This is a genomic window from Bacillus cereus group sp. MYBK101-2 (assembly GCF_051918845.1).
Lineage (GTDB): Bacteria > Bacillota > Bacilli > Bacillales > Bacillaceae_G > Bacillus_A > Bacillus_A paranthracis.
In genome coordinates this window covers 57,672-113,779 of record NZ_JBQAIE010000009.1, presented here as the reverse complement: position 1 = coordinate 113,779, position 56,108 = coordinate 57,672, and the positions used below count along the sequence as shown (strand labels likewise).

The window sequence follows — 56,108 nt, the reverse complement described above, 5'->3', positions numbered from 1 at the left end:
CGTTCCGTCCAGTACAGCTTGAAACACATCAGTTACCTCAGCCCTTGTTGGAATCGAATGATCTACCATAGATTGAAGCATTTGGGTCGCTGTAATAACATATGTATTCGTTCGATTGCATTCCTGAATCATCATTTTTTGCAAGAGCGGAATAAATTGAAACGGTAACTCAACTCCTAAATCTCCCCTTGCAATCATGATTCCATCTACTTCTTTACATATATCTTGAAAATTCTCGATCGCTTCCATCGTTTCTATTTTTGCAATTAAATTAGGTGACGTTTCTTTATACTGTTGTATAAAATCTCGTATTTCTTTTATATGACTAGGTTTTCTTACGAAAGAACATGCAATAAAATCAACACCTTCTTCTAAAAGAAACTGAATATCTTTTTTATCTTTCTCTGTAATAGCTGGTAAACGAACGATTGCGCCTGGTAAGTTCACCCCTTTATGAGATGAGATATTACCACCTGTTTTCACCTTCGTTTCTATTTTATCCGTACTTACTTTCTCAACGATTAACTCAACTTCACCATCATTAACTAAAATTCTACTTCCAACTTTCACATCATTCGCGATTCCTTCATAATCAACACTTGCTTCCGTACTACTCCCTGTAACTGGTTGCGTATGCAAAATAAAAGAATCTCCCGCCTGAAGTGTAATTTGTTCTCCTTTTATTTCACCTAACCTTATTTTAGGACCTTGTACATCGCCTAAAATTTTAATAGAATCATCTAACGATTTCACTAAACGAATGATATCTTTATGACTTTCATGCGTCCCATGTGATAAATTTAGCCGAACAATTTTCATACCATTGCTTATTAACTGCGCTAACGTTTCTTTATTATTACTTGCTGGCCCAATTGTACAAATTCGATCGATTGTCATTTTTATCACCATCCTTTTTCATTATGATTCCCATAAACCTTCATTACACTCTCCACATAAAAAAAGCCTACTCCCACAAGTAGGCTTTTGAAACTACGAAAGTTTTGTTAATAATTGATTTAAATCTTTTTTCGTTTTCGTCGTTAATGACTTCATTTTAGTAATATCTATCTTTTCTTTCTCCGCCCCTACAATTAACGGATACATACTTTGTCCAATTGTTTTATATTCAGCTGGGTGTGATGTTTCTAACTCTTTCTCAATTACATCCCACTTTGCATTAATTTGTTTTCCAAGTTTATTTACTGTATCCAATTTCGGATTAGCAGCTAACTGCTTATCTAAGCTATCAACTAATGCAGCAACTTCTTTCACACTCGTTTTCACAGCTACACTTTTCTTCGGATCTTTCGTTGTTTTTCCGTCTGAGTTTGTACTTGTACTTTGATCTGTTGTTTTCCCGCTAGTTGTTTGATCATTCGTCTTTCCTGTCGTCTCTTTTTCTTTTGTTTTTACATTCTCGTTTTGAGTTGACGTTTTACCGTTACTTTCTGTTCCCGATGATTCTTTCGTGTTTTTTGTATCTTTATCTGTTTTTTCATTTGAAGAAGTATTTGTTTCTTTTTCAGTATCTTTCGTTGTTTTTGACGCTTCATCTGCACTTGTCGTTTTTGATTCTCCTTCATTTTGCGCTGTTACTTGCTCTTTCTTTTCTGTATCTTTATCTGCTGAAGGACTACAAGCTGCCATAGTAAGCATTGTACCAATTGTTATCGATGCGATAGCGACCTTTTTCATTTTCATATAAATCCCCCTATGTTTACGTTTTTATCCTCCCCTTTACGATTCGATTTCCCCTTAAAAAATCCCTTTTCATACGAATTACCATCTTTCCGACAGTAATCTTCATAATAATACGTACAAAAACTGATAAATCAATTTGAATATTCGAGTTTCTTCTACTTCATTTTTCTTCTCTGTAGTAAAAGAAAAAGAGTATATTGTCACATGAAGAATTACGATTCTCATATGACGATATACTCTTCTATCAAATTTTTATCTTTCTTGACATTTTATTTATACAAAAAAAATAAAATTTTCTTTCGTTTTTTTTGTTTCTCAATAATTGTTAACATAATATATTTATGAGTAACCGCCATTCGAATGAATAATTTGCCCTGTAATCCATTTTGCTTCTTCACTGACTAAAAAAGAAATTAAGCGTGCTGCATCCACCGGTTCTCCTACTTTACCTTGTGGGAACTTCCATACTAAATGATGCTTCAGCTCCTCTGTAATCCATCCTGTATTCGTTGGTCCTGGATCAACAGCATTCACTGTAATCCCCTTCTCCATCGCAACTGGTGCTACTGATTTTGTAAATGCTTCAATTGCCCCTTTCGTTGCTGCGTATGCCAGTTCATCAGGCATTGGCCCGAGTGACTGTCCTGAAGTAAGGTTAATAATACTTCCACTCGCCTTGCTTGCATAATGTTTTATAAATAATGAACTTAATAACATAGTAGCCCGAACATTTACCGTATAATGTTTATCTAACTGTTCTACATTTAATTCTTCGATTCTCGTATGAGAAGCATACGCTGCATTATTAATTAATATAGATGGATCACCTAACCGTTCTGATACCATATAAAACAAACGATTCGGCGAATACGACTGCGATAAGTTGATTTCTGCCATTTCACATCGAACACCGTAACTTTCAATCTCCTCTTTCAACAAAAAAGGCTCTTTGTCATGCATTCCCCACGGCATCGCTTTATCATACTGAGACCAGTACGTGAAAAAAATGTCTATCCCTTTTTGAGCAAGCACCTTGCATACAGCTGCACCAATTCCATTTAAACGAGTTGCCCCTGTTACAATTGCTATTTTCTTCACCTTTTCTCCTCCATCTATGGATAAATCCTCTGCACGAATACAGAGGATCTATCTTTTTATTCAATATTTGACAATATACGTTCTGCACCTAATTTTAAAATTTTAATAAAGATATAATTTACTATCGTAAACATTACAAATAAAACGATAAACATAACCCACAGTCCGACATGAAGGAAGAAGTATAATAGACTTACTCCCGCTACAATAACTAAAGCTATTAAAATATTAGCTAAAAAATTCCACAAAGTTGTATAGCGGCTCTTAAATAATTTCTGCTCTGTATCCCAATGTATATCTGCAGTTTGCGCGTCCCAGCGTGTACCAATTAAATTAATTAACAGTAAGCCGTTCGCACTTAGTAAAAACCACAGTAACATGAAAACAGGAGAAATCCCCGCTACAACTGCCATTGTAATACCGAACACTGCTAAAATAATTACATTAATTAACCAAGCAGTGATTGCTTTCGCAAAAAAGATATCCGAAGCTTTTACAGGTAAATATCGATTCACAAACCAAGAGCTTCCATCACGTGAGAATGAAGTTGTTGCGATGACGTTACTTCCCATTAAGAATAAAGAGGCACAAAGGCCAACGCCAATTGCAAGACCTGCTGATTTTGGATTATTAATATAACTCGTAATCCATTTTAAATTTCCATCTTGTACAAATAAAACGAAGAACAACATAATCGGCATAACGAAAGTTTGTACGATACAATTTAAGAAAAATTGTGGTGTACGGAATAACGTTTTAAATTCTTTTTTCACATACGCTTTCAAATGTGAACTTTGTACCGTTGATTTTTGTAAACCTTCTGCTGAAATGACCTCTTTTTTTGCTGTACTCGTTGAAAGTCCAATAACCCCTTTTAAATATGTACGCTCTGCAATGTAATAAAACAACACAAAAAACACAAATGAAATAAGTGCAAAGATTATTACGTATAAAGGTCCCTTCCAATTTGCGTTTTCTACTAATGCCACTGCTCCAAAATATGTAGTTGGAAAATAGTTTGTCATTTGTACTAAAAGAGAAGATTGGTTGTTCGCAAGATAATTCGTAAGTGCATCTTCAGAAAACGAACTTTTATTTTTCCACTGTAAAAACACATTAATTCCTACAATAAATAGTATACTTACAATTCCAATAAATATATTTCCTCGGTCTTTATTTTTTGCTATATTTGTATACCTCATAATAACTGTCATCAGTAATGAAGCTAGTACTAACGGCACAATCGGGAAGAGTAAGTAAATAAAAATCATGTATATGTAATATGTAATAAATGCACTACTTTTTAACCCGTACGTAATAAATATTGGTAATAAAATGAATGAACTCATTACGTATTGTGTAATTAATACCGTTAAAAATTTCGCCGAAATAATTTGCGCTGGTTTTAATGGTAATGGTAGTAACATTTCAATGTCATTACTATAGTAAAATACAGTTAAAATGTTCGTTATACTCATTAAAAATACCCATATACTCGCAATCGCAAGTCCCATTGCGATAATCATTCCTGGATCTTGCCCTAAATGTATCATTCCCTCATACATTGCGTGCGTGATAGAACCAAATAGTAAAAAGCCGACAAATAAAATGGCTGCAAATGAAAATACATACGCCCATCGCTTCTTCTTATCTGTTATAAAATCTGCATAATTTAATTTTAATAATACTTTCGTTAACGTCCAAATTTTACTCATTGCCCGTCATCTCCAAGAACATTTTTTCAAGTGATTCATTGGATTTAAAATGATCTCTCATTTCATCTAAATTCCCTTTAAACTGAAGATTGCCCTTATTAATAATTGCAACGCGGTCACATATTTTTTCTGCTACTTCTAATACGTGTGTCGAGAAAAATACAATCTTTCCTTTATCCGCATGTTCTCTCATCATTTCTTTTAAAATATATGCGGATTTCGGATCAAGCCCCGTTAACGGTTCGTCTAAAATCCATACATCTGGCTCATGCACGAGCACACCAATAATAACGATTTTTTGTCTCATACCGTGCGAATAACTTTGAATTTGATCCGATAACGCATTGTAAAGATCAAATTTCTTCGCTAAAGACTCAATTCGCTCTTGTCGTACTTCTTTCGGCACTTCATACATATCTGCCATAAAGTTTAAATATTCAATTCCCTTTAATCGTAAAAACATATCTGGGCTATCTGGCACATAACCAAACGTCTTTTTCGCTTCCATCGGATTTTTCATAATATCTATACCGTTAATCGTAATCGTCCCTTTGTCCACCCCATGAATGCCAGTAATCATCTTAATTGTCGTTGATTTACCCGCACCATTCGGCCCTAAAAATCCAAAAATTTCTCCGCTAGGCACAGATAAACTTAAATCTTTTACTGCATAGGTAGACCCATTATAACTTTTTGACACATTCGTAATCTCAATCATTCCATCCAATCCTTTCCTTAATTACCAAATAACTATATCAACATTATAGCATACTTCTATTTTTATATTTTTTTATTTTTTTATTTTTCAGTTTTTTAACCTTTGAAATAAATATACAAGCCTATTCCAACGATTAAAACGACAGCTAGTATAATATAAATCATCGTAAGTCTTCTAATATTTCCCTTTGTTGCTTTACTATAATTTGCATCACCATTTCGCCCAATTAACACCGTTGCCACTACGGTAATGACTACAAGTAATACAACGATCATGATCCAAGTTAGCATACCTTCCTCCCCCTCCTTACAACCATTTTACAATATTATCCTCTTTATTTCGCAGCATATTTCCTCTTTTTACTATTATTATGAAAAGAATTGGAAAACTATTATTACTATACATTTTCATGTTTGATATATTTATAACATAACGTGAATTATTTCTAACATTGAAAGGAGAATCTATCGTGAAAACAACTTGGATAAAATATTTAGGATTTCTCGGTTTCTTCGGTTTCCTCGGCTTTTTTTACGACAAAGGCTTGTTTACTATGTTTTGTTTCTTCTCCTTTTTCACATCGTATAGAACGGTTCAACACGATGAACTATTTGAACAAATCGTCAATAAGTCGTGCCGCAATGCCTTTATCGTTACATTACTAACTACCGCTATCATTCTGTTTATTGAAATGTTATTTCCAAACCCGGCCCTACAAGAGATTGATATCGCTCTTATTTTCGGCACACTCATCCTTACATTCGGCTTCTCTATGTTCTTTTACGATAAACCTGTTGATGAAATGGAAGATGCACCATGGCGTTCGTAACGAAAATAAAAGAATACCGCGCCAAATTGAATATGACACAAGAAGATTTAGCAAAGGGCGTTGGTGTACGTCGTGAAACAATTAGCCACCTTGAAAAAGGAAAATACAACCCTTCCTTGCAGCTTGCTTACGATATAGCGAAGGCACTTCATAGTACGATTGATGAGATTTTTATTTTTGAGGATGAATAAAGTGAAACTTTAATCAGTGGGGGGGTTCTTCCCCCCCACTGATTATTAGTTGAACCAATCGGACTTTTATGGGCAGCCCGACCCCCACCTAACTTCTTTGCTTTCGCTGCATTTTGAGGTGGGGGTCTTACTGCCCATTAAAGTGGGATAAAAAATACCGGTATTCTTTTCACAAAGAATACCGGTATTTTTTATTTATACAACTATCACCCATACAAAACCGCATGAAATACGCCTAACAGTAAATATTGATCCTCTATATAATCTTCATCGTATACATTCATCTCGATATCATACATATCTTCCTCAAGACGAATATTCCAGTCTGCGATTACATAGCCTTTTCGTAATAACTTTCCCATCCCAAATGAAGTTTTGTGAACAACATATTCTTCTCTCTTATATGTAAAGGTAAATAAGAAATTTGCATCCAATAACTTTCCGTCACATACAAGTATTTCATGCTCTGCATCATGATTATCTTTATATGTTACTAAAATCTTTCTTTGGCGTTGCCTACTTACATCCTTTGCAATGACGCGAATGTTGTTCTTGCTATCCTTTATTTCATAAATGATATTACTACCGACTTTCGGAATGAAATCTAGCACTCTCATCAACGTATTTTTATAATAGCCTCGTACTGCGCCTACTCCTTCGCTTTCATTGTAAACCTCAATAGGCACCGTATCCGCTTTACTATCACACGGTCGTTTGTAAGAAAGCTGCATCATTCGCTCTCCTCTTAAGTATTGATCAAACGTCACAGGATATTCGATCGCGCGCAGCTCCTTATTTAGGTCATATAAATAACGCCCAACGCTCTCCACTAATGTTGTAGTAGAAATACTCTCCTGAAGTTCAAATTGTTGCCAACTGGAATAAATTCTCCACTGATCTTCCTCTTCATAAAAGAATCTGAGAATGACTTCATCACGATCAGGTGTTTCATAATTCATATGTACGTTCTGCCCGTGTTGCACTTGCTCCATCCACTGTCCTAAATAAATGCCTAGCTCTGCGACCTTCATAGGTGACTTTTGAAACAGTACGCTGTCACTCACGCGAATCGTTACATCCCCTTCGATAAAGCCCTTTGAATAAGCATCATACCGCGGCTCATCCTTCTGCGGGATATTCTTGTCTAACTCAAATAAAAACGTTAACATCCTTTATTCACCTCTAGTTGTTACACAGCTCTTGCCTATATTGACTGTAACTGAAAATATATCAATACAATTAAAATGAAGCTACTTTTTCTTTAGCCACTTCTAAAATTTGTAGAAGACTCTCCACTTCATAAGTCGGCTTAACACTTGCCTTATTCTCTTTCAAACTCGGATTATACCAACACGTATCAATGCCGTAATCTTCTCCGCCTCTCATATCAGAAGTGAGCGAATCTCCAACCATTAGTACACTTGATTTATCCGTAATCCCAAACTTTTCAAACGCATAATCAAAAATCTCACGTGCTGGTTTTTGATGGCCAACCTCTTCAGAAATAATGATATGTTCAAAGAAGTTACTTAAAGGTGAATTTCCGATTCTAGATTGCTGCACCTTCGTATATCCATTCGTAATGATGCCTAGCTTGCAATCTTGTAGATTCTCACATAATTGCACTGCGCCCTCAATAAGATGCACTTCTTTCCCTAAGTTTTCAAGATATACATCACTAAATTGCTGCGCATCTACTTCTATATTATGAAGTGCAAATAATTGTCTAAATCGATCTACCGCTAATTCACTTAACGTAATCATTTTATTTTCTAAATCTCTCCATAGCCCATTACTAATCTCTTTATAACTTGCAAGATAATCACTATACCCTGTAGGCATACCAAACTGTACAAACGCATTATGTAATGCGTGTTTTTCCGTTTCAGGGAAATCTAATAATGTATCGTCTACGTCGAATAATATAACTTTATATTTCATTATGCTCTCCTCAACTAGTACGTTATTTACAACTTGTATTTTCTCATTAATTGTCTCTTAAGTCGAATTTTTTTCTTTTACGAAAAGCAGCTGTCCAGAGATTTTACAGTTGTTTCAGACACACGAGTCATGTTATTCAAAAATAATTAATTGTGAAAATACTATAAATTTGAGATAATTTGGATAATAGATTCAAATTATAAACTGGCAATCCAGGAACTGTATTACTCTAGTTCTTATAGGAAGGGAGCGAAAAAAAATAGTAAATTCATGGGAAAGACCTAAAATAAAAATCCCAAAAACAAAAAGTGAATGGGTTGGAGATATTATTGGATATTCATTGTTCTTTGGATCAATCATTTTTTTGATTATCATTTGGGGAAGATTACCTGAGGAAGTACCCGCACATTATAACGCATATGGGGCTGTAGATCGTTGGGGATCCAAATGGGAGCTTTTACTTCTACCAGGAATAGGAGCATTTATACTCCTTTTAATGCAGACTTTAGAAAAGTTTCCAGAAGTTCATAACTATCCAAAAAGATTTAATGAATCGAATGCTGATCAGTTTTATTTAAATAGCAGAAAAATGCTTAATCAATTAAAAAATGTCTGTTTACTTATTTTTTCTTTCATCCAATTTGAAACAATTTCAATAGCTTTAAATTGGAGTGGCGGTTTTGGTAAATTATTTTTACCAATATTATTAATTGGGACAGCTATTCCAATTATTATAGGCATCATAAGGCAACGAAAAATTTCATAATGCAAACAACGATATTCGGTTATCAATCACTTTATGGAACAAAATTATATGAACAATAAGAAAAGGAGGCTAATCCACATCAGCCTCCCTCCCCATTATTTTTCCTCTAACAATAACTCTTTCATTTCCTCTAACGACTCTTTCGTAAAGCCTAAAGCTTTTTCAGCATACGCTTCAACTGAACCGTATTGCTTTTTCACTTCATCAATCGCAGCTTGTAAATATTCAGCGCGCGCTTCGAACATCGCACCTAATATCGCTCTACTCTCATCATTTTGTAGTTTTCCACCTAAAAAGGCCATCATTTTCTCATTTAGCTTTTCACGGAATCCGTTACTTAATAAGTAATCTTCCATTACTGTTTTCTCTGGTACACCTAGCAAAAGTAATAATAATGCTGATCCAAATCCAGTACGGTCTTTCCCAGCTGTACAGTGGTTTACTAACGGTAAGTTTTCCGGGTCTTGCGCTAAGTTTAAGAAGCTCACGAATGCTTCGTTACCACTTACGAAGTCTTGATTCATTTTCACAAGATACTCACCTGGTTTTCCTAACATAGAAAGGTCACCAACTTGGAAAAATTCATTTATATTTAAATCTTTTGCCAAGTCCTGCATAACTGGTAAGCACACTTGACGAGCGCCTGTAATCTCAGGGTTTGGCTTATGCTTCACTTCAAAGTCTGTACGGTAATCGCAAATTAACTTTAAACCAGACTTTTGTAAATACGCAATATCCCACTCTGTTAGTCCTGCTAATTCTTCAGAACGGTACAACTTGCCCCATTTTACTTTACGGCCTTCAAGCGTTTCATATCCGCCCATATCACGGAAGTTAAACGCTCCTTGTAATGGCAATCTACGCTCAGCTACTGTCACTGCTTGTCCATTACTACCTACTAGTCTAAAATATGGACGCTCATTGTCGCTCGGGTTTTCAATTGAATATGATGATTCTCCATTTACCGTTGCAAGTAATTCTCCTGTTTCTTCAATATGCTCTGGTGAAGTACTCCAGTAAATGCGAACTTCTTCTATATTATTTTCCCACTTTATATATAACGTATTGTCTTCATTTCTCTCTACAGTTGCTTGTAACCCATTTCTTTGCTGCTCCATTCTTTCACCAACACTTTCTCATATAATCGAATCTTACTCTATTTTATTATAGGAATATCTACTTTGTCGTTCTCATTTTTCTTTTTATCTTACAAACAGGCAAGAAGTTCTTTTACTTGTTCAAAATTTGTACATGGATTCTCACTAGATGATTGCCAGAGTATATCCTAAAACTTCCTCACATACCGCTCAGTACAACTTAGCAGCTGACATCCGTTCTTTTCAAAAGCATCTTTCATCCACTCATTTTGTGCATTTGTCTCACCGATATAATAAGATGCTCCTATTTCTTTTAAGACAAACATTGCTCCTGTAAAGAATGCTGCTTCGTATCCTTTATTTCGCATATTTGGAGCGACTGCGAAATACATAAGTTTTCCTTCTTCTAACGTACCTCTCTCAATATGCGGGATTACAATTCCGATCGGCTCTTCATTAATACTCGCAGTTAAACAATGTTCTTTCCATTGCTCCCCAATTTCCTGTAGCATCATATTTACAAATTGATCATAAGTGACTTGTTCTTCCGTCATCTCACTCCAAAGAGAATAAAAAGCATCTTCACCTACTTCTTCAATCAACTTAAAATCAATGTCACTTTCTACATCTTCTACTTCATATATATCCTTACATACAATCATGTTTTCCGTAACATATTCAAATGAATACGTTTCGAAACATTTCTTATACACATCATAATTTGGGCTTTTTGAAGAAATCTCAAAATGTATGTTTTCTATTCCCTCTTTTTCAGCCTCAGCAACACAATACTGCATCATTTCCTTTAATTGCTCTTCTGTAAAAACTTCTGCATTATTTTCTTTTATCATGATTGAAGAATCATTTCTTCTTATTTTAAAATGTTTTTCTAACTGTTCTATAGTCTTCATATACTTCCCTCATCTATGTCATACTTGAATTTCTACTTGTTCTCCTTGCATGAGCAGGATTGTCCTTGAATATATAGAATACTAGAAAACATCGCATCTTTAAAGTGCGGAGGAGGTTCTCCATTGGATATTACAGCATTGCAACAACAGTTAGAGCTTATACAACAAAATGACTATACGCAACTGCAACATATAGATATTAATGAGTTAACTTTGAACATGCTTCAGTATATCGGAACGACTGATAGTTACGTTCGTTACCAACTTATATATAAATGTTTTGCACATTTTATTCATCATGAATTTCTTATGGACGATCAACTAAAATTACTGTTGCAAACTTGTTTAAGTGATGAGTATTTATATTGTGACATATACTCCCCGCATTCAGATGGGGTTTTCACACGTTCTTACACTGTTTCGTTAATTGCGTTAATACTCCAATTCGCTAATTCGCACTACTTTTGTACGGAGGAGGATATCGAAGAAATAAAAAACAAACTCATTACATACACAAACTTAGAAACGGATTTTCGGGGCTATATCGAAAATAAAGGATGGGCTCATTGTCTTGCTCACGTATCTGATGCCTTTACGGAAATTGTTCATAATACGTATACAACTTTTGAATGGTACGAAGAGTTAATTCATTGTTTATTAAATAAAATCTTCATTCCATCTGACCTTTTTCATAATAACGAAGATGAACGCATCGTTACTCCTTTACTAGCGATGTTGTATCATGACTTTCCGCAAGACGAGTTAATTTCTATTATTCATAAAAAAATAAAAAGGCTTCCCCAAATTAGAAAACGCCTTTCGTTAAATGAATATTGTATTTTATGTGCCAACATTAAAACCTTTTTACGCACTTTATTTTTCAGAACGAAAGATGATCATAACTTAGCCTTTACAGCACGGAAAACAGAAAGAATGTTAAAAGAACTTCCTAATTATTATTAGCTATAAGGAGAACAACTATGGGGTATATCGAAGACATGAGAAATTTAGTAGGAAATCATCCACTGATTTTAATAGGTTCACACGCTATTATAGTAAATGAGAAAAATGAAATATTATTGCAGCTCCGTACAGACTTCAACCGCTGGGGCATCATTGGCGGCGCCTTAGAATATAACGAAACGTTAGAAGATGCTTTAAAGCGAGAAGTATATGAAGAAACTGGACTTATTATTAAAAATCCAGAACTATTCCGTACATACTCTGGACCAGATTACTTTCAAATCTATCCAAACGGCGATCAAGTACACGGTGTACTCGTTGTTTATATTTGCCGAGAATTTCACGGTGAGCTTGTATGTGATCAAACAGAATCAAAAGAATTACGTTTCTTTCCGCTTGATGAATTACCTAGTACTCTTCATCCAGTTATTGAGGGGATTCTTCGCGATTTTCATCACTCCAATTAAAGATAAAAATAAAACAGCCTCATCTCCCGTCATGATAATGCGAAATGAGGTTGTTCATGTTAGATCGTTATCTCAATCTGATTTCCTTCAGGATCACTTACTACACTTTCATAGTAACCATCCCCTGTAGTTCGTGGGCCGTTTAACACAGGGTATCCTGCTTCTTTTAATGTATTCGTTAATTCGTTCACTTTTTCTTCACTACCTACAGAAAAAGCAATATGTGCATATCCTATTGTTTGTGTTTGTAATGCATCATCTAACCCTACCTGCTTCATAAGTTCTAGACGCGCACCACCTTCAAAAGTTATAAAATAAGATTTAAATTGCTTTTTCGGATTATCATATAAGCTATTTTCTTCACCATTAAAATACTGTTTATAAAAATCACGCATTCCTTCTAAATCATTCACCCAAATTGCTACATGTTCAATTTTCATAATCGACACCTTTTCTTTTATGTTATTCAACTGACAATTGGATGCTTCATTGCCAGGACATTTAATTTTCTTTATTCGTTCTCGTAATCATAAGATCAAGTCCTAGACTTTTTAATCCATATAAATAATCTTCTTTCCAATTACTCACTGTTATTTTCGGAATATGTTCCGCCGGGATGTACTGCGGACAACTTTTTACAATTTGATCTATTACAAATTGATTCACTTCATCATCACAGAAGATAAAGGCATGAGGGTTAATAATAGCTATACATGTAGCGATTAAACGAGTAATAGCATCTATATTATATTCCTCTGGATTATTCGAATCTTCACTTCTCAAAGCTTGCAAGAAATTTTTATTATTATACTGCGGGACGAAAGATATCTCTCCTGAGAAAAATGTGCTTCCGCGTACGACATCTCCATTTACTATAATACCTGCACCTGGACCATTTTGACCGGAATACAAATATACAAGAGAGGAATTATCATAGTTTCCAGTGTTTTTATAATAACCAAGCACTGCAGCATTCATATCGTTTTCTATTACTACTGGTATAGAAAACTGTTCCTCCAAATGACTTTTCAAATTAAAATTTTGGAACTTTTCATATCCAGGAATATAAAAAATACGACCATTATCAACCGAACCAGGCACACCAATTGATATAGAGCTTATTTTCGGGAAGGTAGCGATAAGACCTTCAATATGTTTAGATAATAGATTTACGCCCGTATCAATTAACATACTTGAAGTACTTCCTTGTTCTTTTACTTCCCCTAAACAGTTGAAAATTGTATAGTTTGTTTCATTTTTTTCTAAAAATATCGCTAAACCTAACATATATTCTGGATTATATTCATATCGTTTCGCTCTTCTTCCACCACTTGAATCATCTAAACCAGCTAAAGTGACTTCACCGTCTTGTTTCATTTTTTCTATAAATTTACTTATCGTTGGAAAACTAATTTCTAATGTATTACTAAGCTCAACTTTCGTTGCACTACCTCGCTCTAGAAGAACTTTACGAATGCCGCGAAGGATCGTCTCTTTAATCGATTTTTGAGTAACAAATTGTTCACTCAAATCGCTCACCACCTTAATCAACATACTTATTAAACCCTTTTAATAAGTTGCGTTGACAATATATCATACATCATTTTCTAAAGCAATAGAGATGATATATTTCCGCTGCACGCACTCTCTGTTTTGCTTGATGCATTCATACAATTCCAGATAAGAGAACAAATAATAAAACAGCTAACAAGGTATTACGTATTCTGAATGATTCCCCTAGTATACCTAGCCGACTAAAAAGGCTGTATAACCGATGAGAGAAACTTACAGCAAACGAAAAAATCGGCAAAACAAATAAGAAAAAGAGCGTTTCAAGAAGTAAGTAATGTCTTCGTACGATTTTCCGCACTATTTTTCTTTATATGAAACATCTTTCACCTTTTCTATACGATACGACATCTGTTTATTCATGCACTCATAAAAAACGATTTCTACAAGTCTATCGTTTTAATAACTTTAGCTGGGTTACCTCCAACTACTACATTATTAGGTACATCTTTTGTCACAACCGCCCCTGAAGCAATTACAGCGTTGTCTCCAATTGAAACACCAGGGTTAATAATAGCGCCCCCGCCAACCCAAACATTGTTACCAATCTTTACAGGCTTCCCATATTCTTTGCCAGAATTCCGCTCTACTGGGTGTAAAGGATGTGTAGCAGTGTAAATGTGGACACCAGGTGCAAACATACAATTATCACCGATTCGAACTTCACAAACATCTAAAATCACACAATTGAAATTTGCGAAAAAGCTCTTTCCAACATGGATATTGTAGCCGTAATCACAACGAAAATCAGGATTAATTTGCGCTTTCCCATCAGCTGAAGAACCTAAAAGCTGATTTAATAATGTAAAACGCCTCTCATCTCCTGTCTCCATCGCCTCGTTATAAAGGCGTGTTAAACGTTTTGCCTTCACCCTATCAGCTACTAATTCTTCGTCATCCGCAATATACATTTCTCCCGCTAACATCTTTTCTTTTTCTGTTTTCATAGAATCATCTCCTTCGTAATCAAATGAACCCTACTTATTAAACATCTTTATTAAGTGACTTTCATTATACTTATTAAACACGTTTAATAAGCAACCCTATAGTAGCATACTTTTTAATATATGCAACTAATAAGTTTCAAAAGAATATGCGAACTCCTTGCTTTACTCATCGATATGACGAATAAGTTATAGAGAAAAAAGAGGGAACGCTCAGTGCTCCCTCTCAAATCCAATCCGTTTTTTAATTTCCGCTAAATTTACCTTCGCAATAGCCCGTGCCCTATCAGCACCTCTTTCTAATGCTTCATATAGTAAATTTGGCTCATTCATATACATTACATACTTCTCCCGAGGTCCAGCTAACTCACGGTCTACAACACGAAATAACTCTTTTTTCACATCGCCCCATCCGATTCCAGTCTCATATTTTTCACGTAACGACTGCATTTCATCTTCTGTCGCAAATTCTTTATATATTGTATATAACGTTTCTAGTTCTTTCGGTTCATTTGGAAGTGAAGAATCTGTTTTGATTTTAAATATTAACTTGCGTAGTTTTTCTTTCTCTGCAAATAATGGGATCACATTCCCGTAACTTTTACTCATCTTTCTTCCATCAAGCCCTGGTAATATTGCACCCTCTTCTTGTATGACATACTCCGGAAGTGTAAATGTCGTGCCAAAAGTATGATTAAAATACGTCGCAATATCACGCGCAATTTCAATATGCTGAATTTGGTCTTTTCCGACTGGCACATGCGTAGCCTGAAATAGCAATATGTCAGCTGCCATTAAGATCGGATACGTATATAACCCCATATTCACTCCGGCATCGACCTCTAAACCCGCCTCTTTATTTTGCTCTACCTTTGCTTTATATGCATGGGCACGGTTCATAAGCCCTTTCGGAGTTAGACAAGCTAATATCCAAGCTAATTCTAGAATCTCTGGTACTTCTGTTTGCCGATAAAAAATAACATCTTCCCCAAGTCCAAGCGATAACCAAGTAGCTGCTACCTCTTTCGTATAACTACTAAACTGGCTCGGATCATGCACAGCATTTAACGCGTGATAATCTGCTATAAAATACAATGCTTTTCCTTCATTCTTCTTTGACATTTGCAACGCAGGTTTAATTGCACCAATATAATTTCCTAAATGCGGATAACCTGTCGGCTTAATTCCTGTTAACATTATTTTGTCACTCATCCTAACTCCTCCTTTCTCAAAACAAAAGAGCCCCTCATCCTAAAAAAAGGACGAGAGACTCCCGCGGTACCACCTTAATTAGCTATCTTTATAGCTCACTTCACACTTCAATAACGGGAAGTAACCGTCTTTACCTACTCATTTCAGTTAGAAGCTCCAGAGCCCATTCCATATTCATTCCTTGCTGATTCCCACCACACATCAGCTCTCTGAAAAGTTTCGAATATGTACTCTTCTCTTTCATCGCTTTTCGTTATTTTTTTACAGTTTATCACATTTCACTTCTGAACAAACCAAAATTTTCTATTTTATATAGCAGGAATTTCCACTTCAATTGTCTAATATTATATAGGTTTGCAGAAATACTCGAAACAACTTTGGAGGTTTTTTCATGGTAAAATATATATCCATTGAAAAATTAAATTTATTAGAAATCGGTAGTTTACATTTTGAAAAACTAGATTTAGAGAAGTTTCCTTGTCTACAATACGCATATGAATGTGGCAAAATTGGTGGTACTACTCCTGCTGTATTAAACGCAGCAAATGAAATTGCGAATGCACTATTCTTAAAAAATGAAATTGCCTTTTTCGATATTGAAAAAACAATTTACAAAACAGTTGAAGCCCATCATAACGTAAAAGATCCTTCACTAGATGCTATATTAGAAGCGGATCAATGGGCACGCCAATATGCACATCAATTGTTAATAAAAAAGAGCTAAAACAGATAATACTGTTTTAGCTCTTTTTCCTACGTATTCAACTTAACAAATCGATAACCGTGCGTAACTAACACTTTTAGTATCGCATATCCTGGAATTGCTAAAATAATCCCCATAATTCCAAATAAATTTCCGGCAGTTAAAATAATAAAAATGATAGTAATCGGGTGAATATCTAGCTTTTTCCCCATGACTTGCGGAGAAATAAATTTACCTTCTGCTAATTGTACAACCATCATTACAATAATTACCTTTAAAACCATCCCCGGCGAATCAATAAACGCAATAATTAACGCTGGTGTAATTGCGATAATTGGTCCTACGTACGGAACGATATTTACAATCATCGCTAAAATAGCGAGTAGTACTGCATATTTAATACCGATAATAAGGTAACCAATTAATAGCATAATACCGATAAATAAGCTAACGATAATTTGTCCTCTAATATACGAGCTAATCGCATAATGCATATCGTCTAGTATTCTCATCGCTGCTGGTCGTCTTTGTTCTGAAATAAACTTTAAAAAGTGATTTGGTAATTGCTCACCATCTTTTAAAAGATAGAACAATATAAACGGAACCATTACAAACGTTAAAACGACCTCTGTAATAGTACTTAAAAATCCAGTTACATTTCCTGTTACTGATGATAAAGATTTCGTAAAATCAACTGTATAGTCTTTTACCATACTCGCTACATCAATATTTAAATTCTCCTGAATTTTTCCTAGTAAATTACTTTCCCCAAATCTACGTGCTGCTCGTTCAATTTCATGACCGAAATACGGTAAGTTATCTATTAATGCATCAATTTGATCTTTAATAATTGGAATAACCGTTAAAACTAAAAACACAAATAATCCAATTACGATTAAGTATATCGAGGCTATTGATACGATTCTTGAAACACCTTTCTTTTCTAAAAGCGAAACGAATGGATGCAAAATGTAAAATAGTACGCCCGCTAATAATACTGGGAAGAAAATTGTTTTTAAAAAGACGATAAACGGTGTAAAAACAAATGATATTTTTGTTAGTAATAAAATATTAATGAACAATAATGCAAACCCAAGTAACACTGCTAAATAATTGTGTTCTCTAAAAAATTTTTTCAACTTATCTCGTTTTCTTAAACTTACTTTCTCCAATAAAACCACCTCTTCGAATGATGAAAAGCCCTTATATAGGGCTTTTTATCATAATATAACTCTTTATTTCCTTGCAGCTTTCACTACAAATGATACAATAAGAACGAGAACAATTGATCCTAATAAAGCTGGTACAATATGAATACCACCTAGTGATGGACCCCAATCTCCAAATAATTTACCGCCTAACCAAGCTCCTAATAAACCAGCAATTATATTTCCAAACATGCCAGCAGGAAAGTCTTTACCTGTAATAGAACCTGCAATTGCACCTATAATAGCACCAACTATTAATGTGATAATCCACCCCATCTTTAGTCCTCCATTTCTATTATAGTGTAATTCAATTTAGCTACTAACTTATTGTGTAACTATGTAATTATTATATCCAAAAAAGAAAAATCTTGTCAAATCTATGAAAATACAGCCAACAAGGAGGTTTCTATTCTATGATTCAAAAATTAATAACAACTTCTCACAAAACTGCAACTTCTATTTTAAGCATTCAAATACCCGCTTATGAAATTGAGGCGAAATATATAAATAGTACAGCTATCCCTCGCCTTTATGATACTGTAGCCGATATTCAATCTTGTGATGAAATTTTTTACGGCTATTTTTTTGAAGATACACTTGCTGGGTTTATTTCTTTTAAAATGGATGAAGAGGAAGTAGATATTCATCGTTTAGTAGTATCCCCCGATCATTTTCATAAAGGGATTGCAACAAAACTACTACTTTATGTATTTGACATGTTCTCCCCTTCCAAAACATATATTGTACAAACAGGAAAAGAAAATACCCCTGCTCTGTCTTTATATAAAAAACATGGCTTTATTGAAATAAAGGAGATCATATTACCCGATGGAGTGGTTTTAACTTCGCTTAAAAAAATCAGAAAACAACAAATAGTTTGACTCATTGGTTTATTTATGTTATCTTTTACTTTATAAAACCTTTTGCTGAGTCCAAAATTTGGAGCGGGGGAACCATTTTTGTAGCTTTGCTACTTGGGGCGAATCTTATTTAAGTAGGGAAACTCTCACTTCCCGAGTCCGACAGCTAACCTCGTAAGCGTAATGGGAGAGGAAGGTGCTTTTTGCCTATGTTACACATTTTGCCTCCTTAATAATAAATATGGGATCGATACCAAATAAGTCACCTATATTTATAGAAAAGGAGAAATGTATAATGTTACGTTTATCTGATCACGCAATAAAAATGATGGAGCAAAGACTTCGACTCGAACAACATCGCACATATCAAGCAAATAAAATTGTAGATAACTTACATCACAAATACTTCTTTCAACATATTTTTCAACCGAAGAGATAAGTACTAACCTGTAATAAAATACAGCGTACACTGAAAAAAGTGTACGCTGTATTTTTCATTTTCTTGCCTTAATAATAAAAGTAGTCGGCACCATTCTAGCTTTATGTAAAGAATAATATTTCGTAGACGGCTCAGCTAGTTCTTCATCAAACAAGCTCGATGGTTCAGGCTCTTCTATTCTCTCAATTGTAAATCCAGCTCTATGTAACTCATTTATGTATGTACTCATTTTTCTTTTATATAACGTTGCTTGTACATTTTCCCCTTTAAATGTTTCAAACGTAATAGGAGTTTCTTCATGATAAGACGAGCTGAAAGCAATCTCCTCTGTTCCATACATTAAGTTTGAATATACGGGATGCTCCCAGCTAAAAACAAAGCTTCCTCCTGGCTTTACATACGAATAAATCAATTCCAACGTTTTTCTTAAATCTGAAGTCCAACCTAATGCATAAATGGAATATACAATATCAAAATACCCTTTCGGAATATCCACTTCCTCTTCCATTGCTCCACATATTAACTTTGGATTCCACGACTGTAATGTTTTATGTGCCGTTTCGATTTGTGTGCTCGAAAGATCGAGTCCCCACAATTCTTCTGCGCCATGTTCCGCCATATATTGCAGCGAATGCCCACTTCCGCATCCAATATCAAGTACCTTTTTACCTTTAATTGAATCGAACAAATGAATCTCATCTTCAGACGCTGTATACGGGCCATATTTCGGTAAACAATCCACTTGAAAGAAATAAGGTGCAACTGTATCCCAACACTTTTTATTTAAAGCTAACATTTGTGTACCTTTCATATGCTACATTCCCCCATCCATTTTCTTCCCCTACTATTAATTACACATTATAACCCCTTCTTCCTTTTCTCTTCGCTCGGTAATTTTTCACTTTTGCAATTGTACCGCATGCTCTGCCTCCTTCTTCACCAGCATACATACCGCACCATCTTTTGCTTCCGTTTCGCGAATGATCATAAAATACCCAGCGACAATCTGGACATGCTTTTAACCTTCCCCACAAATTTTCTTGAATCGAGATAAACACAATGCTTAATATTTTTGTATACACATTCTCTTCGTATACTGGTTCATATGTAATACCTTTCATATCTTCCTTTATATGTACATGAAATGGGTATTCCTCTAACCATTTTTGCAATGATCCCTCACCTTCAATTGCCGCCCGAATATCTTCTCGAAAACTTTTTAATTCTTCTATCGTATGAAATAGAAGCTCTTCATGAAAAGTTTCTTTCATAAATTTCTTTATATCCTCTTCTGTTTGCAGCAAATCAATTGGCTCTCTCGTATCGTTTGGTATTCTCCATGTATTTAAAAATTCCCGAATATATTCTAGTTCATTTGGAGCGTTTTGATTCAATTCGATCCACCTTCTTCTTAAAATTTACTTTTTTCTGACTTTATGTATAATTATAATATAAAATAGTTAACCATCAAATAATTTTACTGGTTACATAATTAGGAGGATTTCTATGAAAAGTTTCTCAACACCGATACGTTTCATGCTTATTTCTTCATTTTTTATGTCTTTTGGTTATTTTGCAGTATACGCATTTTTAGCTATTTATCTATTAACCTTTCTTCATTTTTCAACTTTTCAAGTCGGAACAGTGTTGACAGTTATAATAATTACATCACGAGTTATCCCTTTATTCTCAGGATTAATTGCTGACAAAATAGGCTATATCATTATGATGGTAGCCGGTTTATTTTTGAGAGGAATCGGATTTATCGCTTTAGGAATATGCTCTGATTTCTATACAATTTCTATTTCTTCTGCACTTATTGGCTTCGGAACAGCATTTTACGAACCTGCCGCTCGCGCTATATTTGGCTCACAGCCAGCTCATTTGAGAAAAAATTTATTTACATATTTAAACCTTAGCTTTAATTGCGGTGCAATAATCGGACCAATTGCAGGAGGGTTTTTACTCTTACTCGATCCAATCTATGCTTTCTCTCTAACAGGATCTCTTATGCTGATATTCGCTTTAATCTTTTACTTACTTAAAAATCACTTCCAAGTCACTACTGAAAACACGTCTATTACATTAGGAATACAGGCCATCTTACAAAACAAGTCTTTTCTTCTGTTTTCCTTTATCATGATTTTCTTCTATATTATGTTTACTCAGCTTACTGTCGCACTTCCACTTCATATGAAAAACATTAGTAATAGCAATCAACTTGCTACATTAGTCATTACGATAAATGCAATAACAGGCGTCATATTTATGGTGTTATTCCGAAAACTATTCCACAAATACAACACGCTTTCATTTATTAAATACGGTATTTTATTAATGGGTATTTCCTTTTTACTCATACCTTTATTTCAACACCCATATTGGCTATTTATTTGTGTAATTTTCTTTACAATTGGTGAAACACTCGTGTTACCTAACGCTGATATCGCTATTGCAAATTACAGTAATGAATCATATACAGCTACATTCTTCGGATTTTATCAACTATCACTCGCATTTGGTTTTATCATCGGTAATTATACCGGTACATGGTTTACATCCAACTTAAACGGAATGTATACAACCTGGCTTATTTTCGGCGGAATAGGGCTTATAGGTTTTATTTCACTTCATATTTTAAATATAAAAAAGAAGGGCTCTAGAGAAAATATAGACCTACTAGAAAAATACTGATACTCAACAATAAGTAAACTTTTCAATCTCTCTTAAATTGGATAGATAACCTGTTTTAATTTACATATTATGGTACAATTAATAAGAGTACGATCTAAACATTTACACTCCACACTAGCAGTCTAACAATGCCAAAATCAAAAATCACATAGAATCGGGGGGATGTTATGAAAAAGAAATTAATTGTTCTTCTATTCACCGGAATCATATTATCCGGATGTTCAGCTATTGCAGAACATTCTTTAGAAACTGGAAACGGCAGTATAGAATTATTAACACCAACGATTACAACAAAAGATAATGAATTAGAAATTAAGACCGAGGGCATTGATGAAAATAAAGTGACTTTTATTTATGTTGCGAATAAAAAAGTGTTGGAACAAAAGATAAAGAATGATGAATCCTACAAGCTTAACATTAAAGATATCAAACACGCTCATAGGACGGACTACAAACCAAAAGTTCAACTTTTGCAAACGAAAGATGATAATGATGATGGAGAAATAGTCACCTTCAAACAAGTTAGATATACAGTTAAAAACTAATTTTAAAGTTGTTTCATTATAAATGTAACGAACGAAAATATACTTTTAACAGTGGATACATATAAGGAGTGTTAACATGAAAAAACGATGGATTTCTTGGTGGATTGGTAACCTATTTTGGATTATCGTTTTTGGAATATGGGCCGCTATTATTTGGCTACGAGATGTTGATGGTGCTGGTGTTATTCAAACACCCGAAATTAAATCCATATCACTTATCGTTATATTAATCGCGTTTATCATACCTGTATTTTTTCAAATTATTTGGCTAATCATTAATTTGAGAATGAGTAAAAAAAATAATTATACGATTTAGTTTTTCAATTAACAGTAAAAAAGAGAGGAATCTATATCAAAATAGATTCCTCTCTTTTACATTTGGACTTATACTGCGCTTTTCATGCAGCACTACTCCTCTGTTTACGATGCATGTTCATCTTTCTTCTTCATTAACGCTCTTTTCTTCATCGCCTTCGTTAAATATCCACCTTTAAATGAGCGAATTTCATAAGAAGACATAAACGCTTTCGGTGCAATTTCATTAATAATTTCTAACAGTTCTTTTTCTCTAGAGCGCTTTGCAACGATATCTAAGCGATAACGTATCGAATTAATACCTTCACCTTCAAATACAGTAACGCCAAATCCAGAGTGACGTAATTCATCTACTAATTCATTACAACGGTCTAGTAAACTAACTTGATACGTAATATAACCAATTGCTAATTTATTCTCTATATAACCGCCTAATAACAGTCCCGCACTAAAGCCAATGACATAGGCAACGATGTTCATCCAATTTGATAAATCTTGAAACACAATACCTAAACTGACAATGTAAATAGCTCCTTCTAACAATCCTACGCCAGCAGCGGATCTTGTTTGATTCTTTACAAGCAAAATCGTACGGATTGTTAAAATGGGAACGTAAATAATTTGAAGCACAAAAATAAGTAGCGCTTGTAACATTGGTATCCACCTCTTTCAAAAAGTCTTTTGTCATGATAACATACATAACCTTTAGAAATCGATGGGTTTTTAAAATTTTTTTTATTATTTTTCATACTATTGAAAAACGTAAAAAAGAAGCGTATTATATTTGTCGTTAATTTGGTTACTTGTATCATTTCAATAAAATAAAAAAGGAACCGTATTAGGTCCCTCTCATCATAGCTCTATGTTTTTCGAAGTATGTTCCCTTTTCTTCTCTTCTTCTTTCACTAACTGCATATTTGCATAAGCTAAATTCGCAATCATTAAAAAGTGACCACCTAAAATGCCTGTACCAAATGCCCACATTTCCATTTCATGCTCAATTTCATACATGATGATAGCTCCTAAAATGGCAGCTGCAAATCGGTTTAAAACTCCTAATCCAGGAGCCTTTTCTTTCATTACGATACTTTTCCCTATTTTCTCTATTCTGCGAGCTAATAGCCAAAGACAATATGCACTTACAGCTAATCCAATTCCAAACCCTGTTACTTGTTTTCCAAACGGAGTAATCGTCCACATAAGTAGTAAACCACTAAAGATCACATACAATTGTAATCGATATACGCGTAAGGCTTCTTGAATCAAAATATCCGCTCCTAAGTTCTCATTTTTTGTACTTTAGAAGAAAAGCAGCAACTTACACAGTTGCTGCTTTCTCTTCTTCTTGTTCTTGTTCCATCTTACGAATTTCAACACGTTTAATTTGGTAAGCGTCTTTTTCTAACACTTTAAATTCATAACCTTCCGCCTCAACGTGTTGCCCTTCTTCGATTTCATGATTTTGCATCATAATCCATCCACCGATTGTATCCACATCATCTTCTTCAATGTGTAATCCAAATAAATCTTTCACTTCTGAGATAAGCACTTTTCCATCAACAATGATATGCTGCTCGTTCACATGTTGAATTGGTGGTGCTTCATCTTCATCATATTCGTCACGAATTTCGCCGACGATTTCCTCCAAGATGTCCTCAAGCGTTACAATTCCAGCTGTTCCTCCGTACTCATCATATAAAACAGCCATCGGAATTCGCTTCTTCTGCATTTGAAGTAATAAATCGTGAATTGGAGTTGTTTCCATCACTTCAATAATCGGACGCATATACGAGCGAATTGATGATAAATCTTTTTGATCCTCGGTCATATATCGAATAAAGAAATCTTTTACGTTGACCATACCGATAATATCATCTTTATCTTCTCCAAAAATCGGATAACGTGTGTATCGCTCATTTTGGATTACTTTCATGTGTTCTTCTACTGAATCTTCCAGGTAGAAACCAACGATTTCTGTTCGCGGTACCATAATCTCTTTTGCAATACGATTATCAAATTCAAAAATGTTATTTACATACTTGTATTCAGCCTGATTAATTTCGCCACTTTCATAGCTATCTGAAAGGATAAGGCGTAATTCTTCCTCTGTATGAGCTACTTCATGTTCTGAAGCTGGTTTTAAACCGAATAAGCCAGTTACAACACGCGCTGAACCGTTCAATACCCAAATAAATGGATACATTACTTTGTAGAACATCATTAATGGACCTGCCAATAATAACGTTACCCTTTCAGCCTTTTGAATTGCCATCGTTTTCGGAGCTAATTCTCCTACTACAACGTGTAAATACGTCATAATCATAAAAGCAAGACCAAATGTTAATACTGATGAAATAGAAGGGTTTAAGTTCCATTTCTCAAATAATGGGTGTAATAACTTTTCAATTGTCGGTTCACCTAACCAACCTAATCCCATAGCTGTAACTGTAATACCTAATTGACAAGCAGATAAATATTCATCTAAATTTGTTGTTACCTTTTTCGCTGCTAAAGCACCGCGTTTTCCTTCTGCAACAAGCTGATCAATACGACTTGAACGTACTTTTACAATCGCAAACTCAGCTGCTACGAAAAATCCAGTAAATGCGATTAAAATCGCAACCATGACTAAATTAAATATTTCCAATGAATCCCCTTAGTTAAAAAACTAAGGTGTCCACCTCCTGTATACTATAATGTTTTCTTATTTCTTTCTTAGAAAACATAGCCCGATACAAAAATTAAAGAGGTCGGATTTCACTTTTTCTATAATAATAGAGCAAGTGTCTGTATTAAAGCTGTCGTTTGACCAGATAAAGATTTCGATATTTTTTCACGTTGTGAATCAGTCAATCCATCTAAAAGCGGCTTTAACTCTGTTAACTCTACTTCTAATCGATGAATATGGTCTGTCACTTCATTCACTTGTTTCGAAACGTGTTCATTGATACCGAGCAGCTTCTTCTTCTCCTCGATTTTCTCTTTAATCTCACAAAGCGGCATATGCATTTCTTTGCACTTCTCAATAAATTGTAATGTCTCAAATGCTGTTTCGTCGTAATAGCGATAATTAGATTGAGATCGCTCCGCTTTTAAGATACCTAGATTCGTATAATAATCAATCGTTCGTTTCGACACGTGAGCCATGAGAGCCAACTGTCCGATTCGATACACCTTCCCAACGATCTTCCCCCCTTGTTTATATTACTAACATCATACAATACATAAACTGTACAGTCAAACGTGACGGTTTATTATTCATAATTTATACACAATTCCACTTACCATTTTATCATTTTGTAAATTAACAATACATTACTTAATTCTTATAATCGAATTATTTTCCCCATACTACATTACTATGAAAATATCATCATAGAATCGCATATTCCTTTCAACCTTTTTTAATACAAAACATATGATAATAATATTTAATTAAAATTATTATTCATGCTATTGGAGGAGATTGAAATTACTAAAACTATTATCTCTCACTTTTATAATGAAGAGTATTTATTACCATGGTGGCTTATGCATCATACAAAAATATTTGATCACGGTATATTAATTAATAGAGGTTCTACAGATCGTTCCGTTGAAATTTGTAAATTATTTGCTCCCCACTGGGAAGTACGAGATTCAAGATTCCTTGAATTCGATCCCACTAATACTGATATTGAGGTAATGGAAATTGAAAGAGAAGTTTCAGGTTGGAAGATGGTATTAAATACTACAGAATTTCTTTGCTGTAACAATGTAGAAGAATTTTTCTCATCACTTCATACGTTAGGTCAAAATATGTATGCGATTAGAATGATTGTCATGATTGATAAGCATGATTACAATTATTCAAAACTAAGATATTCCATTCCTTTAGTAGAACAACGATATCATGGGCTTTTTCCTTATAACCCAGAAATCGGCTGTGCCTGGAGATTTATACACAACCATCTTGATGGCGCATATTTACCAGGCAGACATTTTACGCGGCATCAACATGTCGTTTATAACTCCCCTTCATTCATTGTTAAATTTTACTTTAGTCCTTGGAACGAACATACAAAGGCAAGAAAATTACAAATTACACCCACCCTTTCAAAAAAGGGCGTTCGAATGGGACTTCAAACACATTATGGTCAATCCCCTGAGCAACTCGAAACTCGATTTTTAGAGCTTAGTAGCATAACCCAAGATCTTCGTAACCACCCTGAATATCAACAATTATTCCCTAAATTTAAACCTTAATATTTCTCACACCATCATTTTCCACACATTTTTACGCACTTAGTCAAAAACAAAACCATTTGTATACAATATGAATACTGTATATATTATAAATTTTTATTTTAGGAGGAAAAAATGAAAGCTGTTATTCTTGCTGGTGGATACGGGACAAGGATTGGGGAAGAAACACATTTAAAACCGAAACCTATGATTGAAATTGGAACAAAACCTATTCTATGGCACATTATGAGTTTGTATAGCCATTACGGTATTACTGAATTTATTATTTGCTTAGGCTATAAAGGATATGCAATTAAAGAATTCTTTCTAAACTACAACTTACACATGTCAGATTTCACGATACATTTAAGAGATAATACAATTACTAGCCATTCTCATCGTGTAGAACCGTGGAAAGTTACATTAATCGATACTGGTGTAAATACCGAAACGGGAGGACGAGTGAAAAGAATTCAAAATTTTGTTGGAGACGAACCTTTCTGCCTCACTTATGGTGATGGATTAAGTAACGTAAATATAAAAGAACTTATTGCATTTCATAAAAAACATGGAAAAATGGCAACTGTTACCGCCGTACAACCTCCTGGTAGATTCGGTTCTCTCATATTAGATAAACAGTCTGTAACATCTTTTCAAGAGAAGCCACTCGGGGATGGCGGATGGGTTAACGGTGGATTTTTCGTTTTAAACCCTGAAGTTTTCAATTACATTAGTGGAGATAAGTCTGTTTTTGAAACAGACACTTTAGTTCAGTTAGTAAACAAAAACGAACTATCAGCATATCAACATACTGGTTTTTGGCATCCGATGGATACATTGCGCGATAAAAATAAATTAGTCGAGCTATGGGAAAGTAATAACGCTCCGTGGAAGGTTTGGTAATATGGCTTCTTCATCTTTTTGGAATAAGAAAAAAGTATTTATCACGGGACATACTGGATTTAAAGGCTCTTGGCTCACCCTTTTCTTAACTTCTTTAGGTGCAGAAGTAGTTGGCTTTTCTTCTCATCCCCCATCGATTCCTAATCTTTTTGAACAATGTAACGTAGCAAAAGAGTGCATAACAATTAAAGGCGACATTACAGATTACGATTCTTTATTACACGCCCTAAAACATCATAACCCTGACATACTATTTCATTTAGCTGCCCAGCCAATCGTCACAACTTCATACAAAGATCCTATCGAAACATTTAAAACGAATGTTTTAGGCACTGTTCACGTATTGGAAGCTGCAAAACATATAGAAAGTATACGTGGCATCATTAATGTTACAAGTGATAAATGTTATGAAAATGACGGGAGCGGTAACCGGGCATTCGTGGAAATTGACCGGCTAGGAGGTTTCGACCCTTATAGTGCTAGTAAAGCTTGCGCTGAAATAGTGGCAACATCCTATCAAAAATCATTCTTCCACACTAATACTCAGAAACTCGCCTCAGTAAGAGCAGGTAACGTCATCGGTGGTGGGGATTGGGCAGAAGACCGATTATTCCCAGATGTCATTCGTGCATATTTACAAGATGGTACGTTAAATATTAGAAACAAACACGCTATTCGCCCGTGGCAACACGTATTAGATCCTTTACACGGCTATATCCTTTTAGCTGAAAAACTTTGGACAGACGCTGCATATGCAGAAGCATGGAATTTCGGCCCGTTGAACGAACCTAACAGAACCGTTCATGATGTCATTCAATCTGTAATAAAATTATGGAATAAACAACTAACAATCACTTCCCCCCCTACAAACACTCCTTATGAATCGCCTGTTTTAACACTTGATAGTACAAAAGCAGTAACTAAACTCGGCTGGACTCCTAAGTTATCAACAGATAAGGCTATCACTTGGACTGTTGATTGGTACAAAAAATATGCATCTGGTGAAAATATCGAATCTTTCACGCGACAACAAATTGATGCATTCAAAAATTTATAAGGGGGCTATAAAATGGAACAGAAAAAATGCCGTTTTTGCCACTCATTACTCAGCAACACTTTTTTAGATTTAGGTGTTTCTCCTCTCGCTAACTCATTTGTTTCTCCAGAAAACTCATATAAAATGGAACCATTTTATCCATTGCACACATTTGTTTGTCACTCTTGTTTACTCGTACAATTAGATGAATTTGAATCTCCGCACAATATTTTTCATGACTATTTATACTTTAGCTCTTACTCATCAAGCTGGCTACTGCATGCTAAACAATATGTAGAAATGGCGATTAAGCGTTTCTATTTAAAGAAAGACTCCAAGGTGGTTGAAATCGCGAGTAACGACGGGTACTTATTACAATACTTTCAAAAAGAAAATATCGAAACATTGGGAATTGAACCAGCAAAAAATGTAGCAGAAATCGCTATCCAAAAAGGAATTCCTACCGAAGTGAATTTTTTCAGCAACGACTTAGCAAAAAAATTACCGCAAGCAGATTTAATCATTGCTAATAACGTATTAGCACACGTTCCGAACTTACATGATTTTGTGGCAGGTTTAAAAACGTTATTAAAACAAGACGGAACAATAACAATTGAATTCCCGCACTTATTAAATCTCATATCCTTTAAACAGTTTGATACGATATACCATGAGCACTTCTCCTATTTCTCACTTATAAGCCTGCAAAAAGTTTTATCTCACCATCATTTACAAATTGTCGATGTAGAAGAACTTGCAACGCACGGTGGTTCCTTACGTATTTTTGTAAAACATCATAGTGACGAATCAACTATCCATTCTAGTGTTACAAAATTAATCCAAAAAGAAGTGGATCACGGGCTAAATACATTAGATTGTTATCTCCTTTTTTCTAAACGCATCGAACAATTGAAAATAAATATTTTACAGTTTTTTATCGAAGCGAAAGCTTTAAACAAACAAATTATCGGTTACGGTGCGCCAGCTAAAGGAAACACCCTTTTAAATTATTGCGGGATAGGAAAAGAATTTCTAGCTTATACAGTAGATAAAAACCCTCATAAACAAAATCTCCTTCTACCAGGAACCCGCATTCCAATAAAATCTCCAGAAGAAATAAAACGTACAAAACCTGATTACATTCTTATACTTCCTTGGAATTTAAAAGACGAGATTATGAAAGAATGCTCTTTCATTCGTGAGTGGGGCGGCAAATTTTTAGTAACAATACCAGAAGTTGAGGTAATTGAGCCATGAAAAAAATCCTTGTAACAGGCGGTAGCGGATGGATTGGTAAATATGTTGTACATTCTCTTATTCAAAAGGGCTATGAAGTGCACGCCACTTACAATACAAATAAGCCTTCCCATCTTTCTTGCCATTGGCATAAAGTCAACTTACTTTGCGATGAAGAAGTAAAAAAACTCATTTACGACATGAAGCCTAGTCATCTCATTCATTTAGCTTGGGAAGCAGTGCCGCCAGCGTGTTATGTATCTATCAATAATTACTATTGGCTTACGTCTAGTATCTCATTGATTCAACACTTCACAACATGCGGCGGAAAGCGAGTCGTCGTTGCCGGTACTGGCGCAGAGTATGAATGGTTTAACGGTGTATTGTTTGAAGATTCACCGCTTCTTTCTTATAAAACCCCGTATTCATTATGTAAAAATGCACTACACTCCTGGCTACAAACGTACGCTGAGCAATCAGGCCTCAGCATGTGTTGGGGCCGGATTTTTCATATGTATGGCCCTCACGAACAAGGGAACCGGCTCGTTTCTAACATTATCACTTCTTTATTAAAAAATGAGGAGGCACTATGTACACATGGAAAACAATCAAGAGATTTCCTCCATGTGAGCGACGTCGCTCATGCTCTCGTAACGATATTAGAACACGACGTTACAGGCACAATCAATATCGCTTCTGGTCAATCTGTACAAATTAAAGAATTAGCATCTATCATTGCGAAAAAGATAGGAAAAGAGCACCTAATTAAACTAGGTGCAATCCCTTTCTCTAAAGATGAACCTTTATTTGTCGGGGTTCATGTAGAACGTTTAAAAACTGAAGTAAACTGGAAACCGACATACGATCTAAATACAGGAATCGAAGAAACAATTTCATGGTGGGAATCATTTATACAAAAGCATAACGGTACGCATCACTAAAACGTAAATCCTTCGTCCCTCCTGCTAATTCCTTATACCATTCTTCTAATCTTTCCGGCGTAATAATATGGTGTGTACCCATCCCCCCATGCTTACTAGCTTCAGAAAGAGTCGGACCAATTTGTAACTTTCTCTTTCTCATCGCATCGTTCCACGGACTAAATCCAAACCATAATATACAAGCAAGAGGGGGATAAATCATAGATTCATGCGCGGATAAATGTCTTCCAACTGTATAACTTCCGTGTTCATGATTATGAATAAATCTACCTCTTCTCCATAGCGGCCAATCTTCTGGTAAATAACCATGAAATCGCTGTTTCATTAAAGGGAGTCCAAAGTTAAGGTCCGGATAACTGTAGTTAGGATCATCAACCATAATAAGCCCTTCTAGCCAATACATCCTCCCTCCCAATTCATTTAGTAATTTCCAAAACTGATTTTTATCTTGCACACAAAGAAACTCAGTCGTATTTAAAATCATTTTCCATCCTTGTATTTCTTGTTCTACCCTCATCACTTCATGATCCGTCGCATATGCATCAAACTCTGGATTTACAGAATCTCGCACTTCCCAATGCGGTGCGAATTTCTTACAAATCTCCACCGAACGATCTGTTGAGCCTTTATTAATTAAAATACCATGATCAAACAGTTTCGTATGATGAGCAAGCCACCACGGTAATAAATACTCTTCGTTATAAAAATGAGAAATAACGGTTGTAGTTATAATAATCTCCTCTTTCTCTATTAATCTATTTTTCATCCTACAACCAATATACTCATAAACTAAAAATATGTTTCCTATATTAATAACCAAATAGTATTACTAATATTTTGTAAGTTTTCCTTCGGTACCCAGCCATCCTCACCACCTGTTTTTTCACACCAAACCCATCCATTCAATTCTTCTAATCCAATCAATCTTTCTCCAATACTTACATTTAATTCTTTGGCAGTATATTGTTTCGTAATGATTCCTACATCAGTTGTATTTTTCATTATAAGTTGCTCCGGAACCCATCCTTTCCGGTCATATTTCTCTTCGTGACAAAACATCCAGTTTCCCCAATTTTCAGGATCATCGTAACTCTCTATCATTTTCACTACATCCCCCTCTTCTAAGCGAATTGGATCAGGATAATTGCTAATATGTGATTTTATCACGATATATTTCATAACAGCCTCCAATAATCAGAAAATTAAGTTATAATATCATTATAACTTAAGAAGGGGGAATACACATGTACTACAACACTTCATTCGAAAACGATCAACCTGTAGGCCGTCTATAAACTAAGACGGGCATTCATATAACACGTGCACTATGCCTCGTCTTAGGGACTCATCATACCCTAAAAATAGACGGAGGTACTTTACATGAAACAAACAATTTTAGGAGCTATATGTTTATCACTAGCAGCTAGTATATGGGGCGGTATGTATGTTGTTAGCAAATATGTACTCGACTTTATCCCACCACTAACACTCGTTTGGCTACGCTTTATCATTGCTTTTGTTGTTTTGTATATGATTTTAAAAATTACTGAGAAAAAGCAAAAGAAAATAGTAACCATTCGTAAAAAAGATTGGCTATTATTCGCTTGGATTGGATTTATCGGATATTTCATTTCAATCACTTGTCAATTTATCGGAACAAAATTATCCGACGCTCATACAGGATCTTTAGTAACATCAGCTACACCTGCATTTATCGTTATATTTGCAGCGATCATTTTAAAAGAAAAACTAACCGCTCGTAGATTACTATCTACCATCATAGCGACAATCGGTGTCATTATCGTAATCGGATGGGATATTGAAATTGGCTCCTATTTTATCGGTACAATCATATTAGTCGGGGCAGCTATTACGTGGGCTTTACTATCTATTTATGTAAAAATTGCTTCAGCTCGATTTTCATCTTTAGTGATTACAACGTACGCTATATTCTTTTCACTCTTTTTTATTACACCTTTTATGGTATGGGAATTTCAATCAAACCCAATTGAACATATGACCCTATATGTAATATTAGGCGTACTTTATTTAGGAATCGTCTCAACTGCAGGTGCCTTTTTCCTTTGGAATAAAGGATTAGAATTAATGGATGCAAGCATCGGCTCGTTATTTTTCTTCTTCCAACCTATTATTGGGTCATTGCTTGGTTGGCTCTTATTAAATGAGACATTAAATAGTAACTTTTTTATTGGTGGTATTCTTATTATATGTAGCGTTTTTATTACTACTTTTGAAAAGAAATAAAAAGCAGGCAGAGATTCTTAATCTCTGCCTGTTCGTATACACTCTTTACGCACTCCAATGAGATGGAGGGGACAATAATTTCGGTAATTTCGTATGTTTGTCCCCTCTCGCCGCATTCACTTGAACTTGCGTCAGAAAAATACTATTTGTAAAATCAGCACCACGAATATCTGCATCTCGCAAATCTGCTCCGATGAGATCTGCACCGCGTAAGTTAGCACCATTTAAGTTAGCCGCAATTAAATACGCTCCTCTTAAATTCGCTCCTTGCAAATCTTTCTTCTTCAAATTTGCTCCCATAAGATCTGCTCCGCGGTGAATGATTCGTTTCTTACACGCAGTATTCATTTCCTTCCAAACTAGCTCACTCGTTTCTAAAAGTAAAATATTCACTTCTGCACGATGTAATGGGATATTTACTTTCATTAACTCGTCCGCATGTAAATTCGAAAGTCGCTCCGTCTCTTCAATTGCTTTACTTAATTCTTTATGGATTGACTGTGTCGCCTTCAATAAAATAGCCTCATTTAAATACCAAAGCATTTCATGAAGCTGATGCATAACTGGAAAAGCATCATACATTTTCCTCGCGTGCTTAGCATCTTTCCGCCAATCTACCCCGTTAAATGTAACTTGAGAAATTTTCTGCCCAGCGCCAAAACATTCAAATACTGTACAACCTTTATAACCTTTTCCACGAAGATTTTTATGTATACTACATTTAAAATCTGATTGTAAGTTGGAACATGGTTTACCACCATCTTTATTCACTGCAAAATCTACCGATGCTGCGAACGGTAATGCAACGCAACATAGACCGAAGCATTTTTCGCAGTTTGCTTTTAAATGATCGTTATGATTAGTCAAAATGTATACCCCCCGTTGTCTTTTGACTATTTCATAATATTCTAACTGCATGAAATAATCAATTTAAAAATAAACGAGCATCTTTCATTTCAAATCACAACTTTATCATTCGATTTCCTTTCAATTGAAAAGGACTAACTCTAATCAATGAATTATAATTAAATTATAAATTTTCAAACTAAAAGGAGAATTACTATGGCACTACAAATGAAAACAAACTGTCAAATTTGCGATCAATCGCTAGAACAAGATTCTGAAGCATACATTTGCGTATATGAATGTACATTTTGTGCACCATGTACAGAAGAAAGACACAACGTTTGCCCAAACTGCGGCGGCGAGTTAGTACGTAGACCGAAAAAGAAACAATAAAAGCAAAGCGATATCGCTTTGCTTTTATTTAGGCATCTGAAATTATATATTTAAAAACTTCACACAAACAGGCTCCGGCACAACAACATCAGATTGTAAAAGAGTTAGCTTCCCTGTCGTTTCATTTCTTGAAAATAGCACAAGATTATGCGACTTTTCATTTGAAGCAATAAGGAACTTTGCAGTAGGATCTAATACAAAGTCTCTTGGCCAATTTCCTTCTGTAGATGTATGTTCAATAAATGTAAGCTGGCCTGAGTTTTCATCTACGCTGAAAACAGCAATACTATTATGACCACGATTACCTGCATATACAAAGCGACCATCAGAAGAAATATGAATCGCACTTCCTTGATTATTTTCATCAAACTCTTTTGGAACAGTAGAAATATACTGTAATTCTGTAAATGATCCTTCTGCCGGATTATATGTTAACACAATAACCTCTGAACTAAGCTCCGTCATCACATACGCATACTTTCCATTTGGATGAAAAGTAATATGTCTTGGACCGCTCCCTGGATTTACAGATAAATGATTCACTTCTGTTAATGTACTATCTTTTATTTCATACGTAATTATTTTATCTATCCCTAAATCAACACCAACTACATATTTTTCATCAGGAGTATATCCCGCATAATGTGCATGTGGTTTTTCTTGTCTTTCTTTATTCGGACCTGAACCTTCATGTGCCATAATCGATGCGGCAGGATTTACAGTTCCATCTTCTTCATTAACTACAAAAGACTCGATCGTTCCTTTATGGTAATTCGCTGTAACTACCGCACGATTTCTACTATCAACACTCACATGACAAGGAGAAGCCCCTTCTACTACTTGTCTGTTTTGTTCCGTTAGCTCTCCCGTTTTACTATCAATCGAATAAGCAGCTACACCACCAGATTCGCCTTCCTTAACAACAGAGTAGAGATATTCATTATTTTTGCTAATCGTTACATATGTAGGGTTATCCAACTTGGCCGCAAGTGTTACATTACTAATTTTCTTTGCTTCCGTGTCTAACGTAAACTTATATATTCCTTCACTATTTTCTTTCGTGTATGTTCCAACATATCCAATAAACTCTTTGTTATCCTTCATTTTCATAACCCTCTCTCCCTATATTTTTCGTTCATCGTACTTCTTAACATATTTTATGTTGAAAGAGTATCCTAAAAAAATTGGAGTACCTCTTTATACGTTACCATATTTTCTTGCAAAATAGCCTTTAAACCCACTTTTTTTGATACGCTGCTATACTTTCATATTCTTCTTCCAATTGACGGGACAGACGAATATAGATTGGTGTTAAATCTTTATATTTTTCCACACTTTCCATGTTTGGTTCATGGTGGAAATTCGCACCTACCATTTCAGAAACTACATGCAACGTATCTACTTCACCTAAACTATATAAACCGAGGATTGCAGCTCCTAAGCAAGAGCTTTCAAAACTTTCCGGAACATATACGTCTTGATGGAAAATATCTGCCATCATCTGTCTCCAAAGTTCCGATCTTGCAAAACCACCTGTCGCTTGAATTTTTTTCGGTTCACCAATTAGCTCTTTTAAAGCAAGAAGAACGGTGTATAAATTATAAATTACTCCTTCTAAAACAGCACGGATAAGATGTTCTTTCTTATGATGCAATCCAAGTCCAAAGAAAGATCCTCGTGCATTTGCATTCCATAAAGGAGCTCTTTCCCCTGCTAAATACGGGTGAAATAATAGCCCATCAGATCCTGGATTCACTTTTGCTGCTATTTCAGTAAGCACTTCATATGGATCTTTTCCTAAGCGCTTCGCAAGCTCAATCTCTGAAGTACCTAATTGATCACGAGCCCACCTGAAAATCATACCACCGTTATTAACTGGTCCGCCAATTACCCAATGGTCTTCAGTTAGGGCGTAACAAAAAATTCTACCTTTCGGATCAGTTGCAGGTCGATTTGTTACAGCACGTATCGCACCGCTTGTACCAATTGTAACAGCCACAACACCAGGATCAATTGCATTTACACCTAAATTGGATAGGACTCCGTCACTCGCTCCTACTACAAATGGAGTAGAAACAAGCACATTCATCTCATTGGCAAGCTCTTCATTTAATCCTGTTAAACTGTGCGTTGTTGGAACGAGTTTAGAAAGTTTGTCATCTGTAATTCCCGCAACATGTAAAGCCTCTTCATCCCATTTTAAAGATTTCAAATTAAACATCCCTGTTGCTGATGCTATAGAATAATCAATTACATACTCCTTATATAACTTATAAAAAACATACTCTTTAATAGAAATAAATTTATAAGTTTTTGCGAACAATTCTGCCTGCTCATTTTGTAGCCAAACTAATTTCGAAAGTGGTGACATCGGATGAATTGGTGTCCCAGTCCGTAAATAAATTTCATGACCATTCATATCATTCTTTATTTTCTCTGCCCAGCTTGCACTTCTATTATCTGCCCAAGTAATACATCTCGTTAACGGCTTTCCCTTCTCATCTACAGCAATGATACTATGCATTGCCGAACTAAAAGAAACACAAAGAATATCATGCGGCTGTACACTACTTGTCTGTACAGTTTCTTTAATCGTATGTATTACTGCACGAAAAATTTCTTCTGGGTCTTGTTCTGCTGTTTCCGGCGTAGAAGAATATAAAGGATATTCAATTCCATGACTTGCAATAACAGATCCATCTGTAGAAAATAGAACTGATTTTGTACTAGTTGTCCCAATGTCTACACCAATCATATATTTTGAACTCACCATTTCTTCCTCCTAGCAAAAAATTACTACAGTATCCCACCATAAAAACATCCTTATTTTAAATAAACATATCGAGTAGTAAAACTCCTCCAAAAGCGATAAATGAAAGTAATGTTTCTAATACTGTCCATGTTTTAAATGTTTCTTTCACTGTTAAACCTAGGTATTCTTTTACCATCCAGAACCCAGCATCGTTTACGTGAGAAAACATTAATGCTCCTGCACCCGTTGCAATGACGAGTAATTCTACATTCACACCTGTCGTATTTTCAACGATTGGCGAAACGATACCCGCTGCTGTTGTTAAGGCGACTGTCGCTGAACCTGTCGCAATTCGAATTAATCCAGCTACCATAAATGCTAATACAATTGGAGATAGCGCTAAATGCTCAGACATTTGAGCAATAGCATCGCCTACACCACTATCGATAAGAATTTGCTTAAATCCGCCGCCAGCACCAATAATCGCAACGATTGAACCGATTGGTAATAAACTATCTTCTGTTACCTTCTTAATAGCCTTTTTATCGATACCTTGACGAAATCCAAGAAAATAGAAAGCTGCAAAACATGCAATCAAAAGCGCAATGATAGGACTACCGATTAAGGTGACCATCTTCATCAAAGTAGTAGAAAGCGGAACATAAGGAGCTGCTGCAGCTAACACCATTAACATAACTGGTAACAATATGACTAAAAATGAAACTCCTATTCCTGGTAATTTCGTTGATTTTGTATTTACACGAATCAATTCTGGCTCATTTTCAGGAATTACACGTTTATGAATCCATTTAGCGAATAAAGGACCTGCAATAATCGCTGCAAAAAATGTAATAATGAGTGAATACAATAATACCTTCCCAAGATTCGCTTTATAAATACCTATTGCAACGATTGCCCCTGGATGCGGAGGAACAAGGCCGTGTACGACAGATAACCCAGCAATTGCTGGTAATGCTATCAATAAAATATTTTGTTTCGTAGTTTTATGAATTGAAATTACTAACGGCAACAATATTAAAATACCTACTTCAAAAAACACCGGAATTCCAATAATAAAACCTGCAATTAACATCGCCCATGGTAAGTTTTTTATTCCGAAGGATTTAATAAAGAACTCTGCCACCTGCATTCCAGCACCTGAATCTGCCATCATTTTCCCTAAAATTGTACCTAATACTAAAATACCTACTAAATGCCCAAGAACACTTCCGACTCCCGTTTCATAAGCACTCACTATTTTATCCATTGGCATTCCAGACATAATTGCTAAAAACACACTTGCAATCGTTAAACTAATAAACGCATGCCATCTCCACCACGATACCCCTAAAATAACAATTACAATTGATAATAATGTAATCATTAAAAGGTACATATTCATACGCAGTTCCACCCCTTTATGTAAACCCTTTCAAAAATGCTGTACAATGAAAAGAACCTATATAGTTCTTTTTTGAGTAAAAATTTATATATCGATATACAACTCATCTTCACAACATAATAATTTATATAAAAAGAATCTCCCTTATCAGAGATATACTTTAACTCATCTCTCTGATAAGGGGATTTCTCTTTCATCATTATAATGTTATTGTGATAAACGTTTCGCGTAAGCAAATTTTCCTTTTTTAAAAGTGAATGACGCTTTCTTCTCTTGCTATTTTCACATAGTAAGACTCCAAACTCGGGATCCAAGTTAAACGATGAAGTTACCTAGGAATCTTTCCTCTCATGAAAAGCAATTTTCGGAAATCCTCTCACTTTTATACATTATAATTTAGGTGCTTTCGCCCAATCTGCAGCGAACTTTTCAATACCTTGATCTGTTAATGGATGCATAGCAAGTTGTTCAATTACTTTATAAGGAATTGTTGCGATGTGAGCCCCTGCCATCGCTACACGAGTTACATGATCTGGATGTCTAACAGACGCCGCAATAATTTGTGTATCTAATTGATGAACATCGAATAATTCAGCAATTTTAGCAACTAATAATACACCATCTTCAGAAATATCATCTAAACGTCCTAAAAATGGAGAAACATACGTTGCACCTGCCCTGGCAGCTAAAAGTGCTTGGTTCACCGTGAAAATAAGTGTAACGTTCGTTTTCACACCTTTTTCAGTAAGATAGCGACAAGCTTCTAATCCTGCTAACGTCATCGGAAGTTTAATTGTAACTTTTTCATCGCCGCCGTTAATCTTAATCAGTTCCTCTGCTTGGGCAATCATCTCTTCAGCTGTAACAGCATCTGGCGTTACTTCTGCCGAAACAGATTCAACTTTAGGAACTGCCTGACAAATTTCTGCGATACGGTCTTCAAATTTAATGCCCTCTTTTGCTACTAAAGAAGGATTCGTTGTAACACCAGCTAAAACTCCAAGTTTATATGCTTTTTTTATGTCCTCAAGATTTGCAGTATCAATAAAAAATTTCATGATCAATTCCCTCCATTTTTTAAACGTTAATGAGTTAAATTTTTAAGATGTTTATTTCTTTTCTACTGCATGTCCGCCAAATTCATTGCGCAGAGCTGCTACTACTTTTCCTGTAAATGTATCATTGTCTAATGAGCGGTAGCGCATTAATAACGACATTGCGATAACAGGAGTTGCTGTTTGAAGGTCTAATGCTGTTTCTACTGTCCATTTTCCTTCACCAGAAGAATGCATAACACCCTTAATTTCATCTAGTTTTGCATCTTTAGAAAATGCATTTTCTGTTAATTCCATTAACCATGAACGGATTACTGAACCGTTGTTCCATACTCTTGATACTTTTTCATAATCGTAGTCAAATTCACTTTTTTCTAGAATCTCAAATCCTTCACCAATAGCAGCCATCATACCGTATTCAATTCCGTTGTGAACCATTTTTAAGAAGTGACCACTACCAGCTTTTCCAGCATATAAGTATCCATTTTCTACAGCAGTATCACGGAAGATAGGTTCAACGATGTCCCAAGCTTCTTGATCTCCTCCGATCATATAACAAGCACCATTACGAGCGCCTTCCATTCCGCCAGAAGTTCCTGCATCCATAAAGTGAATACCATCTTTCTTTAGTTGCTCATATCGGCGAATAGACTCTTTATAATGTGAATTACCCGCTTCAATTAAAATATCTCCTTTTGATAAAAGTGGTGTAACCTCATCGATAACAGAATCTACAACAGCGTGTGGTACCATTACCCAAAGAATTCTTGGTGATTGTAATGACTGAACAAGTTCACTTAAACTAGATGTACCTGTAGCCCCGTACTCTTTCATTTCTTCCACTGCACTTGCATTCAAGTCAAATGCTGCTACTTCATGTTTATGATCCATTAAATTTTTCCCTAAGTTTAATCCCATTTTACCTAAACCAATTAATCCTACTTGCATAATATAATTCCTCCTCAAATCATCTTTTATTACAAATTCATATCACTACAATCTGGAATACCTTGCAGCACTGATATGTACGGAAAGGTATTCACAGTCATAGCTTAAGAATTCAATACATTTTTTGTAATTTGAACAACATTTTCTGTCGTAAATCCAAATAGATTCATGACTTCAGCCCCAGTTCCTGAAGCTCCAAATGTTTCAATCGATAATATGTTTCCTTCTTGTCCTACATAACGCTCCCAGCCAAGAGATACGCCCATCTCAAGAGATACTCGTTTCGTTACAGAAGACGGAAGAACGGATTCCTTATATTCTTTCGATTGGCGATCGAATAACTCCCAGCTTGGCATTGCAACGATACGAACAGAAACTTGATCTTCTTCTAATTTCGCTTTCGCACTAGCAGCTAAGGATACTTCAGAACCTGTCGCAATGAAAATTACATCTGGATTTTCATTCGTTTGTGTTAATACGTAAGCTCCTTTAGAAAGATTCTCTATGTTCGCTTTCGTTTCATGAAACACCGGTAAATTTTGACGGCTCAGTACTAAAACGACTGGACCTTCCGTTTGCTGTAAAGCATACGCCCACGCACTTGCTGTTTCATTTGCATCTGACGGGCGGATAACTGTTAAACCAGGAATTGCCCGAAGAGCTGCTAAATGTTCAATAGGTTCATGCGTTGGACCATCTTCTCCTACAGCAATCGAATCATGTGTAAATACGTACGTAACAGGTAACTTTTGCAATGCAGCCAGTCGAATAGATGGACGAAGATAGTCATTAAATACAAAGAATGTACTCACGAACGGTTTTACTCCTCCATGAAGAGCCAGTCCATTCGCTGCTGCGCCCATTGCATGTTCACGTACACCGAAGTATATATTTCGACCAGCATACGATTCTACTGCATACACTGCTTCACCTTTTATATCTGTCATCGTAGAATGAGAAAGATCCGCACTTCCACCGAAAATAGAAGGAATCGATTTCACATAATGGTTAATAGCTTCCCCACTTGCAACACGAGTAGAAATCGTTTTTTCAGTATCGAAGGACAAAATGTCTTTCGCTTCGATTAAAACCTCGCCTGTAATTGCTTTTTCTAATTCATCTGCTAGTGTAGGGTTTGACTCTCTGTATAAGTTGAACTGCTCATTCCAGCCATTTTCTTTTTCAATACCTTTTTGTTTCAGTTCATTAAAATGAGCTGTTACTTCTTCAGGCACAAAGAAGTCTTCTTCATAATGCCAACCATACACTTGTTTTGTTGCTGTCGCTTCTTCTACTCCAAGCGGATTACCATGTGCTTTGTTCGTTCCAGCAACTTTTGGACTTCCATAACCTATAACGGTTCTAATTTCTATAAGAGTAGGTTGATCCGTATTGTCTTTCGCTAATTGAATCGCTTTTGTAATCGCATCAACATCGTTTCCATCCTCAACTCTTACATATTGCCAATGTGCAGATTCTACCCTTTTCTGCATATCTTCAGAGAAAGCAATGTTTAATTCACCATCAAGTGAAATTTCATTTGAATCATACAGCACAATTAATTTGCCAAGTTTCATATGTCCTGCCATTGACATCGCTTCATAAGCGACACCTTCCATTAAATCACCGTCTCCAACTAAAGCGTACGTATTGTGATCAATAATAGAGTGACCATCCGTATTAAACTTCGCTGCTAAATGCGCTTCTGCCATTGCCATTCCGACAGCATTGGCAATCCCTTGTCCTAACGGGCCTGTCGTCGCTTCAACTCCAGAAGTATGACCAAACTCAGGATGTCCTGGTGTTTTACTATTTAACTTTCTGAAGTTTTTCAAGTCATCAATTGAAACGTCATATCCAGCTAAATGAAGTAGGCTATATAATAAGCTAGATCCATGTCCCGCCGATAAAACGAAGCGATCACGGTTAAACCATTTCGGATGATTAGGATTATGATTTAAATGATTCGCCCATAATGCATAAGCCATTGGCGCTGCTCCCATCGGAAGACCTGGATGACCTGAATTTGCCGCATTAATAGCATCAATTGATAACGTACGAATTGTATTCACTGCTAATTGATTTATGTTTTGTGTCATAGTAATCGTCCCCCTACATGCTTTCATGAAAGAAAGTACTTATTTTTTCGTTTCTTGATCTAACCACCATTTAAATCCACTTTCTTGCAATAATTCATTAGATGCCTCTGGACCATATGAACCAGACTCATATTCATGAAGTGGTAATAAGTTTTCTTCGAATGCTTCAAGAATTGGTTGTACCCATTCCCATGACAATTCAACTTCTCTCCAATGTGCAAAGAATGTAGCGTCTCCACTCACAGCATCATGAATGAGTCTTTCATACGCTTCAGGTACTCCCACATCCGCTTGCTCACAAGTAAAGTTAATACGGATCGGTTCAATTTCTCCATTTTTCAATGGATTTTTACTATTTAACTGTAATGAAACGTTCTCACCTGGGCTAATTTCAATTATTAACAAGTTAGGTGCTGCATTTGGATTACTATCTTGATATTGCTGTTTTAACGTATTTTTAAATTCGATTACAATACGAGTAGACTTTTCTTTCATTCGTTTACCTGTTCGTATATAAAAGGGAACGCCAGTCCAAAATGGATTATCGATCCACAAGCGAGCAGCAACAAATGTGTCTATATTAGAAGAAGGATTTACTCCTGGCTCCTCTTTATATGCTACAACTTGCCCGCCATTTATCTCACCTGCACCATATTGTCCGCGAATGATATGGTTTTGAACGTCTTCTTTTTTCACTTTACGAAGCGCCTCCATTACCTTTCGCTTTTCCTCTCGAATTTCACATGCATTAACCTTTTCCGGCAAATTCATAGCAGTCATCATTAATATTTGTAACATATGATTTTGAACCATATCTCGAATGGCTCCTGCCTGATCATAATATCCTGCCCTTTCTTCAACCCCAACTGTTTCACTCGCTGTGATTTGTACATTCGCTATATGTTCTTTATTCCAAATCGATTGTAAAACAGGATTTGCAAACTCTAGTGCTTCAAGGTTTTGAATCATCGGCTTACCTAAATAATGATCAATACGGTATATCTCGTCTTCTTCAAACGTGCGACTAAGCTTATCATTCAGCTCACGAGCAGATGTAAGGTCGTGCCCGAACGGTTTCTCAATCATTAGGCGTTTCCATCCATCCGTTTTATCAAGTCCACTTTCCTTAATATTTAAAGCGATTGTCTCAAAAAATTCAGGAGCAACGGAAAGATAGAACATTCTATTCCCTTTTATATGTAGTTCTTCTTCCCTTTCACGAACGACTTGTAATAATCTCTCATAATCTTCCGGCTTACTCACATCTAATGGACAATAACGAAAATTATCTAAAAAACCTTCGAGTTCTGGAGTACCTTCTTCTCTATGACGAGAAAACGTCTCTATTGATTCTTTTATTCTTTTTTGAAAATCTACATGAGATACTTCACGTCTCCCAAGCCCGATAACGGATATTTGCTTTGGAAGCTTTTGATCTCTATATAAGTTATATAGTGCGGGGTAAATTTTGCGTTTCGCTAGGTCCCCTGTCGCTCCAAATAAAACAAAGGTCATTGATTCCAATTTCAGTCCCCCTCTTGTTGTATAATCCTGGTCAATATATTAAAAATGAATTGTACAGAAGCTCATGTTTTTATAAAAAACAAAGAGTTATCAAATTCCAATTCTTTTTATACCTTTCGCTTTCTAATTGTCCCCAATATTAATAGTGGAAATTCAAAGCGTTTCTACCACGACTTACTTATTTATAATATTTTACGAAACAATATATATTTAATTACTTTTAGTAATTAAATATATATTATGTATAGTATATTAACCACATAAATTATTATCGTCAATAAAAATGTCTTACATTACATACTATTTATTTCGTAATACTTTTTTAAGTTTATCCTTAGTTACCACTCATTTTCAAAGATAATGATCGATATAAAAAATATCAGTTTCATCGAAATCTTCAATTAATTTTTCGTTAAACTCGTGAAAGGAAAACTTCGTCCATTGCTAGATTCGAAAACTTTCACGTTTGATGAAGTTGCACAAGCACACGAGTATTTGGAGTCGAATAATGCAATAGGTAAAATAGTGTTGAAAAATGTTTGGTAACTATAACTAGATAATATACATAATAATTTATGCTGTTTAGCTTATTAAGCGTAATGCGTAGATTAATTGTACCAATGTCAAACAAGGCGATCAAAAATGATCACCTTGTTCTTTTTAAAAATATAATAGTATTTTTCCGATTTCATCAATAGCATAGTCCTATCCCGAAAAAGAGCGAATAACTCTACTATAACTAAATTGTATTATTACATTTGAATATTACTTATGAAATTTCACACGTTCTTCAAGCGGTTGGAATTCTTTTTCACCTGGAGTAGCAGTTGGATTACCAAATGGCATTTGTGCAATTAGTTTCCAATTAGCAGGGACATTCCATTCTTGTTTTACCTCATCGTCAATTAATGGATTATAATGTTGTAAAGATGCCCCTAGTCCCTCTGCTTCTAAACCTGTCCACACGACTAATTGGTGCATACCTGATGCTTGGTGTGACCAAATTGGGAAGTTTTCAGCATATGCAGCAAATTTCTCTTGAAGCGATTTAACGATAGCCTCATCTTCAAAGAATAGTACTGTTCCATAACCAGCTTTAAAGGAATCCATTTTTTGTTGCGTTCCTGAGAAATCTCCATCTCCAACTACTTTTCTTAATGTTTCAGTTGTAATATCCCATAATTTATCATGAGCTTCACCAAATAATACAACTAATCGCGCAGTTTGAGAATTGAAAGCTGATGGAGTATATTTCACAGCAAACTCCACGATTTCTTTAATTTTTTCATCTGATACTTGTACCTCTTTATTAATCCCATAGTAAGTACGTCTTTCTTTCAGTGCAGTATAGAAATCTTTTGTCATAATTCATTTCCTCCCAAGTTTTAATATTCTTCAAAATGATACATCTCGAAGATAATATGCGTTTAAATGAGTCCATTTTTAAATCATTGAACTCCATAACACCAATTGCCAGTCATTCTGAATCTAAACACACTACTTCCTTCGGTTGCTCTAAAAAATCTTATAACATCATTAATAAAATCTAGTGATCATTCGGTACTATTTTACCCATTCTCTATTCATGTATCCTGCGTGTTTCATATTTACACAAATATGAAATGTAGCTACTTTCCCCAAAAATTTCCTCTTAATTTGGAACACCTTCAATTACAGAAATTTCGCAGACTTGAAAAAGATGATGTAATCCAAAGAACAGTGCATAATTCAAATACCACCTATAATAGAACCCTCTTAGCCGACTATAAGAAAAAATAATAAAAAGCCAAAAACGAACAATAATATGTTCATTCTTGGCTTTTACTTAACCATCACATTTACTTTTACTATTGCTTCAAATGATTTTTAACCGCTCTTACTACCAATTCGTGATCTTCTTCTGGTGGTAATCCTGAAACTGTTATCATTCCAATAACCCCTACGTTTTTTACTCTGATAGGAAAGCACCCACCAAACGCAGCATATTCCGAAGTATTTAAAAGATATTTTTCATTATATGAGATTCCAGTTATTTCACTTTGTATCTGCATATAATACGAGCTACGATCATGCAGGGAAACGACTCGTTTTTTACGCTCAATCCATTTCGTATTTTCCGCATTTGTCCCTGTCATCTTGAAATGAAATAATTGCACACCATTTTTCGTTATATCAACAGCAATCAATTTTCCCTCTCGCTTTGCTGTTTCAACGATACATAAACCTAGTTGCAGTGCATCTTCATTTGTAAAAGAGGAAAATTGAAGTGTTTCCTCCTCTTTTAAAATTTGTTTACTTATTTCATTCAAATTTGAAGTACTCATATCTTTATCCCCCTTACTCACTTTATGCCACATGGATATTTTTAAATTTATGTGACTCTATCCTGCGACCTTTCAATATTACTAGTACTCTCTTCCTCTTGGTGCTAATAAGAATTATATTTAACGCATTCAAAATGTATGTCCCTTAAAATGCTGCTATACACACTAAACATTTCGTATAGAGACATCAACAACATTACAAGCTAAAAAACCAATTGCTTAAGCAACTGGTTCGCTAAAATTTTCATATGGGATATTCATTCAACCAAAGGAATGCTTGTCTATAATGATCAAAAAACTTTATGGATTCTTTCGTATTGGATTGTTGTAAATAATTCATGATCTCGCCTTCTTCAAGGAGAAAAGCAATTGCCTTACTGTGATTCAAAATCGTTTCATTAAAAAACTTCTCTTTCCATACTTTTTGAACCGAAAAATGATCTGGTATGTAGCCTTTTCTATCTACCAACAATTTGTATTTCCGTCCCTCGGAAATGAATTGCTGACAAACTTGCTCGAAACCATTCATAAACATCATCTGTTTTAATCTTGCCGATAAGACGAGTAACAATTATATCTCCCGAAACCGTTGTTCTAATATTCAGTTTACTCAATCTGAAATCATCTCCCTTAGCTATAATTATGCAGAAATATCTCATAAAATCAACAAGATAAACTGTAACGCATTAAAAAGGGACAGACCCTCCAAACCGAGAAGCCTGTCCCAAAATCGTTCTATTTTTCATTCGAACTAACAATCGTAAATTAGAATAATGACTTAATACTTGCTAAAACAGTAAGTACACCTACAATAATAACAAATACGTTACTCATTTTCCCTTTGTACTTAGCTAATACCGGTACTTTTTGAATCGCATACATCGGTAATAGACATAAGATAGCAGCAACTAATGGACCGCTTAGAGAATCAATAAGTCCAAGAATACTTGGATTTGTATAAGCAACAAACCAGCATGATAATACAACAAAAGTAAGGATTATTGTCTTAATTGTTTTTTCTTCAATATCTTTTCCACGTGATTTACCAAACTTAATAATCATGTCACGCATTACTTCAAATGCTCCGATATAATGGCCAAGGAAAGACTTTGTAATAGCCACAAAAGCAATGATTGGAGCTGCAATCGTGATTACAGGTGAATTAAGCTCATTCGCAAGATATGAAAGGATTGATAAGTTTTGTTCTTTTGCCATTTTTATATCCTCTGGAGTCAAGCTCAATGCGCTACTCCAAACGAAGAACATAACAACAGCGAATGTCATAATATAACAAACCTTTTGTATTTGCGCACATTTCGCATCAGTGGCTTCGATTCCATACGTAGCTCTCTGTTTCACAACAAATGATGAAATCATAGGTGAATGATTAAATGAGAATACGATGATTGGTAGAATCATCAATATCGTCCCAAAATAGCCTGTTCCTGTTGAAGCAGTTGAAACAGCTGAAAAACTAAGCATTGACGTATTCCACTGTGGAATTAAAGATATTGCGATAAACAGTAAAGAAACTATGAAAGGATACACTAACATACTCATTACCTTTACAGTAATATCTTGACCAAAATTCAGTATAGCGATAAGACCAAGAACTAATACAAGTGATAAAATAGCTCTTGGAGGTTCTGGCATGTGCAATTGATGCACGATAAAACTACTTGCAGTGTTTGTAAGCGCAACCGAATACATTAGTACGATTGTATAAATTGAACCGAAATATACGATGTTAAAAATGATACTCGCTTTATTTCCGAAATACTCTCTAATTGTACCTGTGATCCCCTCATCAGCAGAATTAGAAGCGTATATCATTTTAGCAAGCGCCCTATGTGAGTAGTACATAACTGGATATGCAAGCAATGTAATTAGTAGTAAAGATAATAAACCACCTGAACCTGCATTAATCGGTAAAAAGAGCACCCCTGCTCCAATTGCAGTTCCAAATAGACTCAGTGCCCATGTAGTATCCTGCTTATGCCACTTTTTCGGATCTGCATATTGCTCATTTTTTCGTGCGGTATTTTCAGCTTGAACTTCTATTTTCTTTGCAGTATTCCCGTTCATATAATAACTCCCCCTTGTATCTATTCCTGCATCTCTCTTTGCACCTAACAAATATTCCCTTTCTGGAAAATGAATTCCTTACAAGTTGCCCCACATTGTATGTCCTTCATCATAATGAATCCAAATTGAAACATTCGCTAATTAGCGTCCTAATATAATTGTTAGCGTTCACAAAAAAGTTTACTCGTAATATCCGCTCTTTATATAAAGACCCCTTAAGAGAACAATATGGAATAGACTTCATAAATACGTTGCAACATTTCTAATAACAGTGTATTACTTTAATGGTTTCTCTTTTTTACTTTTAACAGTAATTTTAGCTAAACCGGCCTCTCTTCATTTGCGAGGCGTTTCTTTCTCAATTCTATACATTACTTTCATAACTTCGGTAGCACTGATGATATTGCTTACACAAGCCACTGAAGCACATTACATACATTTCGCCTCAAATCACACACCTTTCTTACTAATAATCGCATTTTTTATATTTTCTCCAGAGATAATAAAATTTCTCTCGACGCCCTCATTATAACGTGTATATTTATAAAATTAATATTTTTATATTTTCAGAAATATTAAAGGGGAATAATTTTATATAGATAATATTTTACAGTTAGCATGTAGCCATTGTTTTTATCGCTTAAAGCTGAATTAGTTAGTAAAAAAATACAATAATACATTGTTTTTCTAGGTGACTTATTATAAAGATACTTATATCCCCTTTTATCAAAAAATCTTATTTTAAACATAAAAGATATTCTAATAAATAATTAATGTAGGTAAAAAGAAAAAAATCTCAAAATACAAAAACCAAATTTTAGGATATATATTATTAATATTGAATTCATATACAATTTAAAAAGCTACACTGAGCAAAAAGCAAAAAAGCTGCCCCATATGGACAGCTCATTTACATAATTATCGTTATCAGGAATACACAAACAAATCACTTCAATATCATCTTAATTGTAGTTTGTTCGGCTCTTCTTCAGGGATATCTCTATGTTTGTAATGAATCGTTTTTACATCATTTCCTTTTATGCGAAAAGTAATTGTGTCCTCCCCATAAGGCGGATTGTGTGCCCCCTCAAAAGTTTAAATTTTAAAATCCCTCATTAACTAGCTCTTTTATCGAGTTTAATTTTGAAGAAAGCTCGATAAACCATTCTTCATCCCCCGTTAATAATGCAAGATCTATAAGATAGAGGATTTGTTCCTTATTTATTACCTTTGATTCAGGGAGTTTGTTAACGTGTTTACTAAAGAGTAAAATCGCTTCGTTTATTGTGTACTGGCCGTCACGTTTCACAATACTAACTGTAACTATATCCTCTACATCATCAAGTGATACAATATAACCAACTATTAATTCACCTTCATTTGATATTCCACGAACCCAATCTCCTACTTTTAAAACATGATTATTATTTGACATCATACCGTTTCACCTTCCTATAAATATTTTTTGTGACGATAAAAAAGATATAAAAACAAATTATACTGTAATATTTTTCATTACATTTAAGTGTTAAGAACTCACGGCTATATAATAATTAAGCCGCTTAACGCTCTTGATTGATAAGGTCAACAACTTCTTTCATTGTATAATTCTTTAAGTATTCACCTAGATGCTCTTCAGCACCTAAGAAAATAGTGAACAGCACTTTTCGCATGTTTGAACCTACAATACATTGATCATTTGATTCTGGGCACTTAGGCTGCAACGCACCTTCAGAGGTTATTTGATAAATATGCCAAAGGTTAACTTCACTTAAATCTCGAGCGAAAATAAAACCGCCACCAGTCCCCTCTTTCGATTGTATAAACTTATGTTTTTTTAACAAACTTAGCACTTTGCGAATACGCACTGGGTGAACCCCCGCACTTTCTGAAATCGCATTACTTGTTGACATCCGGTCTGGCTGTAAAGCTAAATAAGTTAAACTGTGTATGGCTAAAGTAAAGTCGCTGCTCATTGTTTTCCTCCTACGATCAAAAATATTATTTCTCCTATATTAACATACTGTAGCCATAAATATTACAGATAGGTTAGTTGAACGTTAAAATATATAAGAACCACTCTTAGCATAAAGAAATAAATTCCTTAACTTTATTTAGCTTTTTAAATTAAAAATACATTAAAGACTCCATTGTTTCTTCACTTGTTCTTCTGCCAATTGTTTAATTTTTGTCCATATCGTACCTTTGCTTACAATAACATTTGTTTGATAATTTCTATCGTTATAATTGACTGTAACACATACTTCTATCATTTCCTGCTTCCTCCTTTCATATAACTTTTCCTAAAAATATTACTTATTAATTAGCCAACTTTTGCAGTTCAATATTTAAAAATGTTCGGACGCTACGTGGTAAAAATTTGCGAATTTCTTCTTCGTTAAAACCAATCTGTAATCTTTTCTCATCCAGCATAATTGGACGACGCAACATTAGTGGATGCTCAATTATTAATGTATAAAATTCATTTAGCGAGAGCTCATCAATATTTATATTTAAGTCCTGAAAAGTTTTGGATCTAGTTGAAATAATTTCAGTAGCACCCTCTTCAGTTAAACGAAGAATGGATTTAAGTTCATCGACTGTCATAGAATTGGATACGATATTTTTTTCAGTATAATCAATTTGATTCTCCTCCAGCCATGCTTTCGCTTTTCGGCATGAACCGCAGCTTGCTGTTGTATATAAAACCACCATATTTCACTCACTCCTTTAATGTTCTTTATAAAATGTACACTTTAAATATCGTTTATTGAAATGTATTAAAAAAAATTACAGTTTAGAATCAAATTCACGTAATGTTAGTTATTCGGCAATGTTTCGTTTATTTTTACTACTCGTTTCTTTGCATGCTTCTTTTATAAAATAGTTGAAACTACATTTTACAGATGATGATAACTCACTTCTTAAATCTATACTGTAATTTTAAACCTTACAGTTCTATTAATCAAATGTTAAGTCTTGGATTAATTAATCATTTTTTGTTAGAGTATTCTTTAACAGATTACGGTTCATCTTTAGGAGCCATACTTGATTCGCTCTGCACTTTGGGAGAAGCTCATCTTGAAAAAAACAGGAATACTTCCATGCTTATTACAGCTGAATAATAATTATTCCTACCATATTAAAGACAGAAAATAGGTTGAAGCAATACGTGCCCCAACCTATTTTTTATGCCTCTTTATAACTTTTTGCGGTAATGACTGTTTCGAATTCAAAAGTTTCCGGCAGATGGTCAGCGTAAGAGTATTCAAAAGTTCGTCCATCCGTTAAGTAGGCCACTTGTTCAACTCTCATTAAGAAATCTTGATTTGTTAAGTTCATAAACTGCCTTTCTTTATCATCTGGACGAACTCCTTTGACCCTAACAACGGATGTTCCCACTTCAAGACCAAGTTTATTTTGAATGTGCGAGTAGATCGATCCCTCTAAAACTGAAACTTCAACACCCGGTATGACCGAAATAGGCATCCATGTATGCTCCATAATCGTTGGAATACTGTGAATGATGCGGAGGCGGATGATTTTATATACAAAATCTCCTACTGAAATTCCCAATTTTTCAGCAATAATTTCATCGGCACCGACAATCGTAAACTCAATAATTTTACTTTCTACCTCGCTGCCATAAACAGCTTTTGTACCTGTTAAAGTTTGAATCATTCGTGCTTTTTCCTGTTGACGCCAATCTTGAACGACAGTTCCACTTCCGCGCCGGCGAATGATGTAGCCGTCTCTCACTAACAGATCCAGCGCTTTTTTTATGGTAAGGACAGAAACATCGAATTCTTCAGCAAGGACGGGGCTACTTGGAATTTTTTCATTAATTTTATATTCGCCGTCTAAAATTTGCTGTTTCATTTTTTGATAAATACCGAGGTATTTTACTTGTGTTGATCCGCTTGCCATTTCTATACCTCCTTTATGCTGTATTCCCTCTTCTATTCATTCAAGTTTAAAGCCTCAAGTTTATAAACTGAAGGTGAAGGTGCAGCAAATCCGTTTTCTAAGATTTCAATATTCGTTACTGCTTCTTCATCTTTCACAAGCTTTGGTGCACCGTTTACGATTGTTTCATACGCTGCATCATAGAAGCGACCGTAATCACCAAGCGGCGTTTTAATTTGTTTTTCAATCCAATCACCGTTTGCATTTCGATATTTCGCAATTCCATAGTACATCGGCGAATCTTCACCAAATCCTGCACTCTCAGGCATAATACCCGCTTTCAAATCATTTTCCTGCTGATCTTCACCATATTTAATAAACGATCCATTTGTTCCATGAACGATAAAGCGTGGATAATCTTTTGCTACAACATGGTTCGTTTTCAGTTTAATTTTCAGCTTATTTCCGTAATGTAGACCAACATCAAAATAATTATCAACCGCACCTTCCACTTCATTATTACGAATATCGTATGTCACCGTATCTGGACGGCCAAATAGTGAAATCATACGGTCCATCGTATGAATACCTAAACTATAAAATGAGCCTTCTTCTTTTGGAGCTTCATGAGTGATTGAACCAGGCCGGAAATAATCAATATGTGATTCAATCTCGACAATATCACCAAGGAATCCTTGTTCCACAACTTGCTTCACTGCTAAAAAATCACCATCAAAACGACGGTTTTGGTAAGGCATAACTACTACATCTTTCTCTCGTCCTAAAGCTAACAATTCTTTCGCATGTTCTACTGTATCGCAAAATGGTTTTTCAACGATAACTGATTTTCCCGCAAGTATAACTTTTTTCGCTAATTCATAATGCGTATGTGCTGGCGTACAGACCGTCACTACTTGAATTTCTTTATCATTCAATAATTCATCCAAATCAGTAGTAAAGCTAACACCTTTTTCCTCATATGGAGCTGCTAATTCTTCATTTATTTGACGTACAAAAATCGTTTTTATTTTTATATTATTACGTGTGTTTACATAAGGTAAGTGATAGCGGTTAGCTGACTTTCCAAATCCAATAAAGCCCATTGTTAATGTCATGTTCTTCAACTTCCTTGCTCATAAATTTTCGTTTCTATATTTATTATATAGTTTAGTTATAAAAAGTATATAGTTTCGATTTATAAATTATATATTAAATAAAAAAATTCAGGTTAAAAAGGAGCATAACAAATATGGCACACACTACTACATCTATGGAAATTTTCGGTTCACCTGAACAAGTATGGCAATTAATTGGTGGATTCAACTCCCTTCCAGACTGGTTACCTTATATACCTAGCAGTAAATTAACTGAAGGCGGTCGTGTACGTCACCTAGCTAATCCAGATGGTGATACGATTATAGAACGTTTAGAAGTATTCAATGATAAGGAACGGTACTACACGTATTCAATCATGAATTCACCATTCCCAGTCACTAATTATGAGTCCACAATCCGGGTTAAAGAAGGTGCTGAAAGTAAAACATCATTAGTAGAGTGGTTTGGTACGTTCACTCCTGTTGAGGTTAGTGATGAAGAGGCAATAAATCTGTTTCATGGTATTTACAGTGATGGACTGAAAGCATTGCAACAAGCATTTTTAGATTGAACTACTAAAAAACAACGAAAAGCAAAGCGATATCGCTTTGCTTTTTTATAAAATCCCTTTTAACTTTTCACCAATCAACTTCGCTACATACTCATAGCCTTCTATCCCAAAGTGCAAACCATCTTTTTCATCATTTTCTACAAACCTTTTATAATTCCGTTCCTGAATCATTTCGGCGTACAAATTTAGAAAATAGCTTCCTGTTTCTTTCGCCACTTTCTCTACCACGTCTGCATACTGACCGAGCACTTTATTTGTTCTATTGTGCTGTCTTTCCTCATCAACTGGCGCGGGACTAATAAGCAGTACTTTATCTGACGAAATCCGCTTCACAATCTTCTCTAAGTTTTCTTTATATACTTGTAATGATCCTTGTGAAAAAGAAACTGCATCATTCGTGCCAAGAAAAACTGTTACGAAATCTGGTTTATGTGATAATACATCTTCTTCAATTCTATGTAACGCATCGAACGTATTATCACCCGGAACCCCCGCATTTACCACCTTCCAATTCGGAAATATCTCTTGCAAACGCGGTGTTAACCTCGGCGTTCCATCAAAAAACGTTTCATCAGCTGTAATACTATCACCGAAGCATACTAACGTATTCATAAAGTCTAACTCTCCTTTTACGTATGAAATAACTTTCCTTCTACCGCCTTCATATATCTTTCAGCAGAACGTTCCACTGCCTCATTTGCATTTTCTTTTACTACACGATGAAAAGCATTGTATAAACGATTAAATTGTAACGGCTTTACTCGATTCACCATTTCTTCCACTTTTCTCGCTGGTAATGGAATTAAGTTTGGATAGCTGTACATAAAGCTTACCCATCGCTCATCTGCTACAACTTGTATAATATCGCCTGTTAACAAAATTCCTTTTCCGTCATTACCTTCTTCCCAATGTAAGACAGATCCTCCTTTAAAATGACCACCTAAACGATGAATGACCAATCCATCCGCTAATTGTAAAGACTCACCAGACCAATAAATAATACGACTACTCGGGCGCATCACCCACTCTTTATCATCTTCATGTATGTAAATTGGTACATCAAATGTCTCTGCCCATTCTACTTGCGTTGAATAATAATGAGGATGAGACAATGCAATCGCATCTAATCCGCCAAGCTCTTTTATTTTCGTAATTGTCATTTCATCTAAATAAGTAATGCAGTCCCACAGTAAACGATATGACTCTGTTTTCACTACATATGCCGTTTGACCGATCGCAAACCCTGGTTTTGTCGTAATACTATAAAGCTCATTTTCCTCTTCGATTATTTCATTTTTATATGTATCACCTGTTTGTAAGCTTTCTAGCGTCGTCCAAGACTGTCCTTTCGGATTCACATATTGCCTTTCTTCATCACAAATATGACAACTCACCGGTTCTTCTACACTCGCTGCATACTGCACGCCACACGTTGTACAAACAAAATTTTTCATCATAATTTCCCCTATCCCTAAATTTTTTATTAAGCTGATTTTTGCTGATACTGATTTGCTTTTTTGTTTTCAATTAATAAACTGATAAAAGTAAGTAAATAAACAACGCTAACTGATAATGGAATAACAGTAAATCCTTTTTCCGCAAAAAGAATCCCGCAAA

The 56,108-nt window shown here is 35.1% G+C and carries 62 protein-coding genes, 7 pseudogenes, 1 riboswitch and 1 other annotated feature (2 of these 71 cut by a window edge); of the genes and pseudogenes, 21 read left to right on the top strand and 48 right to left on the bottom strand.

The genetic code is table 11. The features are described from left to right. The 6 genes from ACTFSI_RS18105 to ACTFSI_RS18080 all read right to left on the bottom strand — a co-directional run. Positions 1-909, bottom strand: partial view of a pyruvate kinase gene (locus ACTFSI_RS18105; protein ID WP_080776538.1) — the 5' portion only. The gene continues 162 nt to the left of window position 1, outside the view; the window shows 909 of its 1,071 coding nt (coding positions 1-909); it begins with the start codon at positions 907-909; its stop codon lies off the left edge, out of view. A gap of 81 nt (positions 910-990) precedes the next feature. Then, the gene (locus ACTFSI_RS18100) at positions 991-1,701 is read right to left on the bottom strand and encodes a hypothetical protein (protein ID WP_001968986.1); all 711 of its coding nucleotides are present in this window, start codon (positions 1,699-1,701) and stop codon (positions 991-993) included. A 339-nt stretch (positions 1,702-2,040) separates the two neighbouring features. Continuing rightward, a complete protein-coding gene (locus ACTFSI_RS18095) occupies positions 2,041-2,799 on the bottom strand; it encodes an SDR family oxidoreductase (RefSeq protein WP_061658606.1) in 759 nt (252 codons plus the stop codon). A 56-nt stretch (positions 2,800-2,855) separates the two neighbouring features. Further along, positions 2,856-4,514 (bottom strand): putative ABC transporter permease subunit, encoded by a 1,659-nt coding sequence (locus ACTFSI_RS18090; protein ID WP_098320620.1) that lies wholly within the window; start codon positions 4,512-4,514, stop codon positions 2,856-2,858. Further along, positions 4,507-5,232: an ABC transporter ATP-binding protein gene (locus tag ACTFSI_RS18085; protein WP_088122691.1), complete on the bottom strand. Its 726-nt coding sequence runs from the start codon at positions 5,230-5,232 to the stop codon at positions 4,507-4,509. Before ACTFSI_RS18085 ends, ACTFSI_RS18090 begins: the two co-directional genes overlap by 8 nt. Positions 5,233-5,327: 95 nt before the next feature. Then, positions 5,328-5,522 (bottom strand): hypothetical protein, encoded by a 195-nt coding sequence (locus ACTFSI_RS18080; RefSeq protein WP_440045534.1) that lies wholly within the window; start codon positions 5,520-5,522, stop codon positions 5,328-5,330. A gap of 179 nt (positions 5,523-5,701) precedes the next feature. On the opposite strand from ACTFSI_RS18080, the gene ACTFSI_RS18075 reads away from it, so the two are divergent. Both ACTFSI_RS18075 and ACTFSI_RS18070 read left to right on the top strand, forming a co-directional pair. Next, entirely contained in the window at positions 5,702-6,061 is a 360-nt protein-coding gene (locus ACTFSI_RS18075) for a DUF3796 domain-containing protein (protein WP_001968997.1), read from the top strand. Continuing rightward, complete coding sequence (locus ACTFSI_RS18070; protein ID WP_098253985.1) at positions 6,049-6,252, top strand: helix-turn-helix transcriptional regulator; 204 nt, start codon at positions 6,049-6,051, stop codon at positions 6,250-6,252. Before ACTFSI_RS18075 ends, ACTFSI_RS18070 begins: the two co-directional genes overlap by 13 nt. 206 nt (positions 6,253-6,458) lie before the next feature. On the opposite strand, the gene ACTFSI_RS18065 is transcribed toward ACTFSI_RS18070, so the two are convergent. Together ACTFSI_RS18065 and ACTFSI_RS18060 are read right to left on the bottom strand one after the other, a co-directional pair. Then, on the bottom strand, positions 6,459-7,421 hold the full coding sequence (locus tag ACTFSI_RS18065) for a tubby C-terminal domain-like protein (protein ID WP_042514815.1): 963 nt from the start codon (positions 7,419-7,421) through the stop codon (positions 6,459-6,461). Between the two features lie 70 nt (positions 7,422-7,491). Next, the gene (locus ACTFSI_RS18060; RefSeq protein WP_061658602.1) at positions 7,492-8,193 is read right to left on the bottom strand and encodes a YjjG family noncanonical pyrimidine nucleotidase; all 702 of its coding nucleotides are present in this window, start codon (positions 8,191-8,193) and stop codon (positions 7,492-7,494) included. 340 nt (positions 8,194-8,533) lie between these two features. Here ACTFSI_RS18060 and ACTFSI_RS18055 point away from each other — a divergent pair, with 340 nt between their 5' ends. Continuing rightward, the gene (locus tag ACTFSI_RS18055) at positions 8,534-8,959 is read left to right on the top strand and encodes a DUF1648 domain-containing protein (RefSeq protein ID WP_033691872.1); all 426 of its coding nucleotides are present in this window, start codon (positions 8,534-8,536) and stop codon (positions 8,957-8,959) included. A gap of 95 nt (positions 8,960-9,054) precedes the next feature. Here ACTFSI_RS18055 and ACTFSI_RS18050 read toward each other — a convergent pair whose 3' ends face one another. Beyond that, positions 9,055-10,077 carry a tyrosine-protein phosphatase gene (locus ACTFSI_RS18050; protein ID WP_440045533.1) on the bottom strand — a complete coding sequence of 341 codons (1,023 nt, stop codon included), beginning with the start codon at positions 10,075-10,077 and terminating at the stop codon, positions 9,055-9,057. A 167-nt stretch (positions 10,078-10,244) separates the two neighbouring features. Next, positions 10,245-10,967: a GNAT family N-acetyltransferase gene (locus ACTFSI_RS18045; protein ID WP_440045532.1), complete on the bottom strand. Its 723-nt coding sequence runs from the start codon at positions 10,965-10,967 to the stop codon at positions 10,245-10,247. A gap of 123 nt (positions 10,968-11,090) precedes the next feature. Here ACTFSI_RS18045 and ACTFSI_RS18040 point away from each other — a divergent pair, with 123 nt between their 5' ends. Together ACTFSI_RS18040 and ACTFSI_RS18035 are read left to right on the top strand one after the other, a co-directional pair. Beyond that, entirely contained in the window at positions 11,091-11,930 is an 840-nt protein-coding gene (locus tag ACTFSI_RS18040) for a DUF2785 domain-containing protein (RefSeq protein WP_044793198.1), read from the top strand. Positions 11,931-11,947: 17 nt separating this feature from the next. Next, the gene (locus ACTFSI_RS18035; protein ID WP_048556794.1) at positions 11,948-12,397 is read left to right on the top strand and encodes an NUDIX hydrolase; all 450 of its coding nucleotides are present in this window, start codon (positions 11,948-11,950) and stop codon (positions 12,395-12,397) included. 59 nt (positions 12,398-12,456) lie between these two features. Here the strand turns inward: ACTFSI_RS18035 and ACTFSI_RS18030 are convergent, their stop codons facing one another. From ACTFSI_RS18030 to ACTFSI_RS18010, 5 genes and pseudogenes are all read right to left on the bottom strand, one after another. Continuing rightward, complete coding sequence (locus ACTFSI_RS18030) at positions 12,457-12,837, bottom strand: VOC family protein (RefSeq protein ID WP_000687562.1); 381 nt, start codon at positions 12,835-12,837, stop codon at positions 12,457-12,459. 61 nt (positions 12,838-12,898) lie between these two features. Next, a complete protein-coding gene (locus ACTFSI_RS18025) occupies positions 12,899-13,927 on the bottom strand; it encodes an ROK family transcriptional regulator (protein WP_000003022.1) in 1,029 nt (342 codons plus the stop codon). A gap of 136 nt (positions 13,928-14,063) precedes the next feature. Further along, positions 14,064-14,182: pseudogene (locus ACTFSI_RS18020) on the bottom strand (MFS transporter); the annotation flags it as partial. 167 nt (positions 14,183-14,349) lie between these two features. Then, on the bottom strand, positions 14,350-14,913 hold the full coding sequence (locus ACTFSI_RS18015) for a maltose O-acetyltransferase (RefSeq protein WP_060631613.1): 564 nt from the start codon (positions 14,911-14,913) through the stop codon (positions 14,350-14,352). Between the two features lie 210 nt (positions 14,914-15,123). After that, the gene (locus ACTFSI_RS18010) at positions 15,124-16,122 is read right to left on the bottom strand and encodes a tryptophan--tRNA ligase (protein WP_440045531.1); all 999 of its coding nucleotides are present in this window, start codon (positions 16,120-16,122) and stop codon (positions 15,124-15,126) included. 43 nt (positions 16,123-16,165) lie between these two features. Continuing rightward, positions 16,166-16,375: a binding site (T-box leader), on the bottom strand. Positions 16,376-16,528: 153 nt separating this feature from the next. Between ACTFSI_RS18010 and ACTFSI_RS18005 the strand changes: the two are divergent. After that, a pseudogene (locus ACTFSI_RS18005) lies at positions 16,529-16,846 on the top strand (1-deoxy-D-xylulose-5-phosphate reductoisomerase); the annotation flags it as partial. A gap of 29 nt (positions 16,847-16,875) precedes the next feature. Here the strand turns inward: ACTFSI_RS18005 and ACTFSI_RS18000 are convergent. Next, positions 16,876-17,997, bottom strand: coding sequence for an AI-2E family transporter (locus tag ACTFSI_RS18000; RefSeq protein WP_000416969.1), 1,122 nt, complete (start codon positions 17,995-17,997; stop codon positions 16,876-16,878). 63 nt (positions 17,998-18,060) lie between these two features. Then, the gene (locus tag ACTFSI_RS17995; protein ID WP_000539717.1) at positions 18,061-18,309 is read right to left on the bottom strand and encodes a GlsB/YeaQ/YmgE family stress response membrane protein; all 249 of its coding nucleotides are present in this window, start codon (positions 18,307-18,309) and stop codon (positions 18,061-18,063) included. 137 nt (positions 18,310-18,446) lie between these two features. Between ACTFSI_RS17995 and ACTFSI_RS17990 the strand changes: the two genes are divergently transcribed. Continuing rightward, the gene (locus ACTFSI_RS17990; protein ID WP_242261193.1) at positions 18,447-18,914 is read left to right on the top strand and encodes a GNAT family N-acetyltransferase; all 468 of its coding nucleotides are present in this window, start codon (positions 18,447-18,449) and stop codon (positions 18,912-18,914) included. 33 nt (positions 18,915-18,947) lie between these two features. Further along, a riboswitch (cyclic di-AMP (ydaO/yuaA leader) is annotated at positions 18,948-19,090 on the top strand. Positions 19,091-19,188: 98 nt separating this feature from the next. After that, complete coding sequence (locus ACTFSI_RS17985; protein ID WP_000945244.1) at positions 19,189-19,332, top strand: hypothetical protein; 144 nt, start codon at positions 19,189-19,191, stop codon at positions 19,330-19,332. A gap of 55 nt (positions 19,333-19,387) precedes the next feature. On the opposite strand, the gene ACTFSI_RS17980 is transcribed toward ACTFSI_RS17985, so the two are convergent. Then, positions 19,388-20,143, bottom strand: a complete 756-nt coding sequence (locus ACTFSI_RS17980; protein ID WP_070806547.1) for a class I SAM-dependent methyltransferase — start codon at positions 20,141-20,143, stop codon at positions 19,388-19,390. A 40-nt stretch (positions 20,144-20,183) separates the two neighbouring features. Then, complete coding sequence (locus ACTFSI_RS17975; RefSeq protein WP_044793208.1) at positions 20,184-20,726, bottom strand: CGNR zinc finger domain-containing protein; 543 nt, start codon at positions 20,724-20,726, stop codon at positions 20,184-20,186. A gap of 112 nt (positions 20,727-20,838) precedes the next feature. On the opposite strand from ACTFSI_RS17975, the gene ACTFSI_RS17970 reads away from it, so the two are divergent. From ACTFSI_RS17970 to ACTFSI_RS17960, 3 genes are all read left to right on the top strand, one after another. After that, complete coding sequence (locus ACTFSI_RS17970) at positions 20,839-22,026, top strand: MDR family MFS transporter (RefSeq protein WP_000834876.1); 1,188 nt, start codon at positions 20,839-20,841, stop codon at positions 22,024-22,026. Positions 22,027-22,193: 167 nt separating this feature from the next. Then, positions 22,194-22,571, top strand: a complete 378-nt coding sequence (locus ACTFSI_RS17965) for a hypothetical protein (protein WP_000727887.1) — start codon at positions 22,194-22,196, stop codon at positions 22,569-22,571. 76 nt (positions 22,572-22,647) lie between these two features. Then, a complete protein-coding gene (locus ACTFSI_RS17960; protein ID WP_000747689.1) occupies positions 22,648-22,887 on the top strand; it encodes a DUF3923 family protein in 240 nt (79 codons plus the stop codon). Positions 22,888-22,991: 104 nt separating this feature from the next. On the opposite strand, the gene ACTFSI_RS17955 is transcribed toward ACTFSI_RS17960, so the two are convergent. The 4 genes from ACTFSI_RS17955 to ACTFSI_RS17940 all read right to left on the bottom strand — a co-directional run bounded on the left by ACTFSI_RS17955 (position 22,992) and on the right by ACTFSI_RS17940 (position 26,060). Then, positions 22,992-23,540, bottom strand: coding sequence for a DUF2179 domain-containing protein (locus ACTFSI_RS17955; RefSeq protein WP_000938438.1), 549 nt, complete (start codon positions 23,538-23,540; stop codon positions 22,992-22,994). 198 nt (positions 23,541-23,738) lie between these two features. Next, positions 23,739-24,152 (bottom strand): ATP synthase subunit I, encoded by a 414-nt coding sequence (locus ACTFSI_RS17950; RefSeq protein ID WP_070806549.1) that lies wholly within the window; start codon positions 24,150-24,152, stop codon positions 23,739-23,741. A 52-nt stretch (positions 24,153-24,204) separates the two neighbouring features. Continuing rightward, complete coding sequence (locus ACTFSI_RS17945; protein ID WP_000402271.1) at positions 24,205-25,533, bottom strand: hemolysin family protein; 1,329 nt, start codon at positions 25,531-25,533, stop codon at positions 24,205-24,207. Positions 25,534-25,652: 119 nt separating this feature from the next. Next, on the bottom strand, positions 25,653-26,060 hold the full coding sequence (locus tag ACTFSI_RS17940) for a MerR family transcriptional regulator (RefSeq protein ID WP_000285640.1): 408 nt from the start codon (positions 26,058-26,060) through the stop codon (positions 25,653-25,655). A gap of 276 nt (positions 26,061-26,336) precedes the next feature. Here ACTFSI_RS17940 and ACTFSI_RS17935 point away from each other — a divergent pair, with 276 nt between their 5' ends. The 5 genes from ACTFSI_RS17935 to ACTFSI_RS17915 all read left to right on the top strand — a co-directional run bounded on the left by ACTFSI_RS17935 (position 26,337) and on the right by ACTFSI_RS17915 (position 31,226). Beyond that, a complete protein-coding gene (locus tag ACTFSI_RS17935; RefSeq protein WP_001997813.1) occupies positions 26,337-27,131 on the top strand; it encodes a glycosyltransferase family 2 protein in 795 nt (264 codons plus the stop codon). Between the two features lie 114 nt (positions 27,132-27,245). After that, the gene (gene rfbF / locus ACTFSI_RS17930; RefSeq protein ID WP_000648792.1) at positions 27,246-28,013 is read left to right on the top strand and encodes a glucose-1-phosphate cytidylyltransferase; all 768 of its coding nucleotides are present in this window, start codon (positions 27,246-27,248) and stop codon (positions 28,011-28,013) included. Position 28,014: 1 nt separating this feature from the next. After that, positions 28,015-29,070, top strand: a complete 1,056-nt coding sequence (gene rfbG, locus ACTFSI_RS17925) for a CDP-glucose 4,6-dehydratase (RefSeq protein WP_070806550.1) — start codon at positions 28,015-28,017, stop codon at positions 29,068-29,070. A gap of 12 nt (positions 29,071-29,082) precedes the next feature. Next, on the top strand, positions 29,083-30,306 hold the full coding sequence (locus tag ACTFSI_RS17920) for a class I SAM-dependent methyltransferase (protein WP_000435755.1): 1,224 nt from the start codon (positions 29,083-29,085) through the stop codon (positions 30,304-30,306). After that, a complete protein-coding gene (locus ACTFSI_RS17915) occupies positions 30,303-31,226 on the top strand; it encodes an NAD-dependent epimerase/dehydratase family protein (RefSeq protein ID WP_070806551.1) in 924 nt (307 codons plus the stop codon). The genes ACTFSI_RS17920 and ACTFSI_RS17915 overlap by 4 nt, the downstream gene beginning before the upstream one ends. Here the strand turns inward: ACTFSI_RS17915 and ACTFSI_RS17910 are convergent. Further along, entirely contained in the window at positions 31,195-31,992 is a 798-nt protein-coding gene (locus ACTFSI_RS17910) for a glycosyltransferase family 2 protein (RefSeq protein WP_014481720.1), read from the bottom strand. The two genes, ACTFSI_RS17915 and ACTFSI_RS17910, sit on opposite strands and share 32 nt — an antisense overlap. A gap of 38 nt (positions 31,993-32,030) precedes the next feature. Beyond that, positions 32,031-32,405: an SH3 domain-containing protein gene (locus tag ACTFSI_RS17905; protein WP_440045530.1), complete on the bottom strand. Its 375-nt coding sequence runs from the start codon at positions 32,403-32,405 to the stop codon at positions 32,031-32,033. A gap of 201 nt (positions 32,406-32,606) precedes the next feature. On the opposite strand from ACTFSI_RS17905, the gene ACTFSI_RS17900 reads away from it, so the two are divergent. Next, positions 32,607-33,491: a DMT family transporter gene (locus tag ACTFSI_RS17900; protein WP_000814743.1), complete on the top strand. Its 885-nt coding sequence runs from the start codon at positions 32,607-32,609 to the stop codon at positions 33,489-33,491. A 45-nt stretch (positions 33,492-33,536) separates the two neighbouring features. Here ACTFSI_RS17900 and ACTFSI_RS17895 read toward each other — a convergent pair whose 3' ends face one another. Then, positions 33,537-34,358 carry a pentapeptide repeat-containing protein gene (locus ACTFSI_RS17895; RefSeq protein ID WP_000181444.1) on the bottom strand — a complete coding sequence of 274 codons (822 nt, stop codon included), beginning with the start codon at positions 34,356-34,358 and terminating at the stop codon, positions 33,537-33,539. Between the two features lie 195 nt (positions 34,359-34,553). On the opposite strand from ACTFSI_RS17895, the gene ACTFSI_RS17890 reads away from it, so the two are divergent. After that, entirely contained in the window at positions 34,554-34,730 is a 177-nt protein-coding gene (locus ACTFSI_RS17890; protein ID WP_001207874.1) for a DUF1272 domain-containing protein, read from the top strand. A 42-nt stretch (positions 34,731-34,772) separates the two neighbouring features. On the opposite strand, the gene ACTFSI_RS17885 is transcribed toward ACTFSI_RS17890, so the two are convergent. From ACTFSI_RS17885 to ACTFSI_RS17850, 8 genes and pseudogenes are all read right to left on the bottom strand, one after another. Then, positions 34,773-35,834, bottom strand: coding sequence for a lactonase family protein (locus ACTFSI_RS17885; RefSeq protein WP_440045552.1), 1,062 nt, complete (start codon positions 35,832-35,834; stop codon positions 34,773-34,775). Positions 35,835-35,961: 127 nt separating this feature from the next. Beyond that, on the bottom strand, positions 35,962-37,503 hold the full coding sequence (gntK, locus tag ACTFSI_RS17880) for a gluconokinase (protein WP_440045529.1): 1,542 nt from the start codon (positions 37,501-37,503) through the stop codon (positions 35,962-35,964). Positions 37,504-37,558: 55 nt separating this feature from the next. Then, positions 37,559-38,884 carry a gluconate permease GntP gene (gene gntP / locus ACTFSI_RS17875; RefSeq protein WP_440045528.1) on the bottom strand — a complete coding sequence of 442 codons (1,326 nt, stop codon included), beginning with the start codon at positions 38,882-38,884 and terminating at the stop codon, positions 37,559-37,561. Positions 38,885-39,273: 389 nt separating this feature from the next. After that, complete coding sequence (gene fsa, locus ACTFSI_RS17870; RefSeq protein WP_000667676.1) at positions 39,274-39,942, bottom strand: fructose-6-phosphate aldolase; 669 nt, start codon at positions 39,940-39,942, stop codon at positions 39,274-39,276. Between the two features lie 51 nt (positions 39,943-39,993). Beyond that, positions 39,994-40,887 carry a phosphogluconate dehydrogenase (NAD(+)-dependent, decarboxylating) gene (gene gnd, locus ACTFSI_RS17865; RefSeq protein ID WP_001195912.1) on the bottom strand — a complete coding sequence of 298 codons (894 nt, stop codon included), beginning with the start codon at positions 40,885-40,887 and terminating at the stop codon, positions 39,994-39,996. Positions 40,888-40,991: 104 nt separating this feature from the next. Beyond that, positions 40,992-42,986: a transketolase gene (tkt, locus tag ACTFSI_RS17860; RefSeq protein WP_000193038.1), complete on the bottom strand. Its 1,995-nt coding sequence runs from the start codon at positions 42,984-42,986 to the stop codon at positions 40,992-40,994. A gap of 39 nt (positions 42,987-43,025) precedes the next feature. Further along, a complete protein-coding gene (gene zwf, locus ACTFSI_RS17855; RefSeq protein ID WP_000445343.1) occupies positions 43,026-44,510 on the bottom strand; it encodes a glucose-6-phosphate dehydrogenase in 1,485 nt (494 codons plus the stop codon). A gap of 351 nt (positions 44,511-44,861) precedes the next feature. Then, positions 44,862-44,939 (bottom strand): annotated as a pseudogene (locus tag ACTFSI_RS17850) (glucose-6-phosphate dehydrogenase); the annotation flags it as partial. Here ACTFSI_RS17850 and ACTFSI_RS17845 point away from each other — a divergent pair. Further along, a pseudogene (locus tag ACTFSI_RS17845) lies at positions 44,934-45,056 on the top strand (zinc-binding dehydrogenase); the annotation flags it as partial. The pseudogenes ACTFSI_RS17850 and ACTFSI_RS17845 overlap by 6 nt on opposite strands. A 219-nt stretch (positions 45,057-45,275) precedes the next feature. Here ACTFSI_RS17845 and ACTFSI_RS17840 read toward each other — a convergent pair. The 9 genes and pseudogenes from ACTFSI_RS17840 to spxA form a co-directional block, all read right to left on the bottom strand. Continuing rightward, positions 45,276-45,875: a nitroreductase family protein gene (locus tag ACTFSI_RS17840; RefSeq protein WP_000158939.1), complete on the bottom strand. Its 600-nt coding sequence runs from the start codon at positions 45,873-45,875 to the stop codon at positions 45,276-45,278. A 482-nt stretch (positions 45,876-46,357) separates the two neighbouring features. Beyond that, a complete protein-coding gene (locus tag ACTFSI_RS17835) occupies positions 46,358-46,867 on the bottom strand; it encodes a heme-degrading domain-containing protein (protein WP_440045527.1) in 510 nt (169 codons plus the stop codon). Positions 46,868-47,078: 211 nt separating this feature from the next. After that, positions 47,079-47,493 (bottom strand): annotated as a pseudogene (locus ACTFSI_RS17830) (STAS/SEC14 domain-containing protein). A 106-nt stretch (positions 47,494-47,599) separates the two neighbouring features. Further along, a complete protein-coding gene (locus ACTFSI_RS17825; RefSeq protein WP_044306805.1) occupies positions 47,600-48,919 on the bottom strand; it encodes an aromatic amino acid transport family protein in 1,320 nt (439 codons plus the stop codon). 957 nt (positions 48,920-49,876) lie between these two features. Beyond that, positions 49,877-50,014, bottom strand: a pseudogene (locus ACTFSI_RS17820) (DUF3888 domain-containing protein); the annotation flags it as partial. Positions 50,015-50,021: 7 nt separating this feature from the next. Beyond that, positions 50,022-50,357: an IDEAL domain-containing protein gene (locus ACTFSI_RS17815; RefSeq protein ID WP_000987462.1), complete on the bottom strand. Its 336-nt coding sequence runs from the start codon at positions 50,355-50,357 to the stop codon at positions 50,022-50,024. Between the two features lie 124 nt (positions 50,358-50,481). Further along, entirely contained in the window at positions 50,482-50,895 is a 414-nt protein-coding gene (saiR, locus tag ACTFSI_RS17810) for an Rrf2-family transcriptional regulator SaiR (protein ID WP_000093219.1), read from the bottom strand. A 162-nt stretch (positions 50,896-51,057) separates the two neighbouring features. Further along, positions 51,058-51,192 carry a BA3454 family stress response protein gene (locus ACTFSI_RS17805; protein WP_048550387.1) on the bottom strand — a complete coding sequence of 45 codons (135 nt, stop codon included), beginning with the start codon at positions 51,190-51,192 and terminating at the stop codon, positions 51,058-51,060. Between the two features lie 46 nt (positions 51,193-51,238). Then, positions 51,239-51,634: a transcriptional regulator SpxA gene (gene spxA / locus ACTFSI_RS17800; protein WP_277616264.1), complete on the bottom strand. Its 396-nt coding sequence runs from the start codon at positions 51,632-51,634 to the stop codon at positions 51,239-51,241. A 287-nt stretch (positions 51,635-51,921) separates the two neighbouring features. Here spxA and ACTFSI_RS17795 point away from each other — a divergent pair. Then, positions 51,922-52,044, top strand: a pseudogene (locus ACTFSI_RS17795) (winged helix-turn-helix transcriptional regulator); the annotation flags it as partial. Between the two features lie 64 nt (positions 52,045-52,108). On the opposite strand, the gene ACTFSI_RS17790 reads toward ACTFSI_RS17795, so the two are convergent. Both ACTFSI_RS17790 and ACTFSI_RS17785 read right to left on the bottom strand, forming a co-directional pair. Further along, a complete protein-coding gene (locus tag ACTFSI_RS17790) occupies positions 52,109-52,846 on the bottom strand; it encodes a GntR family transcriptional regulator (protein WP_242261183.1) in 738 nt (245 codons plus the stop codon). Between the two features lie 32 nt (positions 52,847-52,878). After that, positions 52,879-53,940 carry an oxidoreductase gene (locus ACTFSI_RS17785; RefSeq protein WP_440045526.1) on the bottom strand — a complete coding sequence of 354 codons (1,062 nt, stop codon included), beginning with the start codon at positions 53,938-53,940 and terminating at the stop codon, positions 52,879-52,881. Positions 53,941-54,074: 134 nt separating this feature from the next. Here ACTFSI_RS17785 and ACTFSI_RS17780 point away from each other — a divergent pair, with 134 nt between their 5' ends. Beyond that, a complete protein-coding gene (locus tag ACTFSI_RS17780; RefSeq protein WP_000951525.1) occupies positions 54,075-54,491 on the top strand; it encodes an SRPBCC family protein in 417 nt (138 codons plus the stop codon). A 45-nt stretch (positions 54,492-54,536) separates the two neighbouring features. Here ACTFSI_RS17780 and ACTFSI_RS17775 read toward each other — a convergent pair whose 3' ends face one another. The 3 genes in view from ACTFSI_RS17775 to ACTFSI_RS17765 are tightly spaced (at most 26 nt apart) and all read right to left on the bottom strand, a layout consistent with a single transcriptional unit that may run on beyond the window. After that, positions 54,537-55,103 (bottom strand): SGNH/GDSL hydrolase family protein, encoded by a 567-nt coding sequence (locus ACTFSI_RS17775; RefSeq protein ID WP_440045525.1) that lies wholly within the window; start codon positions 55,101-55,103, stop codon positions 54,537-54,539. Positions 55,104-55,120: 17 nt separating this feature from the next. Next, a complete protein-coding gene (locus ACTFSI_RS17770; protein WP_083322758.1) occupies positions 55,121-55,948 on the bottom strand; it encodes an MBL fold metallo-hydrolase in 828 nt (275 codons plus the stop codon). 26 nt (positions 55,949-55,974) lie between these two features. Beyond that, positions 55,975-56,108, bottom strand: partial view of a DUF7010 family protein gene (locus ACTFSI_RS17765; protein ID WP_440045524.1) — the 3' end only. 424 nt of this gene lie beyond the right edge of the window; 134 of the gene's 558 nt are visible here — the last part of the coding sequence; its start codon lies beyond the right edge, outside the window — the gene reads right to left on this strand; its stop codon occupies positions 55,975-55,977.

What these genes read in the sequence shown, in the direction of transcription:
- ACTFSI_RS17840 (WP_000158939.1), bottom strand. Translation starts at nt 45,875, where the DNA reads ATGACAAAAGATTTCTATACTGCACTGAAAGAAAGACGTACTTACTAT.
- ACTFSI_RS17905 (WP_440045530.1), bottom strand. Translation starts at nt 32,405, where the DNA reads ATGAAATATATCGTGATAAAATCACATATTAGCAATTATCCTGATCCA.
- ACTFSI_RS17955 (WP_000938438.1), bottom strand. Translation starts at nt 23,540, where the DNA reads ATGTTACAAGCGCTACTTATTTTTGTGCTTCAAATTATTTACGTTCCC.
- ACTFSI_RS17780 (WP_000951525.1), top strand. Translation starts at nt 54,075, where the DNA reads ATGGCACACACTACTACATCTATGGAAATTTTCGGTTCACCTGAACAA.
- ACTFSI_RS18070 (WP_098253985.1), top strand. Translation starts at nt 6,049, where the DNA reads ATGGCGTTCGTAACGAAAATAAAAGAATACCGCGCCAAATTGAATATG.
- ACTFSI_RS18030 (WP_000687562.1), bottom strand. Translation starts at nt 12,837, where the DNA reads ATGAAAATTGAACATGTAGCAATTTGGGTGAATGATTTAGAAGGAATG.
- ACTFSI_RS18080 (WP_440045534.1), bottom strand. Translation starts at nt 5,522, where the DNA reads ATGCTAACTTGGATCATGATCGTTGTATTACTTGTAGTCATTACCGTA.
- ACTFSI_RS17770 (WP_083322758.1), bottom strand. Translation starts at nt 55,948, where the DNA reads ATGATGAAAAATTTTGTTTGTACAACGTGTGGCGTGCAGTATGCAGCG.
- ACTFSI_RS17960 (WP_000747689.1), top strand. Translation starts at nt 22,648, where the DNA reads ATGAAAAAACGATGGATTTCTTGGTGGATTGGTAACCTATTTTGGATT.
- gntP (WP_440045528.1), bottom strand. Translation starts at nt 38,884, where the DNA reads ATGAATATGTACCTTTTAATGATTACATTATTATCAATTGTAATTGTT.
- ACTFSI_RS17910 (WP_014481720.1), bottom strand. Translation starts at nt 31,992, where the DNA reads ATGAAAAATAGATTAATAGAGAAAGAGGAGATTATTATAACTACAACC.
- saiR (WP_000093219.1), bottom strand. Translation starts at nt 50,895, where the DNA reads ATGAGCAGCGACTTTACTTTAGCCATACACAGTTTAACTTATTTAGCT.
- ACTFSI_RS17890 (WP_001207874.1), top strand. Translation starts at nt 34,554, where the DNA reads ATGGCACTACAAATGAAAACAAACTGTCAAATTTGCGATCAATCGCTA.
- gnd (WP_001195912.1), bottom strand. Translation starts at nt 40,887, where the DNA reads ATGCAAGTAGGATTAATTGGTTTAGGTAAAATGGGATTAAACTTAGGG.
- ACTFSI_RS18090 (WP_098320620.1), bottom strand. Translation starts at nt 4,514, where the DNA reads ATGAGTAAAATTTGGACGTTAACGAAAGTATTATTAAAATTAAATTAT.
- ACTFSI_RS17935 (WP_001997813.1), top strand. Translation starts at nt 26,337, where the DNA reads ATGCTATTGGAGGAGATTGAAATTACTAAAACTATTATCTCTCACTTT.
- ACTFSI_RS17825 (WP_044306805.1), bottom strand. Translation starts at nt 48,919, where the DNA reads ATGAACGGGAATACTGCAAAGAAAATAGAAGTTCAAGCTGAAAATACC.
- ACTFSI_RS18085 (WP_088122691.1), bottom strand. Translation starts at nt 5,232, where the DNA reads ATGATTGAGATTACGAATGTGTCAAAAAGTTATAATGGGTCTACCTAT.
- ACTFSI_RS17985 (WP_000945244.1), top strand. Translation starts at nt 19,189, where the DNA reads ATGTTACGTTTATCTGATCACGCAATAAAAATGATGGAGCAAAGACTT.
- ACTFSI_RS18035 (WP_048556794.1), top strand. Translation starts at nt 11,948, where the DNA reads ATGGGGTATATCGAAGACATGAGAAATTTAGTAGGAAATCATCCACTG.
- ACTFSI_RS18010 (WP_440045531.1), bottom strand. Translation starts at nt 16,122, where the DNA reads ATGAGTGACAAAATAATGTTAACAGGAATTAAGCCGACAGGTTATCCG.
- ACTFSI_RS17790 (WP_242261183.1), bottom strand. Translation starts at nt 52,846, where the DNA reads ATGGCAAGCGGATCAACACAAGTAAAATACCTCGGTATTTATCAAAAA.
- ACTFSI_RS18060 (WP_061658602.1), bottom strand. Translation starts at nt 8,193, where the DNA reads ATGAAATATAAAGTTATATTATTCGACGTAGACGATACATTATTAGAT.
- tkt (WP_000193038.1), bottom strand. Translation starts at nt 42,986, where the DNA reads ATGACACAAAACATAAATCAATTAGCAGTGAATACAATTCGTACGTTA.
- spxA (WP_277616264.1), bottom strand. Translation starts at nt 51,634, where the DNA reads ATGGTGGTTTTATATACAACAGCAAGCTGCGGTTCATGCCGAAAAGCG.
- ACTFSI_RS17775 (WP_440045525.1), bottom strand. Translation starts at nt 55,103, where the DNA reads ATGAATACGTTAGTATGCTTCGGTGATAGTATTACAGCTGATGAAACG.
- rfbG (WP_070806550.1), top strand. Translation starts at nt 28,015, where the DNA reads ATGGCTTCTTCATCTTTTTGGAATAAGAAAAAAGTATTTATCACGGGA.
- ACTFSI_RS17965 (WP_000727887.1), top strand. Translation starts at nt 22,194, where the DNA reads ATGAAAAAGAAATTAATTGTTCTTCTATTCACCGGAATCATATTATCC.
- ACTFSI_RS17805 (WP_048550387.1), bottom strand. Translation starts at nt 51,192, where the DNA reads ATGATAGAAGTATGTGTTACAGTCAATTATAACGATAGAAATTATCAA.
- ACTFSI_RS18100 (WP_001968986.1), bottom strand. Translation starts at nt 1,701, where the DNA reads ATGAAAATGAAAAAGGTCGCTATCGCATCGATAACAATTGGTACAATG.
- ACTFSI_RS18015 (WP_060631613.1), bottom strand. Translation starts at nt 14,913, where the DNA reads ATGAAAACAGAAAAAGAAAAGATGTTAGCGGGAGAAATGTATATTGCG.
- ACTFSI_RS17885 (WP_440045552.1), bottom strand. Translation starts at nt 35,834, where the DNA reads ATGAAGGATAACAAAGAGTTTATTGGATATGTTGGAACATACACGAAA.
- ACTFSI_RS17970 (WP_000834876.1), top strand. Translation starts at nt 20,839, where the DNA reads ATGAAAAGTTTCTCAACACCGATACGTTTCATGCTTATTTCTTCATTT.
- ACTFSI_RS17785 (WP_440045526.1), bottom strand. Translation starts at nt 53,940, where the DNA reads ATGACATTAACAATGGGCTTTATTGGATTTGGAAAGTCAGCTAACCGC.
- ACTFSI_RS18045 (WP_440045532.1), bottom strand. Translation starts at nt 10,967, where the DNA reads ATGAAGACTATAGAACAGTTAGAAAAACATTTTAAAATAAGAAGAAAT.
- rfbF (WP_000648792.1), top strand. Translation starts at nt 27,246, where the DNA reads ATGAAAGCTGTTATTCTTGCTGGTGGATACGGGACAAGGATTGGGGAA.
- gntK (WP_440045529.1), bottom strand. Translation starts at nt 37,503, where the DNA reads ATGGTGAGTTCAAAATATATGATTGGTGTAGACATTGGGACAACTAGT.
- ACTFSI_RS17915 (WP_070806551.1), top strand. Translation starts at nt 30,303, where the DNA reads ATGAAAAAAATCCTTGTAACAGGCGGTAGCGGATGGATTGGTAAATAT.
- ACTFSI_RS18050 (WP_440045533.1), bottom strand. Translation starts at nt 10,077, where the DNA reads ATGGAGCAGCAAAGAAATGGGTTACAAGCAACTGTAGAGAGAAATGAA.
- ACTFSI_RS18065 (WP_042514815.1), bottom strand. Translation starts at nt 7,421, where the DNA reads ATGTTAACGTTTTTATTTGAGTTAGACAAGAATATCCCGCAGAAGGAT.
- ACTFSI_RS17980 (WP_070806547.1), bottom strand. Translation starts at nt 20,143, where the DNA reads ATGAAAGGTACACAAATGTTAGCTTTAAATAAAAAGTGTTGGGATACA.
- ACTFSI_RS17990 (WP_242261193.1), top strand. Translation starts at nt 18,447, where the DNA reads ATGATTCAAAAATTAATAACAACTTCTCACAAAACTGCAACTTCTATT.
- ACTFSI_RS17815 (WP_000987462.1), bottom strand. Translation starts at nt 50,357, where the DNA reads ATGATGTCAAATAATAATCATGTTTTAAAAGTAGGAGATTGGGTTCGT.
- ACTFSI_RS17900 (WP_000814743.1), top strand. Translation starts at nt 32,607, where the DNA reads ATGAAACAAACAATTTTAGGAGCTATATGTTTATCACTAGCAGCTAGT.
- ACTFSI_RS17920 (WP_000435755.1), top strand. Translation starts at nt 29,083, where the DNA reads ATGGAACAGAAAAAATGCCGTTTTTGCCACTCATTACTCAGCAACACT.
- fsa (WP_000667676.1), bottom strand. Translation starts at nt 39,942, where the DNA reads ATGAAATTTTTTATTGATACTGCAAATCTTGAGGACATAAAAAAAGCA.
- ACTFSI_RS17835 (WP_440045527.1), bottom strand. Translation starts at nt 46,867, where the DNA reads ATGTGGCATAAAGTGAGTAAGGGGGATAAAGATATGAGTACTTCAAAT.
- ACTFSI_RS17995 (WP_000539717.1), bottom strand. Translation starts at nt 18,309, where the DNA reads ATGGGGTGGATTATCACATTAATAGTTGGTGCTATTATAGGTGCAATT.